Here is a 57,671-nt window from a genome sequence, read left to right as displayed (position 1 = left end):
CATGCGGGTCAAACGCGGGTCAAACGCGAGTCAAACGTCTTTGCCGATCTACAGGTCAAACCCAAGTTGCACCTTGCCGGTCGGTGTCAGGTCCCCGGCCGTCGCACGTCCGGTGAAATCTACTTCGAAATGGTCAGCCGGAAAATCAGGTGGACTTTCACCCTTCAGGAAGCTCGGCAACTGGCGCTTCAGATAAGCATCGTTTTTGGCGCACGCGGGCGCCGAAGCAATGTACATCACGTTGCTGTAGCCTGCTCCCCTATGCTCGTCCTCGACCGCATGGATGACATCGCTGTGCCAGAACACGGTGTCGCCCGCTTCCATTTTTGGAATCGACGACAGCGCCTCGAACAATGGTGCATGAAATTCCGGTTTGATCGACAGTGCCCGTCCGGGCATTGCACCGCATAGATCGTCTTCCGCGACATCGTCCTGAAGCGCGCGCAGCAGAATGTACGCCATTGCATTGGCGATGGGTACGAGTTGTAGCGTGCCGTCGCCCGGGCCTTGCGGCGTCAGGGCAGTCCAGCCCTGGAAAGTGCGGAACATCGAGCATACGGCGGGCGACGCGATTTCCTGCACGTCCGGCCGGAAAGCCGCGTCGAACGGATCGTAGTCTCGCCAGTTCCCTGCAAACACGTGGCGGTACACCTTCCGGAAATTGCTTTCGATCCAGCGCTCGACCGACCCGCCGTCGCAATGCGCCGACAGGCCGAGCGACGCGGAGCCTGGTGGCCTGCGACGCAGACGGTCGGCATAGACCGGCACGCGCTCCGGATCGAAGTGCACGCGGCCCTCGCTCTCATTGCGCCACAGCCGGTTCAGGAACACACGCGCCGCGGTCAGCGACGCCGACTGACGGGCCAGCACTTGTGGCTTCGACCAGTACACGCCATGGATCTGCGGCTTGCTGGATGCCAGTTGTCCAAAGTATTTGTCCTCGGCGCGGTTTTCCAGACGCCTGTCGAGATTATTGCGCTCGACATAGCTTGCAATATCCTCGTCCCAGCCCTGCACCAGCGCGCGGGGAAAGACATTGCGAATCACGCATGCGCCACGCGCCTTGACGAGCGCGATCTGGTCGGCGGTGACGCGTTGCCCGGTGATGTCGGAAAACTGGATCTCGGGAATGACGTCTTCTCCACGATCCCGCTGCCCGGCGATTCGCCGGGCCTCGGTGCTGATCGCTTCCTCGACTTCGGCGAAGACCTCCCGGTAGTTCGGCAACGCCGCGCGCAGTTCCTTTTTCGCTTGCCGGATCGCGACCGGCAAATCTTCGATTTTTAACGCCATGACTGTCTCCGTATAGATTCGATATCCACGAGGATAGGACGTGTACTCGCATCGTGGTGATACGATTCAGGCAATTCATTTGCGTTTTCGGCCATGAAACCAGCCTATGAGCATGTCGAGTTCGGTGAGGACTGTTCGGTCCGGGTTTACCATCGGCGGCTCCCGCGTATTCCGTTCGAGTGGCATCACCACCCGGAGTACGAGTTAACGCTGACGATGAACAGTCATGGCAAGCGCTACATCGGCGACTCCGTCAACGAATATGAGGCCGAGGATCTGGTCCTCGTGCCGCCGGATCTGCCGCACACCTGGGCGTCGAACCGTTCGATCGAGCCGTCCTCGCCACAGGTCGCCATCGTTATCTGGTTCGACGGCGACTGGGCGCGGCGCATGGCGGATTGTTGCCCCGAATATGAACCGCTGCGCAAGCTGTTGCGCAGGGCCGCGTGTGGGCTGGCCTTCGAGCCGCCTGCTGGCAAATCGATGCGTGACCGCCTGGAGCAATTACTGTCGAGCGGAGCGCGCGACCGCCTTGGCGCCGCCCTCGATATTCTGTGCACGCTCGCCGACGCGCCGGGTCAGCCGCTCGCCTCGCCGAGTGCTTTCAATCAGGCAACCGCGGGCCCATCTGGTCACGAGCCCGAACGGATCAACCGGGTTCTTTCGATGATCGACGCGCACTTTGCCGAACCACTGCGACTGTCAGAGCTCTGTGCAGCCGCCAGCCTGTCGGAGCGCACGCTCACGCGTTACTTTGTTCAACATATCGGCGAGAGCGTGGGTCGGTATATCGCCCGGGTTCGCATCGGCCATGCGTGTCGAATGCTGGCTGACACTTCCCTGCCCGTCGCCGTCATCGCTGCTCGTTCGGGCTTCGCGAACGTCGCCAATTTCAACCGGCAGTTCAGGGCCGCGAAGCAAACGACGCCGGCCGAATATCGACGGCTGTTCGCGGCCGTGGGTTCACCGGATAAGGATGCATCGACTCGTTTGACCGAACGGTCTCCGTCACTTCAAGGGAAGCGGAAATCAGCCGTCGCCCGCAGGTAGCAAATCCCACAGACCTTTAGACAACCGGCTCTGAACGATCCAGGGTCGATGTCCTGTTGCATCGTTCATACCGCATCGGCACCCAGCGCTTCCAGAAATGACCACGGAAAAATGCCCTGCGCGTGTCCGTCGCTGAAAACGAGCTGTACGCCATACGCCATCGACTGAATGTCGACGACGGCGACGCCTTCCGGGGCGCGCACCTCATCGCCGGCAACGCGCACGCGTCGACAGGCCGCGCATGGACAGGCGCTGCGCAACGCGACATGGCTCAAGCGCTGCGTCATCGCATCGGGCCAGTACAACGTCATGGTATGAGCGCGGGAATCAAGCTCGACGTGCACAGGCACCTTCATGCCGGATGGCCTCCAATCTGCCGCAACGCGATGCGTACCGCCTTGCGTACTTCCGGATCGGCGTCGCCCTGCGCTCCCAAAAGAGCGGTCAATACGCGACTGTCGCCCAGTTCGCCGAGCGCGAGCGCCGCCTCCTTGCGCAGATTGCTGATGGCATGCGACAGCAACACGGCAAGCGCCGGTCCCGCGGCCGCATCGCGCAAGCGGCCGAGCGCCCTCGCCGCCTTCAGCCGGACCTGCCAGTAGGGATCGTCGAGCGACGCAACCAGCGCCTCGCGGGCGCGCGGCGCGCGCAGTTTGCCCAGCGTCGTGGCGGCTTCTTCACGCACTTGCCATGCGTCATCGCGCAGCGCGCTGAGGAGCGCATCGACGATCGGCGGCGTGGGTTCCGGGCACAGTCCAAGCGCACCCACTGCCGCGCGGCGCACGTCGGGATCGGCATCGCCGGCAGCCACCGACGCCAGTTGCGCGAGCGCCCGCGGGTCCTTGAGCCATCCCAGCACGCCGACCGCCTCGAGACGCACCGCCGCCAGCGAATGCGAAAGCGCGCGCAGGGCGGGATCGAATGCATCGGCGAGACGCAGTTCGCGCAGCGCACGCAACACCGCCATCTGCACGAACGGCTCCGTGCGCGCGATCCAGCGCAGCAACACCGGACCGGACGTCGCGTCCTTCAACTCGGAAAGGCTTTGGGCCGCGGCGAGACGCACCGCTTCGTCGCGATCAAGCAACGCGCCACACAGCGCATCGACGACCTCCTCCCGCTCCCACGCGGCAAGCACGCGTGCCGCCTCGCGGCGCACGTCGGCCGAAGCGTCGTGCCGCAACGCGTCGACGATCGGCGGCAAGAGGTTTTCGTCTTCCAGATCCGCGAGTTCAAGCAACGCGATGCGGCGCACCACGGGGTCGCTGTCAGAGAGGCGCGGCAGCAGCACGGAAGCCTCGGGGTCCAGCGCGTCGGGGTCGAATGTCAGCGGGGGAAAATCAGTCATGAGTCGCTTTGAATGAAAACAGGAATCGGGTGAATCGCTCTTCAGGCCGCTTCGCGCAACAAGCCGCCTAACGGTCCGGTCACGTATGCGCAGGCCGGCCCGTTGTAGTCCTTGATGAGCGGATTGATCTGGAAGCACTCGAGGTTCGCGAGCGCCGCGCCGGCGTGATACGCCATCGCATAGCCGTCGCCGGCATTCGTCGGGTTGATGCCCGTCCCACCAGGCAACTCCAAAATCTGTCAGCTCTGCCGTGGTGGCTCGCGGCAAATCCCGCAGCAACATGGCTAGTTGGCCCTTGAACTGCTCGACGGTTATGCGGGGCAACCGGGCGGATTTGTGCCGCAGAACGATAGCGGTATCTATCCGGCCGGCCGCGTGTACGGCAACAAGGCCGGCTGGGGTTTCGTGACGACGGGCTACCAGAACCTCGCAGGTGGCCAGCCGGCCGCGCTGCTCGTGATGAACAACGGTCAGCAGCAAAACCTCTACCTGTACCGCGTCGCCGTGCCGGGCCAGCCGCAGCTGACCACGATGCAAACAACACTGAACATGGGTAATAACGCGATCACGGCGGCGAACGGGATTGCGACCTCGGGCGGTAGCAATGCGCAGTCAGTGCAGGTCGGCAGCTCGTACTACTACGGCGATGGCTCGAATAGCGCGATCCGGCAAAACGGTGGACTCTACATTCAGAATCAGGCTGGCACGGCGGCGGCTGATATTGCGTCTGTCGGTAACGTTAATTCGAGCGGGCAGGTGACTGCCACAACGGTAGTGACCAACGGGAATATTTGGGCTTCGAATGGCACGGTGACGGCCGCTGCGATGCACTCCACTGGCAATCTTCAGGTCGACGGCTCGGGCCAGGTCAACGGCAATCTGACTGCAAACGGGCAGGTTACGTCAGGCGGCTATGTCGTCGTGAACGGTGGGGGTTCCGCCAGCGCGGGCTGCCCTGGCCCGCAATACATCGGGACTGGATCGGGCGGCGTACTGCTGTGCGAAAACGGCGTATGGACGGCCCCCAACAGCTTTCAACCCAAGGTCAACGGGACAGTAAGTTCCGATACCACTGTCGGGCCGTATAACTGGTGCTTCCTGCAGAGCTTCGACAATCCGCAATCGGACGGCACGGGCCTGTGGGAAGTAGGACTTGTCTCTGACGGCGGCCCGACCAACCGTTACTTCCTACTGCACAACTCAAAAGGCGGCGGGGCGATTATTGGCTATATGTGTATCTAGGGACGGATGAATGAATCACGCTCGCGACTTGCTGCAAGGGACACCCATATCGGGGGAAGGGTATTATTCGGTTCTTTCTCCGGTAGCCTCTTTGGGCTCGATCGGCGGCACGCATTCAGCATGTCTGTCGTCGAGCTTGCCAGCTGCCGGTGCTGCTGGTCCGCGCGGTTTCAAATCATCGCCTGGCCGTTCCCTTCGCTCTCGTCTCCGATCCTTGCTGAGAGGATCCAAGCCCATGCTGCAAACTCGCAAACTGCCCGTTCATCTGTCTCCAAACTACCGTCCCGATGTCGACGGCCTGCGCGCTGTTGCTGTGCTCGCGGTGATGCTGTGTCATGCCGGCTACGCGGCGTTTGCGGGGGGCTTTACTGGCGTCGATGTGTTTTTCACGATTTCGGGATTTGTCGTAACGACTTCGCTGCTAGGCGATCTGGCTCGCGACTCGTTTTCATTCAAGGAGTTTTATGCGCGCAGGGCGAAGCGCTTGGCTCCTGCGCTCTATGCGATGCTCGCCGTTACCTTTGCGTTCAGCATCCTCTTTTCGTTTCCGGACGATACTTTCCATCTGGCGAAGAACATCCTTGCTGTCGCCACAATGACATCGAATATTTTCCTGTCGAAGCAGACCGGTTATTTCGATGCAGCGGCGGCCGATCAGCCTTTGTTGCACACCTGGTCGTTATCCGTCGAGGAACAGTTTTACGTCGTCCTCCCGTTGCTGTTGTACTGGCTGCATCGCAAGGCGCGAGGCTGGGCGCTGCCTGCGTTTGCAGCGCTTACTGTAGCGTCCTTCGCATATGCGATCTTCGAGGTGCACAGGGCGACAACAGGCGCGTACTACTTCGCGCAAAACCGTGCCTTTGAATTTCTCGTAGGGACGCTGCTCGCGCTGGTTGAATTCCGTCGTGGGCCTGTCCGGTCGAAGTGGTTCGATCTGATTTTTCTCGCCGGCATTGCGATAGTGCTGTTCGGTGTCTTCGGGTTTAGCGCGACGGCGCAGTTTCCAGGCATCGGTGCGATCGTGCCGTGTGGGGGCGCACTGCTCATCATCTACGGTGGCCGGCGAGCCGTCGTGTTGCACCGGATCTTGGCCAACGACGCAGCAGTGTTTATTGGCCGCGTCTCTTACCCGCTCTACCTGTGGCACTGGCCGGTCTTTTTCGCGCTGCGTCAGCTCGATCTGGCCTCGCCTAAAGGCTACGTTATCGCGATCGGCGTCGCCTTCGTGCTCTCCGTATTGACGTATCTATACGTCGAGGGTGCGGCACGGCATGCCGTCATGCCAGCACGCAAGGCATTGCTTTCCTTCCTTGTGCTGCCGCTGGTTGTGTCTGGAGCGCTTGCCGGCACCGGGAAGCTGTCTGACGGGTTCCTGTTCGCCTACCCGGCGAAGATTCGCAACGATGTCCGTTGGTCTGGAGACTCGTTGTTTGATATGCCACGCGGCAAGAAATGCTGGTCGCAAATTGCTGTGACGGATGAGGCTACGTGTACGCTTGGCGATCCCGCTGCGAACGACAAGGCGATTCTTTGGGGTGATTCGCACGCATACCATCTGATTTACTTCTTCGATCGCCTAGGCAAAGAAAAGCACATGGCAATTCATGATGTCGCTTTCACTCTCTGCCCGCCAATCGCGAACGAGCCGGCGAAGCCTGGGTACATGCCGTTTCTCGAAGATCACTTGCATTGCGTCGCTCACGATAAGGCTGTGATGTCCTACGTGCTTTCGCGGCCGGACATCAAAACGGTGTTCATGGCGTCTGCGTGGCAAAACTATCAGAACCTGTCGATGGATCCGAACGCAGGCCCGAACGGACACGGGTTCCGGCCGGGCCAGCTCGAGAACGAGCTGAGCAACACCATCGCCAAGTTGACGGCCGCCGGCAAGCATGTCGTCTTGATGAACGATGTGCCGACGATCCCGATGGATCTGATTAACTGCGACTTCAACAACGATCTGCTTTTCCCGATCCATCGGCACGTGTGCCAGTTCGATGCGTCGATCGCCCGGGAGCAACATGCGCCGATTCACGCGATGCTGCAGCGGCTGCAGGTCAAACACCCGCAAATCGACGTAATGCACACCTACGACGTGCCTTGTACTGATGCCGTGTGCGTGCTCAATTTTGATGGCCTGCCGATCTACCGTTACGATGATTATCACCATCTGAGCGCCGCCGGCAGCTCGCTCCTGTTTCCGAAGTATATGGCTCGTCATCCGGGCGAGCTGGACGCAATTTTGCAGAGAAGGGCGGTTCAATAAGCATGGTCCCAATCGCCGCATGCGTGGCCGAAGCGTCGGCCGCTTACCACGTCGAACAGGCGAAGATCGCTGCGATCATGCAGAACGGCCTTCCTGCAGGCGTCGAGCGTGGTGGGCGCATTGGGCCGATGGGTATTCCGGTGCAATGGCTTCCGGTGTTTGAAATGATGGGTATGCAGTCGGCCGATGTTGTTGACGATGCCTGCGAGAACATTTTTGCGGGTACGTGGATTCTGGCCTACGTCGCGAGCCTGCAGGATGCGGGGGTGTATGGCGGTGGATCCTACGCTGCGCGGCCGGTGCATATCTCGGCCCAGGTGGCTGAACGTCGACGCGCCTGGAGTCAGGTAGTGCAGCGCGCGGCTGCGCTTACGGGCGTGCCGGCCGGCCTGATAGATGCCGTTATCACGGTCGAAAGCGGATATCAGCCGCGTGCCGTGTCGTCCGCGAAAGCGATCGGCATGATGCAATTGATGCCACGCACAGCGGCGATGCTCGGCGGTGATCCGTGGGACGCGGAGCAAAATATTTTCATGGACTCGCGTTATCTCGCGCAACTCGCTCGCCAGTTCAACGGCGATCTGCAACTCACGCTTGCCGCGTATAACGCTGGCCCGGCTGCTGTCACGCGTAGCGGCTACCGGATACCTGCATTCACCGAAACGCGGGGTTATGTGCCAAAGGTTCTGTCGTTGTACTCGTCCTTGCAGCAATGATGAAGCTTGAGTAACCTGGCGGTGTTCGGGCTACGCTTCGTTTTGAAATCACGTTTTTGGGGTTACGGGGGTAATCAACCATGAAAAAGGCAATAGCTGGGATGGTCATTGCAGCGTCCGCTTCGCTGTCCTCAATGTCCGCGCACGCATCGGATCCGTGCGAAGTGGTTATGTGCATGTTTGGTCTGGTTCAAGGTCAGAATTCATCGCAATGCGATGACGCAATCGCCAGTTACTTCGCAATTATCGAGATGCACCACGGGCATCCGGATCTAGGCGCGACGGCAACAGCCAGATTGGCCTTCACGCAGCAATGCAAGGGTGCGGGCAGTCAGTTCACCAGCATGATCGATAACGCATTCGGGAGTGTCATCAAGTAGAGAGATTTATAAGCCTGGGGGGCTAATGAAATCTGAACACAACGTAGTTGATACCGCATACCAGCGGTTTCTTTCCGAGCTACCAACTCGGAAAGAGAAAGTTGAAATCGAACTTCATCCTGACGATAGCAAGCGCGCCCGTGATGCGGCGTTAAAGCAGGGCATGGACTTTAGCGAGTTCTGCTCGATCGCAATTCACATGGCGGTGCGTGACGGCCGGAAACGTCGATGACCGCGCCGGCACACGTCAAACGTTCCCGCCTGGCGGATTCTATGCCTAGCATTGCGGCATGGGTCGCGGATCTGCGCCAATGCGTCGCTGCAAAGGGATATATCCCGCGCTCCGATCAACCGGACCTGAACCGACAGGTCTCGTCGTCGAGAATGCAGGCGAAGAAGCGAACGTCGTCGCCGGGAAGGCGGCAAAGGGGCGGGCAACTTCGGCTACAACGCGCAGACGGGTGAATAAGGCGATCTGGTCGAAGCCGGCGTACGCGTATTTGAGCCAGTCTGGCCGGCCGTACGTCAAACTCGCGCGCGCTCAGAAGAAGAGCAATGAGCGCAATTCGATGCTTCGACGCGGCCGCGCGTCGATAGGCGACGTTTGAATATCGAATGCCGTATGGGCGCCCAGACGCGCGATCGAATCGCCTGACGAGTCGCAGGATCTTCAGCAACCCGATCAGGCGAACGCCAACCCCGGCTAGACACGCCGCACCGGTCGCGCGGCGGCCAGCGCCGTCGCGTCTTCGGTGCGCCCCGGCGTACCTGCGTCGCTAGTGCGACGACGTGTGCGTCCAGTGATCGCCCACGTTGCCAGCGCGTCGAGCGACGTACACAGAAGCAGATAGACGAAGCCGACGAACAGGAATATCTGCACGGGATACACCATCAGACGGCTGTTCACCTGATTGGCGAGGAATGCGAATTCCGGCACGCCGACGATATAGGCAAGCGACGTATCCTTCACGAGCGATACCCACTGGTTGATGAACGAGGGCGCCATGATACGGATCGCCTGCGGCAACAACACGTGGCGCAATGCCTGGGCACGCGTGAGCCCGAGCGAGAGCGCCGCCTGCAACTGTCCATCACCGCTCGCCACGATACCCGCGTGCACCGAATGCGACAGATAGGCGCCCCCGATCAGCGCAAGCGCGCAAACCACCGTGGCAAGGCCTGGCACGTCGACGTGCAGCAGGATCGGCATCAGGAAGAACGTCCAGAAGATGAGCATCAGGACTGGAATGGCCCGGAAGAATCCGGTCACCGTCAGCAGCACGACGTGGGCAGTCCTTTGCGTGAGCGCGAGCGCCACGCCGCCCGCGAGTCCCAGCAGCGCCGACAGCGATGCGGAAACGACGGCCATCACCACCGTCAGCGCGGCGCCGCCGAGCGGCCCGTGCGGAAAGTTGCCGATGAGCAGGTACGGAATGTTCGAGAGCAGCGGCGAAAGGTCCATGGCCTACCGCCTGCCGGTGCGCGCACTGGCGTGTTGCGACAGCACGAGCCCCACCTCCAGCACCGCAATGGTGAGGATGTAAAGCACGGTCGCGGCGCCAAAGGCCTGGAAGGTCTTGAATGTTTCGGTATCGACCTGACGCGATGCATACGACAGTTCGGCGAGGCCGATCGCCATCGTCAGCGACGAATTCTTCACGACGTTCATGTACTGCCCGAAGAGCGGCGGCGTCGCGATGCGCACCGCCTGCGGCAGGATCACATGAACGAAAGCGCCCACGGGTGTGAGGCCCAGCGCTGCCGCCGCCTGATGCTGACCGGCGGGAACGCCCGAGAGCCCCGCGCGAAACTCCTCCCCGATGAAAGCGGTGGTATAGCAGGTCAGCCCGAACCATCCCGCGACAAATTCGAACGACGGCCATCCCAACGACACAACGCCGAGGTCCACCGCGTGCGGCGTATTCAACCAGTTCATCGTGGCTTCAGGCAGTAACGTCGCCACGCCGAAATACCAGAACAGGAGCTGCACGATCAGCGGCGAATTGCGAAAGACCAGCACATACAGTGTGGCGCCACGACGCAGCGGCGCAGATCGCGAACTGCGGGCAAGCGCCAGCACGAAGCCGCAGACTGTCGCCGTGATCGCGACCAGCGCCGAAAGCCCTAGCGTCATCCCAAAGCCGTGCCAGAGCCAGTTCACGTACTTCGGCGCGAGCCATCCGTTCATCGGAATCATGCAGTTCGGTAGTCTTCAAACAAAAAAACAGATCCGGCTGGCCGTCACAAGACGACTCAACCGGACGACGCGCAACGTCAGTGAAACGACCGTATGCTCAACTCTTTTGAGGATCGCCGATCTTGAAGAGCCGTGGCAGCGGCGCACGGCTCTTTGGGCCAAACCACTGGTTGTAGATGTTCGCCGCCGTGCCGTCCGCCTCAAGGCCCTTGAGCGTATCGTTCACGAAACCGAGCAGACGCGGCTCGCCCTTCGGCACGCCCACACCTTCATAGTCGTTCGAAATGGTGAACGGCGGAATTTCGTATTTGTTGCGATCCGGCACGTTGGCGAGGAGCGCCACGAGCTTTGGGCCGTCCTGCGTGATCGCCTGCACGTTACCCGTGCGCAGCGCGGCGAACGCGAACGGCGTGTCGTCATACGCGACGATCGTGGCTTGCGGGAACTGGGCGCGGACCTGCTGTTCGTTGGTCGTTCCCTTGTCCGCGCCGATCCGCAAGCTGTTCAGCTGATCGGGCGTCTTCAGTACGCCCTTCCTTGCGATGAACTGCGTACCGGAAGCGAAGTAAGGCGTACTGAAATCGACTTCCTTCTTGCGCTCATCCGTGATCGTGAAGTTGGCGAACACGAGATCCACCTTCTTCGACGTCAGGAAGGCGATGCGGTTGGCCGGGTTGGTCGGCTGGATTTCGAGCTTCACACCCAGTTTGCTGGCAACCGCCTTCGCATAGTCCACGTCGAGACCGACAATCTGGTTGGTCTTCGGATTGACGAAACCGAACGGCGCATTGCTGTCGAACGTCGCGACGCGCAATACGCCGGCCTTTTTGATGTCGTCCAGACGGTCCGCGTGGGCCACGCCCGACACGATAAACAGCAACCCCATGGCGGCTGGCAATAGAGATTTCACTTTCATTGGGTGGTCTTCCAGGGTTCGGTAGAACGGGCACTCGTGCGGTGCCTCGCGACCCCGAATGTAGCAACGGACACGACGCCCGCGAACCACGAAATTCTCGCTTGCTTAGGGCGAACTGGAATAAGGGGATCTTCTGCTCTTCTCTTGCCTTGTGATTCCCTCTTGCCGGGCGCGCCAGCGGCAGCGTTCGCAGCCAGCGTCATTTGCAATGCAGGAATGGTTCGAACTATCTGGTCGATGGATTGCTTATAGTTGGACACCTAACCATTAACCCTATCGATCAAGGACCGGGGTCCACGATGAAACCACTGCTCTCCTCGCTGCGAATGACCGCTGCCGGCATCGCTCTCTTCGCCATGGCGGCCGGCATTACGCACGCCGAATCGCGCGAAGTCGTGATCGGCTATCAGGACATGGTCGTTCCATGGCGATATGCGCAGGTCAGCGGCGCAGTCGAAAAAGCGACCGGCTACAAGGTGACCTACCGTAAGCTCGCGGGCGGTGCCGACGTGATCCGCGCACTGGCGTCGGGCTCGATCCAGCTCGGCGAGGCGGGCTCCAGTCCGATCGCGGCGGGACTGTCGCAAGGCGTGGACGTGTCGCTCTTCTGGATTCTCGACAACATCAACGACGCGGAAGCATTGGTGGCAAGAAACGGCTCGGGCGTGACGAAACTGACCGACCTCAAGGGCAAGAAGATTGGCTTGCCGTTCGTCTCGACTTCTCACTTCCACGCCCTCGTCGCCCTGCAGGATGCCGGCGTGGATCCGTCGACCGTGAAGATCCTCAACCTGCGCCCACCCGAAGTGGCGGCGGCGTGGGAGCGCGGCGACATCGACGCAACCTACATCTGGGACCCGGTTCTCGCCAAGGTGAAGAAGAACGGCAAGGTGCTGATCACGTCGGGAGAAGTGGCGCGGGAATCGGGCAAGGCGACCTTCGACGGTTTCGTGGTGAACCGCAAGTTCGCGCAGGACAACAGCGCGTTTCTCGTCGGTCTCGTGAAGGTGCTGGCGGACACGGACGCCCAGTACCGCGATCACAAATCAGCGTGGGTGGCAGGGTCGAAGGAAGTCGAAGGCGTGGCGAAGGAATCGGGCTCGAATGCCGCCGACGTACCCGCGAGCCTCGCGCTCTACGCGTTCCCCACGCTCGCTGAACAGACTTCGCCGACGTGGCTTGGCGGTGGCGCGCAGAGCGGCGCCGCGAAGTCGCTGGCGGCGACGGCGGCATTCCTCAAGTCGCAGGGCACGATCCAGAACGTGCTGCCCGACTACTCGGCGGGTGTCGACCCCCGCTTCGTGCAGCAAGCGTCGAAATGAGCACACTTGAGATCCGCGGCCTTGGCGTGACCTACGAGGGCGCCTCGACGGCCGCACTCGAAGGCGTCGATCTGCGGATCGAGAGCGGCGAGTTCGTCGTCGCGCTGGGTGCTTCGGGATGCGGCAAGACAACACTGCTGAACTGTCTGGCAGGCTTCATCGATCCGACGACGGGTGTCGCCCGGCTGAACGGCGAACCGATCACGGGCCCCGGCGCGGAACGCGGTGTCGTGTTCCAGAAATACGCGCTGATGCCATGGCTCGACGTGCTCGACAACGTCGCGCTCGGGCTGCGCTTCCAGGGTGTCGGCCGCACCCGCCGGCGCGAGATCGCACGTGAAATGCTGGCGCTCGTCGGCCTCGACAATCACGCCGATGCGCGCGTGTACGCCCTTTCCGGCGGCATGCAGCAGCGTGTGGGCATCGCCCGCGCGCTTGCCAGCGATCCGCTCGTGCTGCTGATGGACGAGCCAATGGGCGCACTCGATGCACTCACCCGCGAATCGATGCAGGAACTCGTGCTCGATGTCTGGGGCCGCACCCGCAAGACCATTTTCTTCATCACGCATAGCGTTGAAGAAGCGTTGTTTCTCGCCACGCGACTGGTGCTGATGACGCCCGGCCCCGGCCGGATCGCGCAGAGTCATTCATTGCCCTTCGCGCGCCAGTTTCTCGCGTCGCGCGATGCCCGCGCGGTGAAATCGTCGCCTGAGTTCATCCAGTGGCGCGAGCGCCTCGTGCGGCATCTGCACGGCCAACCGCACGCAGTAAGCGAAACGGCACTGTCATGAGTTCGATCGATTCGTTGCCGTCGTCTCCCGCCGTCACGCGCACGGCCGGACGTCGCAAGCCCCGGCGCGGTCTGCCGGGAGAAGGTCCAACGGCCGCGCTGAGCGTCGCATCCGTCGTCGTCATCGCGCTGTCATGGTGGGCCGCGACGTCGTTTCGCTGGGTTCCGCCGCTCTTTCTGCCCTCGCCGCTGGCAGTGTGGTCCGCATTCGTCGACGCGTGGAACGGGCGCATCCAGGGCGGCCTGCCGCTTTCCCAGCACCTGATGTGGAGCGCCATCCGCGTGTTCGGTGCATTTGCGCTCGCGAGCCTGACGGCGGTTCCGATCGGCATCCTGATGGGCGTGAGCCGGATTGCGAGGGGCCTGCTCGATCCGCCGCTCGAGTTCTATCGGCCGTTGCCGCCGCTCGCCTATTTACCGCTGGTCGTCATCTGGTTCGGCATCGATGAAACCGCGAAGCTGATCGTGATCTATCTCGCCTGCTTCGCACCCATCGCGATGGCCGCGCGTGCCGGCGTTCGCAGCGCGACGGCCGAGCAGGTCAACGCCGCGTATTCACTCGGCGGCAGCTTCGCTCAGGTCGTCCGGCACGTGGTACTGCCAGCAGCGTTGCCGGAAATCCTGACAGGCTTGCGGATCGCCGTCGGCTTCGGCTGGACGACGCTGGTCGCCGCCGAAATGGTCGCAGCGACAGCCGGGCTCGGTCAGATGGTGCTCAACGCCTCGAGCTTCCTGCGCACCGATGTCGTCGTGATGGGCATCGTGCTGATCGGCCTGATCGCATGGACCTTCGACCTCGGCATGCGCGCGCTCGAGCGGCGTCTGGTACCGTGGCGCGGGAAAGCATGAAAGAGACGCCCGTAACCTAAGCCGACTCCGCAACCGCGAGCCGCCGCGCCTCGGCCACGGCGCCCGCCAGATCGAGTCGCAGCGACGCATATGCGGCCCGTTTCACGTCGTCAGGCAGCGTCCAGTCCCACTTTTCGTTATCGACGTTCTGGATCGTCTGCAACGCGGCGGTCGTTTCGGACACCGTCATCGCCGCGATCCGCTGCAATACGTCGCGCACCGCGCCGGTTCCCGAAGCGCGGACACTGACCGCCGGCCCCTGGTTCCACGCATCGAGACCCTGCGCGCGAAGCAGCACGACGAGCGCATCGTTCAGCCAGTCGCCGGACCACGTCGCCAGCATCACGCTGCTGCCCGCGACGAAAATCGATTGCGTCGCGAGATTCGACGCAACGAAATAACGCCGCGCCTCGTCGAGCAGCATCTGCGCTCTGGCGTCCAGAAATGCGACCGGCTCCGTTTCCGCGAGCACGCGGTACATTTCGCGCCGCACTTCGTCGTGAACCCGGGCGCCGGCGCCGTCGAAAACGGGCGGCGCACCGCCGCGGTCCGGATGCACGAAGACGGTCTTCTTTTCCGCGTCGACGTCCTGTACCCGCCAGCGCTGTCCGGCAAAGATGATGCTCTGCCCAGGCGTCAACGGATGCGAAACCGGCAGCGAACCCAGCTGCCGGTTGCCGGCCACCACGCTGAATTCGTCGTCGCTGGAAAACGATGCGTAGAACGCGTAGTGATTCACGAGCCGCTCGCCCGCGACGCCATGCAGCAGCAAGCCGCCCTGCTCCTGCACGATCAGATCCCTGCTGCCGAGACTGCGCAGGATCGCCGCGAACGTGGGCTTGTCGATCGTATCGAACGGCCCGTTCACGACGAGCGTCTGCCACAGGTCGAACGCCGTGGCGCCGCCGCGCTCCGCGATGATCGACAGGATCTGCTGCACCAGTGTTGACGGATGCAGGCCGCCCGCGCGCGGCGGTTCGAACCAGCGCTTCAAAAGCAGCCGCACCATCGCGATCGATTGCACAAGACCTTCGCGCAGCCGGTCCGACAGATCGGAGTTGTCGCGCAGCTCCGCCTCGATGCAGTAGCAGCGCAGAATCGCCGCTTCGCCCTTGCGGCGTCCCGAGCGTCCGAGACGCTGGCGCAAGCTCGCCACCGATGGCGGCGGTCCGATCTGCGCGACACTTTTCACGGCACCGATGTCGATGCCCAGTTCGAGCGTCGTCGTGCACACCGCGCTCGCGGGCCGGTCGCCGGCCTTGAGCGCCCGCTCGGTTTCCTCGCGCAGTTCCTTCGAAAGACTGCCGTGATGCGGCCAGAATTCATTCGGATAGCCGTCGCGCTCGCACGCGCGACGCAGCAGACTCGCGTAGTTTTCCACCAGCCGGCGGCTGTTCGGAAAGATCAGGTTGTTCGAGCCGCGCAGCGCGCGATAGATCTGGTTCGCGACTTCAAGCGTGCTGCCGGGCACATCGTCTTCGAGCGCGGGACGCTCGCCGGGCGCGAGATCGAAGTCGAGCCGCGCGCCGGTTTCGACGAAGCCCTTGATCAGCACTTTCAGTTCCTGCCCCGCGCTGCCGGACTCGATGATCTCGACGGGCTTTTCCGCCCGCGCGCGCAGAAAGCGCGCGGCGAGCCGCATGTCGCCGAGCGTCGCCGAGAGCCCCACGCGCGGCACGGCCCGGCCGCACACGTGATCGACGCGCGCCATCAGCGACTGCAACTGCATGCCGCGCTCGGCGCCGATGAACGCATGCAGTTCATCGACGACCACATACCGCAGCGTGCTGAAAATCGTCGCGAGCGAAGCGCCCCGATTGACGAACAACGCTTCGAGCGATTCCGGCGTGATCAGCAGCACGCCCGCGGAATGTTTCAGGAAGCGCTGCTTGCGCCCCGCGGACACGTCGCCATGCCAGCCCGTCACGGGAACGTCGAGCGACTCGCACAACCGCTCCAGACGCGACCACTGATCGTTGATCAACGCCTTCAGCGGACTTATGTACAGCACCGAGCCAACGCAACGCGCATCGCGCAGCAGGTTCGACAGGATCGGCAGGAACGCCGCCTCGGTCTTGCCGGCGGCCGTCGCGGCCGCGATGATGACGTCGCGGTCCGCATCGATCAGCGCGGGCACCGCCCGCTCCTGCGCGTCGCGCAGTTCCGCCCAGCCTTCGCGCCAGATCCAGCGGCGGATCCGTTCGTCGAGCAGGTCGAAACTGCGTGAATCAGTCGAGCCGGAAACTGGTGAGCTCATCGTCGCTGTCCGTTGCGATGTCCGCTGCGCCGCCGATGTCGCGCTCGACTTCGAGGCCGCCGATCAGCTGACGCCAGTCCGCAGCGGGATTCTGTTCCAGTACGGCAAGCAGATTGATGAACGCGGTGATCGTGGTGCGCGGCGTGCGGAAATACGCTTCGCCAAGGCGCGCGGCGGCATGCGCCATGAAAGCCTGGATCGCCTCGACAGGCAGCCGTGCCCTGCCCGCGTCGCCAGATGCATGGACGATGCGGATCTTGTCGAGCAGCACGTAAAAATCCTCGGGCGTGAGGCTCGCGAGACGGATCACCGGGCCGCTATAGTCGACGAGCCCGTTCGTCGCGAACGTATTTTCCGCAAGCCGCGACTGCAGCGCCGGATAGCTGTAGAGACCACGCCGTGTATCGAGCAGGAATTCAGGCGTGCCGCCCAATACGAAACCGAGCCCCGCCGCGGAACCCTGCAACGAGTCGTTGAGAATGCGCAGAATCTGTTCGTAGTTGGCGTTTCGCGCCTGCACGTTCGCGAGCTTGTAGAGGTTGACCAGTTCGTCGAGGCATACCATCAGCCCGCTATAACCGGCCATCCGCACGAAGCGGCCGAGCAGCTTGAGCTGGTCGTACATGCTGGCATCGTCGACGATGGTGCGCACGCCGAGCGCATTGCGTGCATCGGTGCGCGTCGAGAATTCGCCGCGCAGCCAGCGCACCGCATCGCTTTTCAACTGCTCGTTGCCCTCCTCGAAACCCCGGCAGTACGCCGCGATCACGTCTGCGAAATCGTAGCCGTTAACCATCTCCGTCAGTTGCGCGAGTTGCGCGCGAATCACGGCTTCGCTCGTGCGGCCGGTCGCTTTTGCTTCGGTCTTCGCCTGCCCGATAAATTTCTCGACGACGCCTGCCAGCGCCCCGCCTTCGGGCTTCGTGCGGGTCGCCATGTTCTTGACGAGTTCCGCGTAGAGCGAGCGCGCCTGTCCGCCGGACGCATGCAGGCGCCGGTCCGGATTCAGATCGGCATGGACGGTGACGAGCTTTTTCTCCAGCGCGATCGCGCGAACCAGGTTCAGAAAAAACGTCTTGCCCGCGCCGTATTCGCCGACAACGATGCGAAAGCTCGAGCCGCCGTCGGCGACCCGTTCCACGTCCTGCAACAGCGCTTCGAGTTCACGCGCGCGGCCCACCTGAATCAGATGCTGTCCGGCGCGCGGCACGACGCCGGCACGCAGCGACTGCAGGACCGCATCGCGGTCTCTCGGGCGAATCGTTGGAATCGTTGTCATGCTGCCAGCCTTTGTGCCAGATCCTGATTGATTTCCACGGGGTCGTCCCCGTCCGTGAGCGGCTCGTCCCAGTGATCGAGCGACGCCTCGTTGACCTGTTCGATCGCGCCGTCGAGCATCAGCTCGAGGTCCGCCGCGGCATCGGCGAGTTCGGCACGCGTCCACGACGGACGTGACACCAGAAGTCGCAGGAACGTCGAATGCGCATCGTCGAGGCCGAGCAACGCGTCTGGCGCTGGCACGACCTCTTCCGGCTCTTCCAGATCTTCCGGCGCGACGGATTCCCGCGCATTCGACGCCTCCTCGAGCGGCACCGCCGGCTGCTCCTCGACGAACACGTCCGCGAGAATCGCCGACACGCGCGCGGTTTCCTGCTGAAGTGCCGCGATCCGCGCCGTATCGAGCACCAATCCCGCGCCTGCTGAACGTGCTTCCGGCGCGGCATCTTTCGATGCTCGCTCCCCTGGCTTCACCGCGACTGACGCACGGCGCGCGCCGGGAGCGCGAGCGCCACCCGGACCCGACACGGCACTCGCGCCCTGATGCAGATCGATATAGAGGCGCTGCGGGTCGAGATCAAGCATGCGGTAGATCTTTTCCAGCAGTTTCACTTCCTCGCGCGAGACCGTGCCGTCCGCGTTCGCGGTTTGTACGAGGAAACACGCAATCGCCTTTTTGACCCCGGCGGGCAGCGGTTCGAGCTTCTTCTTCAAACCCGCGCTGGATGCCGCCTGTGCAAGCTGCACGAGATTTCTCGCCTTCAGGCGTGTCTGCTGCAGCGGTTCGAGATGCGACCATGCGTCGATTTCCCGCTCGATCAGCGCGATTTCCGCCGCCGATGCAGTGCCGTCCGCGGTCGCCACCGCAGCAGCGAGATCGACCATCAAGGTCGCGACGACATACGCATCGTCGGTATGCGCGAGCGCGGCGGTTGCGGGCGCGGCGAACAGCGCGACGGCATCGTCGGGTTTCGGTGTGCGTGCGCCAAGCCGCACGTCCGGTTCGACCGCGATACCCGCCTGCGACAGCGCGGCGTTGAACGACGCCATCCTGTCGCGCGTGAGCGTGCCCATCGCCTTGAAGCGCGCGAAGAGCGCGCCGAACGTGATCACCGTCGTCGTGTCCGCCACCTCGCTGGCGAGCGCGCTAATGGCATCGTGCGTCGCATCGGGCCACACCTCCGGCGGCAACATCAGCGTGGCTTCGAGCGAGCCATATGCATCGGGATTGCGGGCCAGATAACGACTGAACGCACCGAGCGCGTCGGCGGATTCGTTCATCAGCAGTTGCAGCCGGTTGCGCGGCCCGGTGACCGCGGCGACGTCCGGCAGCCCGAGCAGAAATCCCGGCAGCGGCACGTTCTGAAGCGCCTTGAACGCGGGCTGCGGCAACACGTTGAGCCGCGTACGGTTCACAGGCACCAGCATGCCCTCGTGAAAACGCTCGCGATACCTGCGCATGAATACCCGGTCGAATTCGTCCGGACAGCGCGCCACGGCCGCGCGACGGATCATCATCGGATCGAGCTTGACCCATGCGAGCGCCCAGCCGGCCGGCACCGGATGGCGGTCGAGCGCCGCCTGGCCGAACGCCACCCGCACGTTCAGCGGCACCTGATAACCGGTCGCCGAGCCGTTCGGCGGCTTCTGGTCGTAGACCTTGCCGGTTCGCGCGGCCATCAGGTCGATGAAATCGAGCAGATTGCGCACGTGCCGCTGCCATGAATAGTCGGCATCGAGGTTGAGCATCCGCTGCAATTCACGCGTCATCTCGCCGTATTCGGCTTCGCTGACCTTGCCCGCGGCGCCGTCGATGAGCACGCGCCGCTCGAAGCCGAACAGATGCAGGAACAGGTAGCGGGTATGGATATCCGGTTTCCGGCGGGGCGACGCGAGCCATTCGATGTACGTGCGCCGCTCTTCCCCCGACAGGGTCGCGTAGCCAGGCGGAACGATGCCGATGTCCGCGGCGGGATCGGCCGCCTCCTGCGCGACCTGGGCGCCGGTATCGATAACACACGCATCGACCGGACCCGGGCGGCCCCGGCGAAAATCGCCGACGTAGAAGAAGCCGCGCCCGATCGGCAGGTCTTCGATGTCGACCGTTTCGCCCGGCATGACCCAGCGCGTGGACGATGCCGGCACCGACGCACCCGCAGGGGGCTTGATCCGGTAGCTGCCGGCATTGTCGGGACCGTTGTCGCCTGAAACCGGAACGGTGACCAGCGGCTCATCGCCTTGGGAGCCGGAAGGATTTGTCATGGAATAACGGGCTAGCGAGCCTTGTGCGAAGTGAATGCAGACGCAGCATGGGCGCGGGCGGCCCTCGCCCCTTTTTCCTGCTTGCCATGCCTGATGCGCTTCGGCCGGTGTCCGCACATCGCGGACTGGCCTGGGGTTAGCCATTGATTATATTACGGGTTCCAGAGCGGCGAAGGACGCGCGCGAAGCCACATCCTTCGCCCGATACCACGGTCAATAGCAAGGCCCGCGCCCGGCCCGGCATCCCCGGTTCAGCGCGCCACCTGCACACCCGGCGCATCGTACGGGGCGAGCAGATGCCGGGCATAAGCGCACGCCTCGACGGGCCGGCTGAAGAGATAACCCTGCTGCTTGTCGCAACCGATGGCGCGCAGAAAGGCCGCCTGCTCCGCTGTTTCGACGCCTTCGGCGGTCACGTTCATTCCCAGCGAATGCGCCATCGCCACGACGGCCTGCGTGATCGCCACGGAATCGCGATGATCCGGCAAGCCGGCCACGAACGAGCGGTCCACCTTCAGGTTGTGCAGCGGAAACCGCTTCAGATACGACAGCGACGAATAGCCGGTGCCGAAGTCGTCGACGGAAATCCGCACGCCCATGCCGGTCAGCGCCACCAGCATCGGCAGCACGGCTTCGCTGTCGTGCATCAGAACGCCTTCGGTAATTTCAAGTTCCAGCGCGGCGGGATCGAGCCGCGTGCGCGAGAGGCAGGCGGCGATGCGCTCGACCAGCCCGTCATTGAACTGGCGCGGCGACAGGTTCACCGCGATCACGAGATCGGGGGCAATTGTGCGACGCCATTCGGCGGCCTGCTCGCAGGCGCGTTCGAGCACCCAGTGGCCGATCGCGACGATGAGGCGGGTATCTTCGGCAACCGGGATGAACTCCGCCGGCGACACCTGCCCCAGCGTTTCGTGGTGCCAGCGCAGCAGCGCCTCCGCGCCGATCGTGCGGCCGCAGCCGCTGTCGATCACCGGCTGGTAGACGAGGCTCAGCTCGCCCGCGGCCAGCGCGCGCCGCAACGACTGTTCAATCGTGAAGCGCCGTTGCAGACGCTGGTTCAACTCGGCGGTAAAGAACTGGAAGTTGTTCCGGCCGCGCTGTTTCGCGTGATACATCGCGGAATCGGCGTGACGCATCAGCATCGTCGCGTCCTGCCCGTCGTCGGGCGACACGCTGATGCCAATCGAGACGCCGAGGTAATACTCGTTGTCGGCGACCTCGAACGGCACGGCGATCGTATCGAGCACCTGACGCGCGAGCGAAGCGATATCCTCGACGTCGCGATAGCCGCTCACGACGATCACGAACTCGTCGCCGCCCACCCGCGCGAGCGTGTCCGCTTCGCCCACGCAGCGCGCGAGCCGTTCGGCGACGCTGCGCAGGAGCACATCGCCCGCGTCGTGTCCGGCGGTGTCGTTGACCTTCTTGAAACCGTCGAGATCGACGAACAGCACGGCGATCCGTTCGGGGGGCGTGCTGCCGTCGGTGGGCTCGAACAGTTCGCGCATCCGGTCGCCAAGGTACGCGCGGTTGTAGAGGCCCGTCAGCGAATCGCGTGTTGCAAGCTGCCGAAGCTGCTGCTGGGCCTCGCGCACGGGGCCGATATCGTTGAACGAGATGAGGACCGAACTCGCTTCGGTTTCACCCGGCTTGATGATCGGCACGACGTTTTCGGTGATCCACACCATCTCGCCGTCAGCCAGCACGAGGCCCATGGTGATTCCAGGCAGCGGCTTGCCGCTTGCGAGCACACGGCGGGTTGGCTGTTCGTGCGGGGCAATGAGCGAGCCGTCTTCCCGCACGGCGTGCCTGAGCACGCTATAGATACTGTCGCCCACGAGACTCGTCTTCGCGTGCAGCATGCGCCGGGCGCTCGGATTGCACGCCAGCACGATGCCTTCCGGCGACTGCACGACGATGCCTTCGTTCAGGTGATCGATCACCAGCCGGTGATGTTCCTCGCTTTGCGCGAGGCGTCGCGCGATGGTGTCCTGATGGACCGCGAGCCCGACGCTGCGGCCGATGTCGCGCATGATCGCTTCTTCTTCGCTGCCCGGCCGGCGCGGTGCGCGGTAATACACGGCGAACGCGCCGAGCACGGCGCCCGCTTCGTCCTGCAATGGAATCGACCAGCATGCGCGCAGCCCGACCGGCAGCGCGAGATGCTTGAAGTCCGCCCAGAGCGGATCGGTCTCGATGTCTTCGACGACCACCATGCGCCGCTCGAACATCGCCGTACCGCAAGAGCCGCGACTGGGTCCGATCTCAAGTCCATCGAGCGCCGCGCTGTAATGCGCGGGCAAGGATGGCGCGGCCCCCACCCGCACGCGGCAGCCGTCTTCCTCGAGCAGCAGGATCGTGCACGACGCGCCGACACCCAGCAGCGCCTCGGCGCGCCGGCATACCTCGACAAGCAGCTCGGGCAGGGGCGTATTACGCGTGATAAGCCGCAATACACTCTGTTCGGACGCGAGCACTTCCTCAGCCAGACTCGACCGGTAGCGTGCGCTCTCCGGCTCTGCGTCAATGGCGAACCCTGCGGTCTCTTGACGAATCATAGTTGCGCTCCCTAACCCGACATCGGCAGTTCCAGAGCCAGAGCGTACTGGGGTTTACGCTAAAAATTGCGAAAAGAAGCGTGGGATCGTCCACAGGATCGACAATACACGAAGCCGGCCCACTGCTGGCATGGCCAATATTCAGCAGGCACCCGGTAATGTCCAGGCCTGCGTTTCGAAGTCTGGCGGGGCCTGCCGCGGCGTCATGTGGCGCGGCAGGCCTGGTGCGTCAATCGTGAGGAGGGCGATCATGGAGCATCGTTTTGCCGATCGCGCGGAGGCCGGCCGCGTGCTCGCGCACCAGTTGAACGTCTATGCCGGCCGGGGCGACGTCCTGGTGCTGGGTTTGCCGCGCGGCGGCGTGCCCGTCGCGTTCGAAGTGGCAAAAGCACTGGGCGTGCCGCTCGACGTGCTGATGGTCCGCAAACTGGGCGTACCGGTGCAGCCGGAACTCGCCATGGGCGCGATTGCGTCCGGCGGCGCGCTGTACGTCGACCGTCAGTTACAGGACGAAACAGGCGTGACGGAGGCGGAATTCGCGCGCGTGCTGATGCAGGAGCGCGCCGAACTGGCGCGGCGCGAAGCGCTCTACCGCGGCGCGCGGCCCGCTCTGCCGGTTAGCGGGCGGACGGTGATCGTAGTGGATGACGGCATGGCCACGGGCGCGACGCTCAAGGTCGCCGCACAGGCGCTGCGCGCGAACGCGCCGGCGGCCATCGTCGCGGCGTTGCCGGTGGCGCCCGCGGATGCGGCACACCGGCTCGGGGATAGCGTCGATGCACTGGTCTGCGCGATGAAGCCACACGTCTTCTTCAGCGTGGGCCAGTTTTACGCGGACTTCAGCGAAACCGCCGACGACGAAGTCCGCGACCTGCTCGCCCGCTCACATCGCGACGCAGGCTGGAACGCCTGACGGCGCGATCGATTCAGGCGGCCTGCGCGGTAAGCGCGAGCGGCAGATAGTTCTGCAGATACTCTTCGAAATCCGCTTTCACTTCGGGATGGCGTAGCGCGAATTCGACGGTCGCCTTCAGATAGCCGAGCTTGCTGCCGCAATCGAAACGCGTGCCGAAATAGCGGTACGCGAGCACCTGCTCTTCCGTCAGCAGCGACTGCAACGCATCGGTCAGCTGCAACTCGCCGCCCGCGCCCGGTTGCAGCGCGCGGATGTGATCGAAGATCGTCGGCATCAGCACGTAACGGCCCACGACACCCAGGTTCGACGGCGCCTTTTCAGGCGATGGCTTCTCCACGATCCCCGACAGCTTGATGACATCCTCTTCCCACTCGCGGCCGTCGACCACGCCATACGAGCGGCTCTCCTCGCGCGCAATGGTTTCAACGCCCACCACCGAGCTGTGATAGTGGTTGAAGACGTTGACCAGCTGTTTCATGACGGGCTCGCTGCTGTGCAGCAGATCGTCCGCGAGCATCACGGCGAACGGGCTGTCGCCCACCAGCTTTTCCGCGCACAGCACGGCGTGACCGAGACCGAGTGCCGTCGCCTGGCGAACGTAGAAACAGTCGACGTTCGCGGGCTTGATGCCGCGCACGAGATCGAGCAGTTCTTCCTTGCCGCGTGCTTCGAGCTCGGCTTCGATTTCATATGACTTGTCGAAGTGATCTTCAATGGCGCGCTTGCTGCGGCCCGTGACGAAGATCATTTCCGTGATACCGGCCTCGATCGCTTCTTCTACCGCGTACTGGATCAAGGGCTTGTCGACTACCGGCAGCATTTCCTTCGGGCTCGCCTTGGTGGCGGGCAGAAAGCGCGTGCCGAGCCCCGCCACGGGAAACACGGCTTTAGTGACTTTCAGCATGATTGTGTTCTCACATCTGTAGATGACGATGCGTCCCGCCCGACTCCGGCGACTCCGCGTTCCCTGAAAAGACTAGCGGAAAATAAATCATCCGGATAATCGAAATAACTATTAAATCTCGATATGCATAATCAATCAGATGGAGTTGTCATATTATGAAATTCAGACGGAAACAGTTACACGTCAGTTAAACAGGAGGCGGAAGGATTTTCCGGATTTCGAGGCGACACACGGTGCCTGGCGGATAAATCGCGCGTGGCCCGTTTTCTGAATTACTCGTTCTCGTCCATTGGCGGCAACTTGTTGCCCTGGTTCATCCTGAACCGGCTGATTGGCTCGTTCCTCAATGCCTCGCGGTACGCGGAAATCGCGACGAGGACCAGCAATACGGCGATACCTGCCAGCAGATGCATGTTCATGGCGCTACTCCCTGATTCCAGCAATCCAGCCTTCAAACTAGCATGAAAAAACGGATAAATAATTCGCCATCCCGGATGCCGTTATTTTCCTTTCAGATTGTCATCGGCATGCCCTTTAATTACTTTTGAAAGAAGATTTTTTATTCATTTATTCATTACCGTCTCGCATTACGATACTCAGGCGGCCGCGTGCGTCCATGACGGTCCGCCATCGCCGCATCGGCGCCAGCGTTTGCGAACGCATGAACCAGGGATTCCGTATGAGCGACCCGGCATTGCATGCCTCCGGCACATCGCTGCCATTCACCTCCGCTTCACGCACTCACACACGCGCCGAAAACGTCGGCAAGGAGCACGTTATCGACGCGATGCGGGGCTTCGCCGCCCTGCTCGTGGCCTACTTCCACTGCCGTCAGGTCACGTGGGTCGGCATGGAAGCGTTTCACCGCACCGCCGGCAAGGTGCTCGATCTCAACACGATCGTCGCGTACCTGACGCTTCCGGTTGCATGGGGCTCGGCAGGGGTGCCGATTTTCTTTGTCATCAGCGGCTACTGCATTCATCGCGGCGGGGCGCTACGACTGGCTGCGAACCCGTCATACAAGCTCGATGCGGTGAACTTCTGGGCACGCCGTTTCGCGCGCATCTATCCAGTGCTGCTGGCGGCGCTCCTGCTCACGTTCGCACTCGATTCGATCAGCTACCAGTTGCCCCCTGTGAGTCACAAGCTCAAAGACATCGGCCTGCCGGTGTTCCTCGTGAATCTCTTCTCCCTGCAGGGTGTCGCGGGCCGAACCTATGGCTCGAACGGCGCGCTCTGGACGCTCTCGCTCGAAGTCCAGTTCTACGCCGTCTATCCGCTGCTGTTCGCGTTGCGCCGACGGCTCGGCATGTCGTGGGTCGTCGCGATCGTCGCGGCGCTCAACGTCGTGTCGGCGTTCGTGCTGGAGCGCCACGACATGCAGTTTTTCACCTCGTACTGGCTCTCGTGGACGCTCGGTGCCTGGATCGCCGAAGCGAAAGCACATGCGGGCACCCGTGCAGGCTCACGTTCGCGGTGGCTTTATGCCGGCGCGGCGGCGTTCACCCTCGCCGGCATCGTTGGGTTTCACTTCGGGCAATACGCAGCGTTCCAGCTGTGGGCCGCCGGTTTCGCGTGCTATCTGCTGAAGGCGCTCGATCGTCCCGAGTCGAACGCCCCGCGTTTTCCGCTGCTGTCGCGCCTCGGCGATTTCAGTTTTTCGCTCTATGTCGTCCACCTGCCGCTGTTCGTGTTGCTGTCGGCGCTGGTGCTTCATTCGTCGCTACAGGTCGCGATCTGGCCTTCGTTCGCGTTCCTGCTGCTCGCCATTCCGTTCGCGTGGGTGTTTTACCGTCTCGTCGAACTGCCCGCGATGAAGTGGTCGGCAAGTCTCAAGCCCAAGGTAAAAACGGCGCATGCCCGGACCTGAGCAGACGCCGCTTTCCTGTTGTTTCCCTGTTCCGTACCCGGCCGCTGATGCGGCCGGTTTCACAGCAACAGTAACGCCGCGCTCTACGCGACGGCTGCTTTCTTCAGCTTCCTGCCCTTGGCCGCCTGTCCTGCCACGTTCTTCAGAATGCGCTCGACGCCCGCGACATAGTTCGCCGTACCAAAGCGCTGCACTGCCGTGCGATGACCGTTCGCGACGATCCGTTCGCGCAGCGCAACGTCCGTCTGAAGGTTCGCGAGCGTTCTGGCAAGCGCGCCTGCATCGCCCGGTTCGCACAGCAATCCGTCCACGCCATCTTCGACGATTTCAAGCACGCCGCCCGCGCGCGCGGCAACCACCGGACGCAGCGCGAGCATGCCTTCGACGATCACGCGTCCAAACGGCTCCGGCGTGATCGACGTATGCGCGACGACATCCACCGCGCACATGCAGGCCGCGACATCGTGCTGGAATCCGAGAAAATGCACACGTTCGGCAAGACCGTTCGCTTCGACGAACGCATGCAGGCCGGCTTCGTATTCATCGTCTTCGCCGAAGAGCGCCGCGCCGACGAACACCGCATGCATGCGCGGATCGTGCACCATCGCTTCGAGCAGGACGTGCTGGCCCTTCCAGTGTGCGAGGCGGCTGAACGAGCCGACCAGAAACGCGTCCTGCGGCAATCCCAGCCGCGTGCGCAAGGTACGTTGCGGCACACCGCGCAACGCGTCGAACGGCGCCGCGGAAATGCCGTTGAACACAACGTCGATCCGTTTCCTGTCGAAGCCGGTCAGCCCGGAAAACGCCCGCGCTGAAGCCTCCGAATTCGCGATCACATGCGCAAGCCCGAACTTCGCGCACCACTTGATGATCGCCAGCTGCTTGCGGCCAAAGTGCTGCGCGCTGACGATATCGCGCAGATGCCAGACCACTGGCCTGCGCGCAAGTTTGCCGGCCATCGCGCCAATCACCATCGCGCGCTGCGTGTTCGCGTAGATCACGTCGGCGTCACGCGCGCATGCCGTCACGGCACGCACGAGCGAGGCAAGACCCATCAGCGCCGAAGCCTTCGGCAGCTTGCCGCCCTGCTTGCGCACGTGGCGCAGCGCACCGGCGTCGAGCACGTCTACCGCGACGCCGGCTTCGTCGAGTGCGGTGCGAAACGGACCATCGTCGAAAAGCGCGACCTGGATGCGCGCGCGCAGCGTCTTGACGACTTCGAGCAGCGACAGCTCGGCGCCGCCCAGCACGCCGCTCTGATCGATCGCGAGCACGCCGATGCTGCCGGCCTTGAGCGCACTGTCCGAAGGCGGCGCGCAATTGCACGGCGGCAGCGTCGCATGGCGCAGCGCCGGGACTTTCTCCCTGACGTGCTCGAAGAAACGCTCACGGAACAGGGTCGCCGAAAACTGCTCCGCGTTCGCGCGGCAATCCGCAGGCGAAAAACGTCCGATGTTGTCGTCGAACTGCTCGACGGCCGCGATGATCGACGCGGTGGTCTGTTCGTCGAAGAACATGCCCGTGGGCCTCGCGTCATACAGGTCGCGCACCGTTTCGAGCGCACCGCCCTTGCCGTAGGCGATGACCGGCGTGCCGCAGGCCTGCGCCTCGACCACCGAGATGCCGAAGTCCTCCTCGGCGGCAAACACGAACGCCTTCGCGCGACGCATCTGGTCGTGCAGCACGGCGAACGGCTGGTAACCCATGATCTCGATGTTCGGCGTTGCCTTCGCGCGGATCTTCTGCATGTCGGGACCGTCGCCGATCACGACGAGACGTCGCGCGGGCATCTTTGCGAATGCCTCGACGATCAGGTCGATCTTCTTGTACGGCACCATCCGCGAAGCGGTCAGATAAAAATCTTCCTTGTGCTCGCTGACGAGAAACGCGTCGACGTCGACAGGCGGAAAGATGACTTGCGCATCGCGCTGATAGACCTTCCTGATACGCCGCGCGATAAACGCCGAATTGGCGACGAATTCGTCCACCGAATTCGACGTGCGGACATCCCAGTTGCGTATGTAGTGAAGAATCAGCCGTGCGAGGGCGGAACGCGGACCGCTGATCAGGTTCGACTGCTTCAGGTATTGATGCTGCAGATCCCACGCATAGCGGATCGGCGAATGCACGTAGCTGATATGAACCTGATCCGGGCCCGTCAGCACACCCTTCGCGACAGCGTGGCTGCTGGAAATCACGACGTCGTAGGCGGACACGTCGAGCTGCTCGATCGCAAGCGGCATCAACGGCAGCATCGCGCGGTACTTCGTGCGCGCGAGCGGCAGATTCTGGATAAACGACGTGGTCACCGGCTTGTCGCGGATGAACGAGCGGTCGTCGAGAAAGTCGACGAGGCTGAACAGGTCCGCATCCGGAAAGCACGCGATGATCTGTTCGAGCACGCGCTCGGCGCCCGCGTAGGTGACGAGCCAGTCATGCACGATCGCGACGCGAACCGGCTTGCCCGGGCGCGGCGGGCGGCGCGCCGGCAGTTGCAGTTCCAGGCGCGGCGCAGGCAGCAGCGCGCCGGGCGCGGCAGGTACGTCAGGGTTCGCGCGCAGGACGGGTTCGTCGAGAACGTCTTGGTTCATGCGCTTTTCCTCGGGTTCAGTCGCAGCAGCAGCGAGCGGGCAAGCCCGCGCACTGCTGGCGTCATCGTGAGAGACCAGCCGGTATTCGCGAGCACGATGAGCGCGCCCGCGGCGAGCGCTGTCACGAAGCTCGACAGGAAACCAGCGATATACAGGCTGCCCAGCAGAAAGACGAGATGCGGCAACATGTCGAGCCAGATGGGGCGGGCGCGGATCGCCGAGAGCCACAACAGCACCGCGTAATCGAAGAGCGAGCGCGCGGCCACGATCACCGCCGCACCGGTCAGGCCGAAATGCGCGATGCCGAACCACAGGCCGCCTGCGAAGAGCGGCAGTTCGACGAGCGCGACCCTGGCTGCCGCGGCAGGGTTGACCTGCGACTGGATCAATACGCGCGTGACGTTCGCCTGCCCGATGAGCCATACACTCAACACGAGAATGCGGCCTACAGGTGCCGCTTCGCGTGCAAGTTCAGCGCCCACCCACAGGTGCAGAAACGGTTCAAGCCCGAAGATCGCGACGATCGCAACGGGGGTGAATACCGCGTTGAGAAATTCGAGTGCCTGTTGCGCGAGCACGTCCGCGTGATCGCGGCGTACGGCGGACAGGCGGGGAAACAGCGTACGCACCACCGCCGTCGAAACGATGTTGAGCCGGTAGACCAGGTTTTGCGGCACCGTGTAGTACGTGACGAAGCGCGCGCCCATTGCTGTCCCGAGCATCATGCGGTCGAGCGAATCGGAGACCATGTTCGTCATGCTCGTCACGAGCATCCAGCCACCGAAGTTGAAGAGGCCCCTGGCGACCTTGAGTTGCGGCGGCTGGATGCGGCGGATGCCGAGCACCTTGAGCGTCGAGTACCCTAGCAGCACCGCGGCCAGAAGCCGCGCGACCACCGCCGCGGCCAGCACGCTTTGCAGGTTCGGTGCGATGAACCACGCAGCGGCAAGCGGCAGCAGCTGGAACAGGAAGGTGCCGATTGTCTGGTTCGTGTTGTAGATGCCAAAGCGTTCCGCCCCGTTGATCGAGCCGGCAAATACCCACGAGACGTTCGCAATCGGAATCGCGACGGCGAGCCACGGCAGCGCCATATACACCTCGTGCTGCAACGCCGGCGACACGCGCGTGAAATACGCGGTGTAGATGAACGCGCCGAAGTAGATCACGAGGCCGCCGATGATGCCGGTGCCGAGATTGAGCCAGAACGCGCTCCAGAACACCCGCGCGCATTCTGCATCGTCGTTCGAGGCGCGCGCCTTCGAGATGTGATTCTGCGCGGCCATGCTCATGCCGAGATCGAGAACCCCGAAGTAGCCGATCAGCGTCCACACGAGACTGATCACGCCGTAGCGTTCCACGCCCAGCGCCCTGATGTAGGCAGGCACTGTCACGAGCGAAACGAAAGTCGGCAGCACCAGTCCGCAAAAATTGATCGCTACGTTCTTGAGGATGCCTTTTTCCATCAAATGCCTTTGAGTCAGTATTGCGTCCGCCGCTCGCGCGCCGGGAGATGTTTCGAGTAGAGCACGTAAAAAATGACCGCTGACCTTGTTGAACGCCCGGAAAATAATCCGCTCGAAGGCGACGAAAATGCCCTGATCAAGGCCTTAAAACACTTTTGTGTCAGGCGGGCTTCCAGCGATACATCAACACCTTGCCGCGCGCGTCTTCCTCGACGAAGATCAGGTATTCGCCATCGCCGCGCCTGAATGCGCTGATGCCGTTCGGCACGTCGACCCAGCCCGATGCGCGGCCCACTTCCGGACCAGGCCGGAAAATACCCACTTCGCGACCGGAGTCCCTGTCGTACACGTGAACGGTCCCGACGGGTTCGACAGCGAAGATGTACTGGCCTTCAACCGTGAAGCCCATGATCGTCGAAACCGGCTTCGCCTTCGTTTCCCATGGCAGCGTGATGGCGTAGCGTTGCACCGGCTTGCCCGACGACCACCTGTCGTAACGCACCAGCATGCGGCCCGCGTCCTTCCAGAACGCGCGGTCCACGCCGAGATCCGCCGTATAGCCCGACGCGTACATTGTGTCGGTGGCCGCGTCATACACGGCGCGGCGTAATTCCGTGAACGGCGCGGGCACCGGGTACGTCGTCATGTTCGACCACGCGTAGATCGGGTTGCCCTTCGCGTCCAGCCCGCCGAAATGCAGGCGGAAAATGCCCTTCGTGTCGCGCGCGCGCCAGATGTCGCCGGCTGAATCGACCCACCAGCCCCACCCGCCCGGCAGTTTCGCGCCGGTGTTGTCCGGCGAGAACTCGTTCGCATCGAAACGGCCATTACCGTTCGTATCGCGCCAGATCCAGTCGCCGCCCGGCGGCGCATTCGGCACGTGTTCAACGGCCTTCGGCCTGCCGGCGATGAATCCCGAAGGAATCGCCGTCTCGCCATCGTGCGCCGCGTCGAAGCGATAGATCTTGAGGTGATCCGCGTACATGTCCGTGAGAAACAGGAACGTATGCCCCTTCAGCCTGCGCGCGATCGGCAGACCCGGCCACTCGGCCACGGTAAACACCGGGTCTTCCGGATACCTGAAGCGGTTCGACAGAAAGCCCACGTATTTCCAGTCCTGACCGGCCGGCTTCGACAGATCGAGTTCGAACCGTTTGTTGCCGGTGTAGACGCTGTCGGGCCGCGACGGATCCATCCACGCGCCATCGACGAACAGCAGCCCCTGCAACTGCCATAGCTGGCGCCCATCCGGCGCGTAGCTCTCGAGCGTCGCACCCAGATTCGCCGCGATCACCTTGCGTATCGGGCCGACACCATTGCACGACACGTACACGTTGCCGCGCGCATCGACGCCTACGCCCGTCAGGCCATTGAAGCGCTGCGGCCCCGGTCTGCCGGAGACGCCGGAAAAAATGCCGCCACGTTCGCCAAGCGTGCCGCTCGCCGTATAGCGGCCATTCGTGCGGCTGAAAAACAGCACCTGCTGACGCGGACCGTTGTCGGCTATCAGTACGCGACCCTGGCCGTCGACCGCGACGTCCGCGACCACCGTATCGTCCGGCAGCGGCAACGTGTCGTTCAGACGCTGCCCATCGGCCGTGTAATGCAGCACGCGCCGCGTACGGTCGCCAGGCGGGCCGCTCAATACCCAGAGCGTCCCGTCCGGCGCGACGGCAATCCGGCCCGGTTCCGGCACGCTCCACGTCGTTTTCCGCAACATCGATTCGGCGTCGTAGACCTCGATGCGGTCACGCGCGGTGTTCGACACGTAGAGCGTGGTGTCGGTCGCGGCGAGCCCGTCGATCTCCGCCTTCTGGTCGGACGGCACTTCGTTCACCATCAGAAAGCTGGCCGCGAGCCGTGCGCGCGGATCGAGCGCGAGCGATACGTTGGCGCCGCTGTGAAACGGTGCGCTGCGTTTCGGGTCGGCGATCTCGCGGCGCGACACGCCGTACCACTGCTTGCCCTTCTCCGGCCACACGCCGGGCGAAACCAGATGGCCGCGCTCATTGCCGACCGAGACAGCCAGAAACTCGTACTTGTGATTGATCGCGACGGCCGTGCCGCCCAGGTTGCCCCAGCCGTGCGTGTCGCCCGCGACACCGAGCACCTTGCCGTTCTGATAGATGCTCGCCTCGGCGCCGCTCTCGTCCCAGATCGCGTTGGTGTACACCTTGCCATCGGGCGAAACCGCGATCGCGGCGATGTCGATCTGCATCCACGTGCCGTTGCCGAAACCGAACGTGTTGCCGATCCACGACGTCTTCACGTTCAGCACGTTTTCGGCATGCAGCGGGCACGATGCCAGCGACACCCAGAACAGCAGCGCGCACAGACGCTTTGTCACAAGACTGGCAGACAGCGAACGCGGCAATACAGATCCTCCGGTCAGGGGCCGTTCACGGCGCGGATCGCGCGCGATCGAAGCAGGTCGTTTTCACCGGTTCACCTTACCCGGGAAATCCGGGCCGATGAAAATCGAAAATAATTCAAAAATATTCAGGGAATATTCGCTGATATCCGTTCTGGTTGATTTTCGCGCGCGAATCAGGTCACGTAATCGGCATGCAAGGCGATCCGTCATAAAACGGCCGTTTTTTCCGCAAGACCGCGCGCCTTCATGTGCGCGCCAGCCCGCATCCAGTGAGTGGATCCGCATGAAAAGCGCATCTCCGGCCTGTTTGATTACATTCTGATTCCATTGTTTCGGTTTATCAGTTTTGTATTCGTTTTTTCATCAGTTTATTTTCCCTAGAATGAATGGCACTTCCCGTTGCACACAGGGTGTCTTCGTGCGTGCGGCTTACAACGCGCCCTTTCCGGATGGTTCATGACAGCAAGCGTACAGTCCGCCTCGCCCTCCCATTCCCGTCGCATCCCCCAGCTCGACGGACTGCGTGCCGTCGCGGTTCTTGCCGTGTTTGCCCAGCATGCGCTCAGGGCGCCGTTATGGATGGGCGTCGATCTGTTTTTCGTGCTGAGCGGCTTTCTGATCACCGGCATCCTGCTGGAACGCAAGGCGCGCCAGCAGTCGTATTTCAGCTATTTCTACTCGCGACGGATTCGCCGCATCCTGCCGCCTTATCTGCTGCTGATGCTCGTTTCTTCGCTCGTGTTCGGGCTCGGCTGGGCGCAGCACTGGCAGTGGTATGCATTTTTCGCGACGAACATCGGCGACGCGCTCGGACAAAGCGGCCACGACAGCCTGAACGTGCTGTGGTCGCTCGCCGTCGAGGAGCAGTTTTACATCGTGTGGCCGTTCGCGGTCCTGCTGCTGTCGCAGCGCGCGCTGGCGATCCTCGCCGCCGCCCTGATCGTGCTCGTGCCGCTGTTGCGCGCCGTCGCGACGCCGTGTTTCGACACGTTCTGGCCGATCTACTACCTCACGCCGTTCCGCATGGATCTGCTGTCGGCGGGCGCGCTGCTCGCGGTGGCGGTGCGGCGCGATCGCAATGCGCTCGAACGTTTCCGGCTGCCCGCCGTGTTCGCGCTCTTTGCGGCGCTGGCCGTGCTCGCCGCGCTGCATCTGCATTTCCCGCGCTTTCGCGCGGAGAACACGCCGCTTTCGAACGCCTGCCTTTACAGCATATCGCTCGTGCTGTGCACATCGGCGCTGGTGATCGCGTTGCAGTCGAGGGGTATCGTCAAGCAGGTCCTGTCGCATCCGGTGCTCGTCTATATCGGCACGGTCAGCTACACGATTTACCTGATTCATCTGACCGTGCTTTACATGCTGTGGCCGCTTGAACTGAATCGTTATGTCACCGCCGCGCTTGCGCTCGCCATCACGCTGGCCTATGCCACGCTCACGTGGTTCGCGTTCGAACGGCGTCTGATTGCCGGGTCGGCCGCGGGTCGTGCGAGCACGCGAACGGTATCCGCCCAGAGCGGTTCCGCCGGATCGCGGACCTGAGAACGCGCCGCGCTCAACTTCGACATCGAACCACCATGAGCCCAGCCGCCGCGTCACTGCCCGCCACTGTCCGTGCCCTGATCGTCGCCGCGCTCGCGATGTGGGCCTGTGTGCGGCCGGCCAGCGCCGCGCAGCAGGACGTGCTGATCGAGGCGTACGGCGATTCGACAACGCTCGGCATCTCGTGCAGCGACGGCCATTGCGGCCCCCAGGCGCAGAACGCCGTCACGTATCTGCAGGACGCGTTGCAGGCTGCGCACGGCCGGCGCGTCTCGGTCGTCAACCATGGCGTTGGCAGCACGACCGCATCGCAGTTGCGCGACGGCACGGAGCGCGGCCGCGGCACGCCGTGGAAAACGCGGCTCGCGGCCTCGCGCGCGCGGATCGTGACGATCAACTACGGGATCAACGAAGTCATGCAGGGCCAGACGCCCGAGCAGTTTCATGCAGCGGAAAGCGATCTCGTCGCGACCGCGCGAGCGCTCGGCAAGGAGGTCGTGCTGGAAACGTCGAATCCGATGCCCGACGGCCATCTGAACGCGAAACTCGCGGCGATGGCCTCGATGACGCGTCGTGTCGCCGCCGAGCAGCACGTGCCGCTCGTCGACCAGTTTGCGTACATCAGCGCGCTGCCCGACTGGAAATCGATGATGTCCGATGGCGCGCATCCGAAACCCGCGCTTTACCGGATCAAGGCGGGACAGGATTTCAACGTGCTCGACCCGCTGGTGCGACAGATGCTCGACAGCGGCAATGCCGTTCACGCCTCTTATCAATGAATCTCACTACCCTGAAGGATCATCCATGAGCACTCCACGCAAGGCGATCATCACGGGCGTGTCCGGACAGGACGGCGCCTATCTGACGAGACTGCTGCTCAACAAGGGCTATCGCGTTACCGGCACCTACCGCCGCACGAGTTCCGTCAACTTCTGGCGCATGGAAGAACTCGGTGTGCTCGACCATCCGAACCTGTCGCTTGTCGAACACGACCTGACGGACCTCGGTTCGACGATGCGTCTGCTCATCGCCGCGCAGGCCGACGAGGTGTACAACCTCGCCGCGCAGAGCTTCGTGGGCGTGTCGTTCGACCAGCCCATCACGACCGCTGAAGTGACGGGTGTCGGCGCGTTGAACCTGCTCGAAGGCATCCGCATCGTGAATCCGAAAACGCGGTTTTACCAGGCGTCGACGTCGGAAATGTTCGGCAAGGTGCAGGCCGTCCCGCAACGCGAGGACACACCGTTCTATCCACGCAGCCCGTACGGCGTCGCGAAACTGTTCGCGCACTGGTCGACGATCAACTATCGCGAGTCGTATGGACTCTTTGCGAGCAGCGGCATTCTGTTCAATCACGAATCGCCACTGCGTGGCCGCGAATTCGTCACGCGCAAGATCACGGATGCCGTCGCGAAGATCAGGCTCGGCAAGCAGGACGCGCTCGAACTCGGCAACATGGACGCGAAACGCGACTGGGGTTTCGCGCTCGAATACGTCGAAGGCATGTGGCGCATGCTGCAGGCCGACGAGCCGGATACGTTCGTGCTGGCCACGAACCGTACCGAAACCGTGCGCAACTTCGTGCGCATGGCGTTCGCGGCGGCGGGCTACCAGCTCGAGTGGTCCGGCAAGGCCGAGCAGGAAACCGGCATCGACGTCGCGACCGGCAAGACGCTCGTGCGAGTGAACCCGAAGTTCTACCGGCCGGCCGAAGTCGATCTGCTGATCGGTTGCGCGGACAAGGCTCGTGAAAAACTGGGCTGGAAACCCGAAACCACGCTCGAACAGCTGTGCCAGATGATGGTGGCCGCTGATCTCGCGCGCAATGAACATCACCAGACGTTCTAACGCGGCGTCGCGTTCCGGATGCCGCTGCGTTGCATTTGCGTCTCAACGGCGTACAATCTTCGCATCGCAATTGCAACGCACGGAGTGAGCCCATGAAAACCGCCACCATCCCTTCCCTGCGGGTGGATCCGAGGCTGCGTGAAGCGGCCGAAAGCGTGTTGCTCGAGGGGGAAAGCCTGTCGTCGTTTGCAGAAGAATCGCTGCGTGCCAATGTCGCTCGCCGTCAGATGCAAAAGGAATTCATTGCACGCGGGCTGGCTGCAAGGGACGAGGCGCGCCGAACGGGCGAGTACTTCGACGCAGACGAAGTGCATGCCGGGCTTGAGGACATGCTGGCTGCCGCGAAGGTGCGCGAGGGCAACCGTTGAGTTATCGCGTGCGCTATACCAGTGCCGCGCGCGCTGATTTGCGGCGACTGTACGGCCTCATGCTCGAACATGACATGGCTTCGGCCGGGCGGGCCATTGAAGTCATCCGCAAGAGCACTGAAGTCCTCAGCGCGTTTCCCTTCTCCTGTCGCAAGGCCGATCCTGCCAATCCGTTCCTGCGGGAGCTGATCGTAAGCTTTGGGAGCGCTGGATATGTCGCCTTGTTCGAGATCGAGGACGACACCACGGTGACGATTCTCGCTATACGGCATCAACGCGAAGAGGACTATCACTAGCTAAACGACAAAGCCTGACGCATGGCCAGGCTTTGGGGGCTTTGTTAGCGGTCTGAATGCCACGGTCTGCCGTGGCATTTTTTTCAGGCGTATCGAAGCGCCCTAATGGACCACGCCCGCGGCAATCGCTTCGTCATACACCGAAGCCACGCGCTTCGCGATCACCGCATTGTCGAAGTTCTCACGCGCGTACGCACGGCATGCGTCGGCGTCCGGCAGCTTGAGCGAGCCGTCGAGTGCGGCCGCGAGACCCTCCGCGATCGCCGCGGCGCCGGTGGCCGGCAACACCAGATCCTGCGACAGCCCCGCAACCGCTTCCGGCAATCCGCCTACTGGCGTGACGAGCACCGGCGTGCCCGACGCGAGCGACTCCACCGTGATCAGCCCGAACCCTTCGAGCGCCACCGTCGGCACGACGCTGATCGTCGCGGCGCGATACAGCGAGGCGAGGTGCTGGTCGGGAACGAAGCCCAGCAGCTTGACGTTGTCCGCGAGACCGGCTTCGTCGATACGCGCCTGCAGCTCCGCTTCGAGCCGGCCCTTGCCCGCGATCAGCAGCAGCACGTCCGGCTGCCGGCGTTTGAGAAGTTTCACCGCGTCGACAAGATCTTCCAGTCCCATGCGGCGCACGAGTCGCCGCACCGCCAGCACGATCGGACGTCCGAGCGGCAACTGAAGCTTGAGCCGCGCTTCCGTGGGCGACACCGGCAGGTTGAACTGTTCGACGTTCACGCAACCCGGCACGACGCGAATGCGCTCCGGCGAGATGCCATAGCGCGACGTCAGGATCTTGCCGAACGCCTCCGAGAGCACGATCAGGCGCGACGAACGCGCATACACGGCCTGCTCCAGATAGCGCTTTGCACGCTGGCCAAGCGAATCGGCGCCTTCGACGTGACTTTCATCGGCCCACGGTCCCTGAAAATGCGAGACCTGCGGAATGCCGCGCGTGACGTCGAGACCCGGAAACGTGTACAGCGCGAAGTGCGACGAAATCACATCGGGCCGCTCGATCCCGATCGCATCGCGCAGCGCACGGCGCGCGGCCATCAGACGTCGCGGCAGCGACTGCGCAGCCGGGCCGAAGCCGCGAATCGCGCCATCGGTATCCTCGGCGACACGCGGCGAGCCCGCGACGACGCCCCGTACCGCAACGCCCGCGCCCGGCAGCGCGCCGACGAGCGAGTAGTACATGCGGTCGAGCCCGCCGGCGCGCTCGGGGAACCAGTGCATGCCGATTTGCAGCGATTTGATTGAACGGGTTGTCATGGCTGTTCCCTGGTTATTGTTGAACATGACTGCAACGACGCGCTGCAGCCAGCGTGGCGATGAATGGGATGACCGGTACGTGATTCATTCGGCCGTCTCCCGGTGCGCGAGCACGGGCGTGCGCACGACTTCGCCTTCGGTGCTGCCCGCGTTGCGCGGTTCGTTGCGGCGGCCCACGATCTGCCGGTACAGGTCGATGTACTGGCGCGCCATGCGCGCCCAGCCGAAGCCGTTCGCGAGTTCGCTGGCGGCACGGCCCATCGCGCGGCATACCGGGTCGGACGCGGCGAGGCGCGCAATCGCACCGGCGAGCGCATGGGGATCGTCGGGATCTTCGAGCACGATGCCGCACTCGGGCGTGATGATCTCCGCGCCCCCTGCCGTACGCGCCGTGACGACCGGCAGACCCGCGGCCATCGCCTCGAGCAGCGACAGACTCATCGCCTCATAGCGCGACGGAAACACGAAGGCATCGACCGAATGCATCAGCACCGGCATCTCGTTCACGAGTCCGAGAAAATGCACGCGGTGCTCGACGCCGAGCGCGCGTGCCTCGTCCGGATACGGGCTGCCCGGCAGATAACCGGCGACCGCGATCTGCACGTGCTCGGGCAATTCCTTCAACGCCCTGAGCACCGTGCCGAGGTTCTTGCGCGGCGTGCGCAGATCGCCGACAAAGAGCAGCAGGAACGCGTCGGCCGGCAGGTTGAATTTCGCGCGATCGCCCGTGGCGGCCGCGAAGCCCTGCGTATCGACACCGTTATAGATCACATCGATGCGGTTGCGCGGCGTGAGCCCGATCGCGCGGATTTCGTCGGCGACCTTCTGCGAGACGGCCGTGATCACGCGCGAGCGCCGGTAGGCCCAGCGTTCGAGCCGCGCGTTGATGCCCGTGTAGAGAAACTGGTACGCGGACCATACGCCCTTCGCGAGCCCGAACGGGTAGTACCTGCTGCCGAACCAGCCGCTGTGCACGAAGTGCGCGGTGTTGACGTCGGCCGCGATCCACGAGATAAAACCGTTCACATGCAGGACGTCGTATTCACGACGATGCCGGCGCAGCCACCATGCGCTCTTTAACGCAAACACCTGCTGGCGGAGCAGGTTCGACGGCCACCATTTGCCGATCCGTACCGGGATCCAGCGCACGTCCGGATGCGCCAGCAGTTCCGGCGCGACGTGCGAAGCAATGAGGGTCACCGCGATATTTTCATCCAGGGCCGCGCGCGCGATTTCATGGTTGACGCGTCCCTGACCGTCGTTATGACGCACGACGTGCGTGACGATGGCGACTCTCACTCAGTGCCCTCCATGGAGAATGAGATTCCGCCTGCGGTTCAGCTTTTGCCAGTGCGCCGAGGACAGAATCGAGAAGAAGCTCATGAACAGGAGCAAGCCGCCCGTGCCCACGAGCGAATTGGTGAAGACCAGCATCGAGAAACACGCAAGCCCGAGACTCAGGCACGCACCCGCGAACTTGTCGTCGTGAAGCGCGAACGAGGCCAGCACGGCGCGCATCAGCAGCCACAGGATGCCCGACATGTAGAGCAGCGTGCCGGGCCAGCCGAGCACGAACGGAATGTTCATCACACCGCTGTCGAAGTTGCCGTACTTGCCGAGTTCGCCGCCGCTGTCGCTCGACAGTCTGGTCGACGTGCCGGTGGCGCCGAGCCCTTCACCCTGCACGTCGGTGAACGCGGTTTTCGCGAACGTCGCGTAGAACTCGTTACGCGCCGCGTAGCTGGTGTCGTCGTTGAGGTTGACGAGGGTTTCCAGGCGCGTCTGCATGCGTTCCGCGACCGGGCCGACGGCCAGCAGCGGCACGCACAGCCCCGCGAGCAGCACGGCGGTCGCGATAATCCGCACGCGTATGCGATTGTTGGATTTGACGAGCTGGATCAGCAGCGCGACGACCCAGCCGCCCCACGTCGAGCGCACGAGGCTCAAGGCGAACGCGATAAAGCCGAGCGCGCCCGCGATCCAGCGCACCCGGTGCTGCGCGGCCATCACGAACACCATCGCGCCCATCATCGCAAGCGCGAACGGACCGGACGAATTCATCGTGCTGAACACGCGCACGCCGAGCGGCACGGCGTCGCCCTGCGAGTTCATCTGCGAACCGAGCATCCACATGACGTCCCACGGCGGCATGATGAAAAACTGCACGAGACCGTATGCGCCCATCGCGAGCATGCCCCAGATGAACGTATTGACGATCACCTCGCGGTATTCGGGGTACTGGCGCGTGTGCGCCATGATGTGAAAACCGATCAGTACCGGATAGATCCAGTTCGCGAGGTCGTACAGCGCGGCGAGCGGCCCGCTCGACACGACGCCGATCAGAAACGCGTACGCGAGACCCGCGAGGATCAGCAGCACCGGCAAGCCACGCCGCTGCGCGAGCACTGGATAAAAACGCAGCAGCGAGAGTCCGCTGATCATCGTGACGGCGAGCGGCGCGACCTGGATGAGGCTCGTCGGTGTGAACGAGCCTTTCGACCAGTCCGCGAGACGGCGTACCTCGGGGCTCAGGAACCACAGCCACCACATGAAACCGACGTACCGCGCGGGGCTTTTGAAGTACAGCCAGAATCCCGTGAGAATCGCGAGCACGGGGAACGCAAGCGTCAGCACGGTGCCCTGATGCGCGCCGATCAGCACGGCCGTGACAAGCCACAGCAGCGCCTGCGGCAGCCATGCCTTGCGCTCGCCGCTGAAAAAGCGCGACGGGCGCTCGTCGATCTGGGCGCGTGCGACAGCCATCGTCATCGCCCCCTGCCGGCCTGATGCCGCGACTGCGGTTGCACGGGCTGCGCGGGTTGCACGCTGCTGCCGCCCGCGCGGCGCCGCGCGTCGTCGCCGGAGCGGCCACGCGGCGCCGCGCGCCGGCGCATCAGTTCACGCGTGATGCGCACGTGCTGCTGCGCGAACTGCTCGGTGGTGAGTTCGCGCGTGGTCAGCTGACGCGCGGCGGCCTGCGCCTGACGCAACGCGTCGCCGGGCGCGGCGACGAGCCGGGCGACCGCCTGACGCAGCGCCTCCGGATCGAACGGCGGCACATAAGCGGCCTGCGCATCGGTGAAGTAGTCCCTCAACGCGCCGACATCGGTAACGATCATCGGCTTGCCGAGCGCCGCGGCTTCGAGCATCACGGTGATGCCCGACGCGTGCGTATTCGGCCGTAGCGGCACGACGATCACATCGGCCCAGTCGTACAGTTCACGTTGCTTCTTCAGGCCGGCGGCAGGCGCGATCTCGACGTTCGAAGCGTGCAGCGAAGATGGAATGCGCCGGCGTGTCGCCAGCCTGACCGTGTAGCGCGCATCGTTGCCATAGGCACTGATGAGGCTTTCCCAGTCGCGGTCGCGATCGTTGCCGATCGCGGCGATACGCACCGGCGTGTGCGGCTGCCATGCAACCGGTTCCCGCACCGGGAAATCGCGGGTATTCAGGCCATAGTAGACATGCACGGCGTCGCGATCGAGGTAACGGCGGCACAACAACGCGTTTTCGGAAGCGAGTGTCGTCAGCACATCGGCGCGCGCGATCAGCTTGCGATACGCCCAGCGGCGCAGCACACCGTAGTCCGGCCATTTGTCGAGCAGCCACACGCTCTGCGCGAGCAATAGCGGCTGGCGTTTCTGCCGGCGCCTGAGCAGCAGCAATAGCGCCACCGAAAGATATTCGTGTTCCGTATGCGTCCACACCACGTCGGAACGCATGATTTCGTCGCGATTGCGCAGCGTGTGAATGAAGTCGAAGCCGAGCACGGCCTTCAGCCCACGACGCAGGAGCCGCATCGGCAAACGCTCGCGGGCGTCCTGCGAATAGCTCAGCGCGAACTCATCCGATTCGGCATGGTGATAACCGTACAGGCAGCCGATGTCGTCGCCCTTGCGGTAAAAACGCGGGTCGGCGCCGTAAAACAGATGGACGTGGACGTGGGTCGCACTCATGCAGTAACTCCGGGCTTGTTATGAAGGACTTCGGCGCGCGCGGCGATCAGGAGGCCGTACGTCGCGCCTCGTGCGCGCCGGTACGCACGGCGCGCCAGCGCGACAGCGTCGCGCGGCCGCGCTTCGAGGCCAGTGCGAGCACCGCATGCGCCATGCCCGGATACACGCGCGTGCCGACGAGCGTGTACCACCACCAGGCGGCTTCGCGCCGCAGCGGCGGCAGATGGTCGCGCAGGATCAGGTGCAGGTTGTACGCGGCGTTGCGCACGGCCTGCAGCGTCTGCGCGTCGCGGCGGTCGTCGTCGAAGCGTTCGGCGGGAAAGTGATCGACGGCGACCTGCGGGTCGTACACGAGCTTCCAGCCCGCGTGCTTCACGCTCATGCTGAACGCCATGTCGTTGTGAACCTGGGCGCCCGTGCCGCGCAGGCGCGGATCGAAACGGATCGTGCGGATCGCCTCGCGCCGGTAGCTCATGTTCGCGCCCTTCAGCAGGTCGACTTCGCGCGCTCCGCCCACGCCGAGATGGTGGTTGCCGATGATCCTGCCCGACGCGCGCAGCTTGCCCACGAGCGGCCGTGCATCGTCGAGAATGCCGCCCTTCTGGTGTACCCAGTCGCGCCCGCCGAGCGCGCCCAGCAGCAGGTCGTTCGAGAACGCATCGGCGATGCGTCGCGCCCAGTCGGGACGCGGCGCGGCGTCGTCGTCGGTGATCGCGATCACGTCGCCCGTCGCGGCGTCCAGCCCGCGATTGAGCGCCGCGACCTGCCCCGGCGTTTCGACGATCGCTACGCGCAGCGGCAAGGTGCCCTTCACCGCGGGGTCGTGCAGGCATGCGAGCGTTTCGGCGTCGTCGGGGCGCACGACGACGATCACTTCGTCCGGCGCGCGCTGCTGGCGCCGGAGCGCGGAGAGGCAGCGCGCGAGATCGGCGGGACGGCGAAACGTCGGAACCAGTACGGAGAGTTTCATGATGGATCCTTTCGTGCGCTCAGGCGCTCAGATATTCCTGCACCGCCGCATAACCGCGCGAATAGTTGCCGCGCGCGCGCGCCGGCATCGCATTGAAAATCGCGCCCTGCACCGTCACGCCCGCGTTGTTCAGGCGCTTGAGCGCATCGTTGATCTCGGGCTCGCTATGCATGCCCGAACGCAGCACAAGGAACGTGGCGCCCGCGTGCACCGCGACAATCGATGCGTCGGTCACGGCGAGCACCGGCGGCGTGTCGATCAGGATCACGTCGTAGCGCGTCGCAAGCGCGTCGAGATACGTCTGCAGACGCGGTGACATCAGCAGCTCCGACGGATTCGGCGGACGGTGGCCACACGAGATGAAGCTCATGTTCTCGGTTTCCGTATGACGGATCGCTTCCTCGAGCGAGATCTGGCCGCTCAGCAGTTCCGACAGACCGTTGTCCTGCGTGCCGCCGAGGTAACGTTCCAGCGAGCCACGCCGCATGTCGCCGTCGATCAGCAGCACGCGCTTGCCGGAATGCGCGAGCAGCGTCGCGAGATTGACCGTCAGGAAGCTCTTGCCGACGCCAGGCATCGGGCCCGTCAGCACGACGATGCGGTTGCGCGCATCCATCATCGTGAACTGCATCGAGGTGCGCAGGCTGCGCATGCTTTCGACCGTCGCGTCCTTCGGGCGGGCCGCCGCCAGCACCTTGCGCAGACGGTTGCCGCCCCGCTCGAAGCTGCTTTCCAGCACCGCCTGCTCCGGGCTCATCGGCACGAGGCCGAACACCGGCAGGTGGAACATGCGCTCGACGTGCTCCGGATCGTCGATGCCCTTGAAGAGGTTGCGGCGCAGGAACACGAAACCGGTGCCCACGATCAGACCGAGGATTACCGCCGCCGAGATGATCAGCGTCTTCTTCGGCTTGACCGGAGCACCCGGACGCAGCGCGGCATCGACGATATGCACGTTGCCGCCCGTGCCGGCCTTCTGCACCTCCAGTTCCTGCACGCGGTTCAGCAACAGCACGTAGATGTCTTCGGCGACCTTGGCGTCGCGTTGCAGCTGCACGGCCTTCACTTCGGTGGCCGGCAGATTGCGGAAGCGGTCAGCGTATTTCTCGCGCTGCGCCTGCAGTTCGGCGAGCTGCTGGCGCGCGGCGATCAGCATCGGATGATCGTTGCCGAAGCGCTGTTCGAGCGACGCGATCTGGATACGCATCGCGGAAATCTGCGATTCGTACTGCACGCTGCCTTCGAGGTAGACCTTTGCTTCATCGCTCGCATTGATCGAGCCGGACTTGCTCTGATAGGCGGTCAGCGCGGCTTCGGCGCGTTCGAGATCGCCCTTCAGCCGCGGCTCCTCGCTCTTCAGGAAGTCGAGCATCTTGCTCGCGTCGGCCTGCTTGCTTGCGATGTGCTGACGCAGATACGACATCGCGAGCGCGTTGGCGATTTCCGCGGCGCGCTGCGGGTCCTGGTTGTCCAGCGAAATCTGGATGACGCCCGTGCCCTTGCCCTGCTCCGACACCTTGATCGCCGACTGGAACGCCGCAATCGCGTCGAGATCGTTCGCGCGCATCACGTTGAACTGCGTGCCCGGACGCGCGACGAGCCGGTTGACGAGGATCGATACGCCGCCGCCCTGCGCCGGCTGGCCTGTCTGGCCGCGCAGCAGCAGCGAGCCGTTGGGCGCCTGGAGTTCGAACTGGCCGTTTTCCAGCGCGGTCATGATCATCTTCTGACCTTCGAGCGCGGGCGGCACTTCGACGTAATCGACGTTGGCGATTTCACCGCCCCACGCGTAGCCGCTGAAGCGGTCGAAGCCCGGCCACGGACGCGCCGGTTCGCCCGGCGTCGCAAGACGCGCGGCGATGCTGCCGATCACCGGCAACATCCTCGGCGCGACGCTGAAGTTCAGCTTCAGCTGCTGGACGACTGGTGCCACCACGCCGCGGCTCTTGATCATTTCGATCTCGGCGTCGGTCGGCAGCGCCGTCTGGCCGGTCGTGATGTTCGCGCCGGTCTGCGTCTGCGTGAGCGCCTGCGACGTGTTGTCGGACTGCTCGACACGCACGTGCGCATCGGCCGAATACACCGGCTTCGCGACGTAGCAATAGAACACGGCGACCGCGACGATCGACAGCGCAATGGCGATCAGCCACCAGATGTCGTCGATGATCACCTGCACCAGTTGACCGAGGACGACGTCCTCTTCTTCGGTCCTGGCCGGTCCGGCCAGATGAGTGTTTGCGTGAGTGCTCACAGTTCGATCCTGGTTGGTTCACCTTGGGCCCGCGCGGTCCGCGACGATGTTCCGTGCGGGCCTCGCGGGCTGTCGGCGGGTCATGTGCGACTAGCGCGTCAACTGCTTCAGATAGAACAACGTCTGGACGGTCGGCAGCACCTGCTGCAGCACGCGGTTGAACGTTGTCGACGCGGCGGTGCCCACGTAGACCACATCCATCGGTTGCAACTGGAACTGCGCGGACAGCATGATGGCGTCCGGCTGCGTCATGTCCAGGCGATACACGTCGGGCGTCGTCGGGTGGTCCTTCATGCCGCGCATCACGTAGATCTGGCGCGGATTCGCATCGGTGTCGAGAATGCCGCCTGCCTGCGTGAGCGCATCGGCGATCGTGAGACGCCCCTTGATCATCTGCAGCTGCACCGGCGCCTTCACTTCGCCCATCACGAACACCCGGCTGTCAATGCGGTCCGGCACGTTGATGATGTCGCCGTTCTGCAGCATCACGTTCTGCGAGACGTCGCCGTTATCGAGCATGCGGTTCGCGTCGAGTACGTACAGCTTCTTGTTGCGCGTGAGGCGCACGCGCTGCAGGTCGGCGTCGGTAGTGAAGCCGCCGGAGCGTGTGATCGCGTCGACCAGCGACAGCGGCACGTCGCTGATGGCAAGCGGCCCGGGCGTCTTCACCTGGCCTGTCACCTGCACCTTCTGGCTGCGATACGACAGGATGCGCACGTCCACCTGCGGGTTCTTGATGTAGGGCACCAGGCCCGCGGCCAGCTGGTCGCGCAGCTGGCCCACCGTCTTGCCGGCGGCATGGATGCGGCCGATGAACGGGAAGTAGATCGTGCCGTCGGAGGCGACGGTCTGGCCGTACGGATCGGCCTGGCCCGGCAATGCCGTCGTGTACGGCTGCTGCAGCACCGCGCCGACCGACTGCGTCGTGTTGCCGCCGGCGGACAGCGTGCTGCCGTTAGGCGTCGTGAGTTCAGGGTGATCCCATACCGTCACGCCCAGGATGTCCTGCGGCATGATCCGGTAGACCCATTGCGACGGATCGGCAAAGCGCGATTGCGGCAGCACCTGCGGCACGGCGGCGGCCTTCGCCTGATCCATCACGACCTGCGCGGTGATCAGATGCACCGGATAGTCTTCAGCGGGTGCGCTTTGCGGTTCTTCCTTCAGCCGCGACGTGTCGAGGTAATTCCCCGGCGCGGTCGCACAGGCCGACAGAAAGAGCGTCAGCAACAGAGAGAGTGTGAGATTTCGCATCAGCATATTTTTTTTAGCCATCCCATGACCAGGTGTTCGATGAGCACGAGACTTGCCCGATAGCCGGCTTCGTGTCCGCCATGCGGATCGGCGACATCGGAGTCCTCCCATTTGCCAAGCGGCCAGACCTTGCCGCGCGAAGTCGGATCGAGTGCCTCGACCTCCTTCACCTGCGCGCGCTCGGTGACGAGCACCAGATCCGCGTCGCGCACGAGACGGCGGTTCAGGCGTCGCGCCCGGTGTCCGCTGGTGGCGACGCCGTGCTCGGCGAGCAGGCGCCGCATGACGGGGTCCATGCCGTCGCCGTCGAACGCACGGATGCCCGCCGACTGGAAGACCATGCGCGCGCCCAGACGGGGCAGCGCGCGGGCCTTGAACAGCATCTCCGCGGCCGGCGAGCGGCACACGTTGGCGTGGCAGACGACGAGAACGTTGGCGAACATGGACCGGTTCCGTGATGTAGTGGTGTGCGTGTTCAGCGGGCCGCGGTCGCGGCCCCGCTGACCTGTGCCTCGCGCACGGGTGCTGCCATCGCGGGCGTGACGTCCGCGAGCGCGGCCCGTGCGGGCTGGCGACCGATCGCGTGATACTCGATGCCGAGTTCCTGCAGCGATTGCGGTTCATACAGATTGCGGCCGTCGAAAATCAGCGGCGACTTCAGCAACGCCTTGAGACTTTCGAAATCGGGGCTCTTGAAGACTTTCCATTCGGTCAGGATCACGAGCGCGTCGGCATCTTCCGCGACGTCCATTTCCTCGTTCATGAATTCGAGGCGGGCGCGTTGCTGCGGTGCGTGCTGCAGATCGAGCGCGAACACGCGCTTCGCTTCATCGATCGCGACCGGGTCCCATGCTTTCACGCGTGCGCCGCGCGCGAGCAGCGCCGCGATCAGACGGCGGCTCGGCGCTTCGCGCATGTCGTCGGTATTCGGCTTGAACGCCAGACCCCAGACGCCAAACGTGCGGCCCGTCAGATCGGCGCCAAGGCGCATCTCGATCTTGTGCGCGAGAATTTCCTTCTGGTCGTGATTGACGGCTTCCACCGCGTTCAGAATGCGCAGGTCGGCGCTGTGTTCACCGGCCGTGCGGATCAGAGCCTGCACGTCCTTCGGAAAACACGATCCGCCGTAGCCGCAGCCGGCGTACAGGAAGTCATAGCCGATGCGCGGATCGGAGCCGATGCCGCGACGCACGGCTTCGATGTCGGCACCCACGCGGTCGGCGAGATTCGCGAGTTCGTTCATGAACGAGATGCGCGTGGCGAGCATCGCGTTCGCCGCGTACTTCGTGAATTCGGCGGAACGCACGTCCATATACAGCGTGCGTTCGCGGTTGCGGTTAAACGGCGCATACACGCGTTTCATGACTTCGCGGGCCTTTTCGCCGGGCACGTCCTCGTCGCAGCCAAGGACGATGCGGTCGGGCCGCGTGAAATCCTCGACGGCCGCGCCTTCCTTCAGGAACTCCGGATTCGACACCACCGAGAACATGTGCTTTTCGCCGCGCGCGGCGAGTTCTCCGGCGATCGCTTCGCGCACCCGCAGCGCGGTGCCGACCGGCACCGTCGATTTGTCGACGATCACCTTGAAGCCGTTCATGTGGCGGCCGATGTTGCGGGCGGCGGCCAGCACGTATTGCAGGTCGGCGGAACCGTCTTCGTCCGAAGGCGTGCCGACCGCGATGAACTGCACATCGCCATGCGCGACGGCTGCTTCGATGTCGGTCGAGAACTTCAGGCGCCCGGCCTTGCGGTTGCGCGCGATGACTTCCTGCAGGCCCGGTTCATGGATCGGCACACCGCCGCCGTTGAGCACGTCGATCTTGCGCTGATCGAGATCGAGGCAAAGCACGTCGTTGCCGATGTCGGCAAGACACGCGCCCGTTACGAGCCCTACATAGCCGGTACCAATGATCGTCAGATTCATCTGTTACACCTCGAAAATTTGAAGATTCCAGAAGCAGAAAACGCATGTGCCGCGGTTCGCTGTCCTGTCTTGCGCAACTGCGGTCCGCTCAATAAGCGTTGCGACCGGCGAAACCCTTGTAGAGCGTCAGGACGACGATCTTGATGTCGAGCCAGAAGGTCCAGTGCTGCATGTAGTACAGGTCGAGCTTCACGCGTCCCATCATTTTCTCGATGCGGTCCGTCTCGCCCCGATAGCCGTTGATCTGCGCCCAGCCGGTGATGCCGGGCTTGATGCGATAACGGTGCATGTAGCCCTTCACCAGGTCCTTGTAGATGTCGTCGTGTTCGAGCGCATGCGGACGGGGACCCACCACCGACATCTCGCCCTTCAGCACGTTGATGAACTGCGGCAGTTCATCGAGGCTCGTCTTGCGCAGGAACGCGCCGACCGCCGTGATGCGCGGATCGCCGCGCGTCGCCTGGGTCACCTTGCCGGCGGTTTCCGCATGCACTTTCATCGAGCGGAACTTGTAGATCTCGAACTCGTGACCGTCGATGCCCTTGCGCTTTTGCCGGAAAAACACCGGCCCCGGCGACGACAGCTTCACCATCACCGCGATCGCCAGCATCAGCGGCGACAGCGCGGCGAGCGCCGCGAGCGCGAACAGGCGGTCGAACACGAACTTCGGCAGCACGCGCACATCGGTGATCGGTGAAGCCGCGAGGTTGATCGCCGGCACGCCCAGCAGGTCGACCACCGGCTGGTTGAAAAGACTCAGGCTGCGTACATCCGGAATGAAGCGGATGTTCACGAACTCGTTGCGAAACTCCATCACGAAGCGGTGAATCGTGCGTTCCTGCGACATCGGCAGCGCGAGCCACAGTTCGCAAATGCCGCGTGTGCGCATCGCGCGCACCATCCGGTTGAAATCGCGCTCGACGGGAATGCCTTCGAGTTCGGCCGGCAGGTTCGCGGTGCTCACGGATGCTTCGAGGCGATCGCTCTCGCGACGGCCGCCCGGTTCATCGAACACGATCACGGGGCTAAAGCCTGCTTCCGGGCGGCTCCTCATCTGCTCGATCAGAAAGCGCCCGTACAGCGCGCCGCCGACGATCGCCACCGCCTTCTGGTTGTAGCCCTCGCGACGCAGCCCCTTCAGCACGCCGTGTACCAGCGCCTTGGTGATCATCAGCAGCACGATCGTCGCGATGGCCCAGTACATGAGCCACAGGCGCGACAGCAGGTCCGAGCGGTGCAGGCTGAAGATCATCAGGATGCCGGTGCCCTCGACGGCCAGCCAGGCGCCCGATACGCGCCACAACAGGTCGTACACGGGCTTGCCGCGCCATGACTGATAGATCCCGAGCGCAGGAAAGAACAGGACCATCAGCAGGCAGTTGAACAGCAGCGAGACGCTCTGCATGTCGTTCAGCCACACAAACGTCCCGTGATACACGGCAGCCGCGATCAGTGCGCCGAGGCCCACCATCGCGATGTCGATAATCCTGGATAGAACGCTCAGCATGAGTCGCCCCTCGATTCGTCAGTCAAGTTCCGTCCGTGTCTGTTTGCATTCGCGCTGTCCCACCGGGCAGCATGGACAGGCGGTCGTGCCGTTCAGCCCGGGCGCCCGTTCATTGGCTCATTGCAATGACGGCGAATCCCGGCTATCGGCCTGTCGAGCGAAATATCTGGCCTGAATGAGTGAATACCCTCGTACAGGTATAGATAAAGCGATATTAAAATTCGGGTTGCAAGGCGGCAAAATATCTCAAATTGTATCGGCAATTGTTACGTTATTTTTTTGCTTTTTGATCAGCAATAGTTGCCGCAAATATTACCTTTTGCCCAGTAAACAGGCAAAATGGACACATCTTCCAGCGGCCCGTGGCAGATACCTCGAAGCACCATCGCGTGCTCCCTCGCCATATTTTTTCGATAAAAAAATACAGCGGCTCTTTTTTCACAGGTTTTTTTCATTTTTTATTTTTCCCCGTAAATAACCCGGACATATAAGCGTTATTGGCTATTAATTTCACTATTACATTTGAGCAACAGGAATTTAGTGCTTCTTTTATTGGCAAATTACGTCGTGATACAACTCGACGCATTGATCCAGCCTTCAGGAGCACACGCATGACAGCGCACATCGCAGCGCCCGACGTCGACATTCGGTCCTCAAATGCCGCCACAGTGAAACTCAAAGTTCATCCCGTGATTCTGGCCGGTGGGTCCGGCACCCGGTTGTGGCCGATGTCGCGCGAGCAGCATCCGAAGCAGCTGATCGATCTGCTCGGCGATGAATCGCTGCTGCAGTCCACCACACATCGTCTCGACGCGCTCGATGCGGGCTACCCCGTCGCGGACCAGATGGTCGTGGTCGGCAACGAGGAGCATCGCTTCACGACCGCGGAGCAACTGCGCGTGAGCGGCAAGGCCGCGCAGCTGATTCTCGAACCGGTCGGGCGTGATACCGCTCCGGCGCTGACAGTCGCCGCGCTGTCGATCGTTGCCGATGCCCAGGACGGCTTGATGGTCATCATGCCCGCGGACCATGCGGTGGCGGACGTCGCGCGTTTTCATGCAAGCGTGAGCGCGGGCGTGCAGCAGGCCGCGCTCGGCCACATCGTGACGATGGGCATCGTGCCCACGCGCGCGGAGACGGGTTACGGCTATATCCGCGTAGGCGAAGCCGCGCCGGACGCGGGTACCTCGAATGCGCGGCGGCTCGACCGTTTCGTCGAAAAACCGCATCTCGAACTGGCGCAGCGCTATGTGAGTTCGGGCGAATACTGGTGGAACAGCGGCATCTTCATCATGCGTGCGTCGACGTGGATCCGCGCGATCAAGCACTTCCAGCCGGCCATTTACGCCGCGTGCGCGCAGGCGTTCGCGGGCGGCAAGACCGATGGTGATTTCTTCCGGCTGCAGCGCGAGGCGTTCAGCGCGTCGCCGTCGAATTCGATCGACTACGCCGTGATGGAACGGCTGAACACGGATACGTCCGTGTGCGCGGGCGTCGTCGTGCCGCTCGATGCGGGCTGGTCGGATGTCGGTTCATGGGATGCGATCTGGCAGATCCTGCCGAAAGACGCGGACCAGAACGTCGGGCGCGGCCATGTGATGTTCGAAGGCGCGGCCTCGACGTTCGCGCATTCGGAAGGTCGACTGATCGCATGCGTCGGCACGCAGGATCTGGTCGTCGTGGAAACCGCGGACGCGATTCTCGTCGCCGACCGTTCGCGCGTGCAGGACGTGAAGAAGGTGGTCGGCCGCATCCGCACCGAAAACGGCCCCGAGGCGGCGAACCATCGCAAGGTTCACCGTCCATGGGGCTACTACGATTCGGTCGATACGGGCGAGCGCTTCCAGGTGAAACGTATCGTGGTGAAACCGGGCGCACGTCTTTCGTTGCAGATGCATCATCACCGCGCGGAACACTGGATCGTCGTTCGCGGTACGGCACTCGTCACGCGTGGCGAAGAGCGCTTCATCGTCTCCGAAAACGAGTCGGCCTATATTCCGCTGGGCGTCACCCATCGCCTCGAAAATCCCGGCAAGATGCCGCTCGAGATCATCGAGGTGCAGTCCGGCTCCTATCTCGGCGAAGACGATATCGTGCGCTTCGACGATACCTACGGACGCCAGTGAAGGAACAGCGTGATGTGTTGTTGTGATCCCGTGGGTCGGTATAACGCTACCGGCCGCGGGTGTCCCCTGCGCTCATCCCGCGTGGGAAATGAATTCGGCAGCCGACGCGAAACGGTCACGGCCGGTGGTGCTGTCATCGGTACTGCTGCCCGTGGTGCTTTCCGGATAACGGCGAAGCGGAATCCGGCGCGCATTCACGTTCGCTTGCGCGGCAGCGTGCCCATTCGCCGGAACGACAGTGACGGATTGCGTGACGGCTTTTGCGGCGGACGGTGCAGGCACGGATGCAGACGCAGTCCGCGCAGGCACGGCGGCGGCGCCCGCGACCGGACCCGACACTGACGTTGCCGCAGGCCGTGGCGCCGGCATCGGACGCGACACCGGGCGCAATGCTCCCGCATGCAACGTGTCGTCATGCGCGGCGGCGGCGAGCGTGCGTTCGTCACGATCGATCCACTGCTGTGCCCAGTCGAGCGCGTACTGTTCGGCGGCTTCGGGTGTTTCGAAACGCGGGCCGACGAGGCCGGAACGTTCGACGCGTTTGCCGTCCTTCATGATCTCGGCCCACGCGCGATACTTCTCGCCGGGCACGGAATGCGCCATCACGTAGATGCCATAACCGCGCCGGTCCGCGAACTGCGTCCCTGGCGCGGAAAGCCCCAGCCACATCGCGGCGCGACTGTCGTCGTCCGGATGCGCGGTAGCGTGCGCTACTGCGTCAGGATGACTGGCCGCGTCTGTTGCGCTGGCACGCGTTTGCGTGTCGTCAGGCGGGCCTGACAGTTGCCGGGTGATCTCGGCGAACGGATCGACGGGACGCGAGTCATGCGCGGTATCGTGCGGTGCCTGCCACGACTCGGGGCTCTTCCAGAACACACCGCGCACGCCTTCATCGTCGCAAGCCGAAGGCGTGGCGACAGGTTGCGCGGCACGTTGCGGCGCCACGGGCAGGGACGGTTCCGGAATGTACGCAAACCGGCGGCCGGTCCGCGACAGAAGCTGCACCATCCCGGCCAGCGTGCCGTTCAGTTGCCACTCTTCAAAGCGGCGACGGCATGTCGGACCCGAGGGATAACGGCCAGGAAGTTTGGACCACGGTTCGCCGGTGGTCAGGATCCACAGCACCGCGTTTGCCACGATGCGCGGTTCTGCGCGAGGACGGCCGCGCCGGTTAAGACGGACAGCCGGTTCATCTGAAACGAGCGCGGTTAGTAGCGCCCATTCGTCATCATTTAGCTCATCGAAAAACATACGTTTCTCCACGCAGCACGGCCACGCTGCGGCTTTGGACAGCACAGATTTCTTGTTTCTCGACCTGTGTCATGCCCCCGGTTGCACAATATGCTTATACGTTCTGGTTCGTTTATGGGAAACCGCACAGCCTTAGTGCGGATAATCCCGTTAGCGGCGCACAAAACGTGGTCTCACTCGTGCATCGGAGAATTTGTGCACGAAGCATACCATCGCCAGGGTTTGCATGAATATGCATGAGACAAGTGTTACGGATGGAAACAAACTTGTCCTTTTTGCGGCGTTGTTTCATCCTCTGTCGTCACGGAATTGTCGTGATTGCAACCTTCAGAATCGACGATGATGCGCACACATTCCATGCACTCGCATGCAAATCCGCCTAACGTACCGGCGTACTCGCATGTTCTCCGACGACGGTCGTCCACGGTCGCACGCGCCAGTGTGTAACGAGCCCCTCGCGTACGTAAGGGTCCGACATCGCGAATGCTTCGGGAATCGCGGGCGAGTCCGCCTCGAAGAGCAGGATCGCGCCGTCGACGGGATCGGCAAGCGCGCCCGCGAGCAGCAGTTCGCCGCGCTCGACCGCGGCCCACGCGTACCCCAGATGTGCGTCGCGATGCTCGCCGCGCCGCGCCAGATAGTCCGCCGATACGTCGTACATCAACAGATAGTGCATGGTCCTGCCTCCGTGTCTGTGTGCGTGTTGCCCGTATGCCAGTGAATATGATGCCGCGCCAGGGAGCGTGCGCGCTTCGCCAGTATCAGGGAAGAACCTTACGGCACACCTGTCAACCGTATTATGGTTTTATTCGTTTTGACGAACAGCTTTGCCATAATGGTGACGGCGATGGGCCATGGATCTTTCGATGCCCGCTCGCACGACCACCAACAACGTTCAACAACGATGGAGTGTCCCATGAAGATCCAGTCCGCTATCGCCGCGCTCGCCCTCGGCTGCATGCTCGTCTCGCCGCTCTCGTTCGCCGACAACAGCCAGCAGTCGAAGATGACCACCTGCAACAAGCAGGCGGCCGACAAGAAAGGCGATGAGCGCAAGGCGTTCATGAAGAGCTGCCTGTCGGCCAGCGCCCCGGTCGCAGCTTCCGCGCCGATGACGCAGCAGCAGAAAATGACCGCCTGCAATGCGCAGGCAACCGGCAAGAAAGGCGACGACCGCAAGGCTTTCATGAAGGACTGCCTCAGCAACAAGGGCTAGGCATGAAGCGCGACGCATCGCATCGCGCGTTAAAGCGCCCGTCTTGACCTTCGCACGCTTGACCTTCGCGCTTTAGCAACCGGTATGGCCATGTCTTTCATGGTTTTTAGCTTTAGCCGTAGCGTGACACCTGCATGCCGCGTCCGACGATGCACGCGGCATGCATCACCCACACCGCTCTCCGCGTGCCTCTACCCCCGGCGCTCTCCCCGTTTCAGCATCGCGTTCGCCGCGCCACGCCGTTTTCTTCTATGATGGCTGCGGAGACGGCCCCGGTACCCACAAACAATAAGCAGCAGGGCCGCCATCTTGTCGTTGATGCCGAAGAGCATTGAACGGAGGCAAGAATGGTTGGGAGACACAAGAACCGCTGGCTCAGGCGCTGGCTCGTCGTCATCGTCTTCTGGGCGGTGCCGGTGGCGATCGTCGCGGTCAACGAGATTCGCGAGGAGATGGCCTACAACGCCGTCGACCTCAACACGGCACTCACCACCTGGCAGTTCACCGATGCGCAACGTGCCGCCGGTGCCCCGGCGCGCTGTCACGGCGTGCCTGACGATGCGCGTGCGGCCGGCTGTCCCGCCGACGTGCTCAGCGCCAACGCTCCTCGCCAGCAACAGGCCGTCGACGAATACGCGGTGCGCAAAAGCACGCTTGCGAGTTACCTGTGGCATGCGTTCGTCGGTTACTGGGTGGTGCCGGCCGCCACGCTCTTTGCGATCGGCGTGGTCATCGGCGGTGTCCGCCGCGCGCTTCGCCGGCCGCCACCGCCCGTCAAGCGCACCGCCAATCACTGACCGCCCGTGTCGGTTGCAGCTTTCCAGCAACACTTTCGACTGCCGTGGCGCACTCGCGACGACGCGGAAAAGTGGAAAAAATGACTGATAAGAGAGCAACTTCATGCTGCTGGAACAGGATGCCGGATGGAACCGGTCGCGGTATCCCGATCGCATCGCATGTTGTTTGCATGAGGAATTTTCCGCGCCGCAGCATCGGTCATAATTACAACGCCGCCTTCACGACGACGCCCGAAGGCCCGCACCACAAGGGTTTTCGCGATCCGGCGAGCGCGATCTTTCGGCTTCCGTGTGATATAACTGAAGGCGTAATCCGACTCACCAATGAGGTTGTACCCAGGAACCACAATGGAGAAAAACGATGCAAAGACGAAACTTCATTTTGAAGACTACCGCTGCGCTCGCTTTCGGAAGCCTTGCAATCACCGGCTGTACAACTACGGGAAACAAACCGGACTCGGCTGCGACCGATGCGTCGAAGCGCCAGTCGATTGACGCCAGTGTCGACGGCACCATCTCACGCCTCTATTCCACTGTGCCTGGTTCGCGCGAACTGGTCTCGAAGGCCCGTGGCATTCTGGTGTTCCCGTCCGTTATTCAGGCCGGCTTTATCGTGGGCGGCCAGTATGGCGAGGGCTCGCTGCGTGTGGGCGGCGGCACGGTCGGGTACTACAGCACGGTATCGGGTTCGTTTGGCCTGCAGGCCGGCGCGCAGTCGAAGGCCATCATCTTCCTGTTCATGACGCAGGATTCGCTCGACAAATTCCGCAATTCGGACGGCTGGTCCGCGGGTGGAGACGCATCGGTCGCGCTCGTGAAACTGGGCGCCAATGGCGCCATCGATACCACCACGGCTACGGCGCCGGTCGAAGTGTTCATCCTGACCAATGCCGGGTTGATGGGCGACGTCTCGATCGCCGGTACGAAGGTATCGCGTCTGAAGATCTAGGTTTTATCCGTTATGCCATGCCCCGACATTTACGTCGGGGCATGCGCTTCCTCACTCACGCGATCCCACTGGCTCCCGCAACTTCAGCTCGACGACGTGTCGATCACCTTGAAGCGCGAACGCTTCTGCGCGCGAATCACCGACTGATACGCCTCGACATACTGCTGCGCCATCCGGTGCGACGTGAAGCGTTCTTCAAAGCGCTTGCGCACGCCCGCACGCGGCAGCTTGTGCAGCCGGTTCACGGCGGCCACGGCGCCGATTTCGTCCTCGACGATAAAGCCGGACACGCCGTCGTCCAGCACTTCCGGCACGGAGCCGCGATTGAACGCGATCACCGGCGTGCCGCAGGCCATCGCTTCGATCATCACGAGGCCAAACGGCTCCGGCCAGTCGATCGGGAACAGCAACGCGTGCGCGCCCGACAGAAAACCCGCCTTCTCGCCATCGGCGATTTCGCCGATGAATTCGACATGTGGCTGCGCGAGCAACGGCTTGATGTCGCGCTCGAAATACTCGCGGTCGGCGGCATCGACCTTCGCTGCGATGCGGATTTTCATGCCGCAGTGGCCCGCGATCCGGATTGCGGTATCGACGCGTTTCTCCGGCGAAATCCGCCCCAGAAACGCGAGGTATTGCTGCTCGACCGGCTGCGGCGTGTAGAGATTTTCGGGCAGCCCGTGATAGACGGTGGTCAGCCATTTCGCCTGCGGCAGCGGCGCGCGCTGCGCGTCCGAGATCGAGATCACGGGCGCGGTGTTGAACGTGTCGAACACCGGCTGCTGCTCGGGCAGATCGAGACGGCCATGCATCGTGGTCACGAACGGCGTTTCCTGGCGCTTGAACACCGAGAACGAGTAGTAGTCCATGTGGAAGTGCAGCACATCGAACTCGTCGGCCTGACGGCGGACCAGTTCCATCAGCAGCATGTGCGGCGCGATGCGGTCGCGGATGCCCGGGTCGAGCCGCAACGCGCGCGGCCAGACGGCTTCGAGCTTCGCGCTCGTGACCGAGTCGCCGCTCGCGAACAGCGTGACGTCGTGACCAAGTTCGACGAGCGCCTCGGTGATGTACGACACGACGCGCTCCGTGCCGCCATAGAGCTTGGGCGGCACCGATTCGGTGAGAGGGGCGATCTGGGCAATTCTCATTCTGTGTGTCTCCTGTCGACCAGAGTTGGCGCTTTAGCGCTTACTCTGGTCCCATGCAAGGCACTTGCGGTCGACCAGAGTTGGCGCTTTAGCGCTTACTCTGGTCCCATGCAAGGCACTTGCGGTCGACCAGAGTTGGCGCTTTAGCGCTTAC

Annotated in this window: 50 protein-coding genes; 20 read left to right on the top strand and 30 right to left on the bottom strand. The window is 63.2% G+C overall.

The features are described from left to right. Positions 1 to 48: 48 nt before the first annotated feature. Complete coding sequence (locus LPA37_RS12805; RefSeq protein WP_229012741.1) at positions 49 to 1,293, bottom strand: DUF1479 domain-containing protein; 1,245 nt, start codon at positions 1,291 to 1,293, stop codon at positions 49 to 51. A gap of 93 nt (positions 1,294 to 1,386) precedes the next feature. On the opposite strand from LPA37_RS12805, the gene LPA37_RS12800 reads away from it, so the two are divergent. Then, on the top strand, positions 1,387 to 2,343 hold the full coding sequence (locus LPA37_RS12800) for a helix-turn-helix domain-containing protein (RefSeq protein WP_229012740.1): 957 nt from the start codon (positions 1,387 to 1,389) through the stop codon (positions 2,341 to 2,343). Positions 2,344 to 2,408: 65 nt separating this feature from the next. Here LPA37_RS12800 and LPA37_RS12795 read toward each other — a convergent pair whose 3' ends face one another. The 3 genes from LPA37_RS12795 to LPA37_RS12785 are packed head-to-tail and all read right to left on the bottom strand — an operon-like array spanning position 2,409 to position 3,918. After that, positions 2,409 to 2,699 (bottom strand): DUF971 domain-containing protein, encoded by a 291-nt coding sequence (locus LPA37_RS12795; RefSeq protein WP_267478168.1) that lies wholly within the window; start codon positions 2,697 to 2,699, stop codon positions 2,409 to 2,411. Further along, positions 2,696 to 3,691 carry a HEAT repeat domain-containing protein gene (locus LPA37_RS12790; protein ID WP_228974192.1) on the bottom strand — a complete coding sequence of 332 codons (996 nt, stop codon included), beginning with the start codon at positions 3,689 to 3,691 and terminating at the stop codon, positions 2,696 to 2,698. Before LPA37_RS12790 ends, LPA37_RS12795 begins: the two co-directional genes overlap by 4 nt. A gap of 41 nt (positions 3,692 to 3,732) precedes the next feature. Next, on the bottom strand, positions 3,733 to 3,918 hold the full coding sequence (locus tag LPA37_RS12785) for a hypothetical protein (protein ID WP_229012767.1): 186 nt from the start codon (positions 3,916 to 3,918) through the stop codon (positions 3,733 to 3,735). A 61-nt stretch (positions 3,919 to 3,979) separates the two neighbouring features. On the opposite strand from LPA37_RS12785, the gene LPA37_RS12780 reads away from it, so the two are divergent. The 5 genes from LPA37_RS12780 to LPA37_RS12765 all read left to right on the top strand — a co-directional run bounded on the left by LPA37_RS12780 (position 3,980) and on the right by LPA37_RS12765 (position 8,527). Then, positions 3,980 to 4,933 carry a hypothetical protein gene (locus LPA37_RS12780; protein WP_229012738.1) on the top strand — a complete coding sequence of 318 codons (954 nt, stop codon included), beginning with the start codon at positions 3,980 to 3,982 and terminating at the stop codon, positions 4,931 to 4,933. A gap of 235 nt (positions 4,934 to 5,168) precedes the next feature. Beyond that, positions 5,169 to 7,199: an acyltransferase family protein gene (locus LPA37_RS12775; protein ID WP_229012737.1), complete on the top strand. Its 2,031-nt coding sequence runs from the start codon at positions 5,169 to 5,171 to the stop codon at positions 7,197 to 7,199. A gap of 2 nt (positions 7,200 to 7,201) precedes the next feature. Further along, positions 7,202 to 7,915, top strand: coding sequence for a lytic transglycosylase domain-containing protein (locus LPA37_RS12770; RefSeq protein WP_229012736.1), 714 nt, complete (start codon positions 7,202 to 7,204; stop codon positions 7,913 to 7,915). Positions 7,916 to 7,995: 80 nt separating this feature from the next. Continuing rightward, positions 7,996 to 8,295, top strand: coding sequence for a TrbM/KikA/MpfK family conjugal transfer protein (locus LPA37_RS27900; protein ID WP_407672516.1), 300 nt, complete (start codon positions 7,996 to 7,998; stop codon positions 8,293 to 8,295). 25 nt (positions 8,296 to 8,320) lie between these two features. Then, entirely contained in the window at positions 8,321 to 8,527 is a 207-nt protein-coding gene (locus LPA37_RS12765) for a hypothetical protein (RefSeq protein WP_229012735.1), read from the top strand. Positions 8,528 to 8,998: 471 nt separating this feature from the next. Here the strand turns inward: LPA37_RS12765 and LPA37_RS12755 are convergent, their stop codons facing one another. The 3 genes from LPA37_RS12755 to LPA37_RS12745 all read right to left on the bottom strand — a co-directional run bounded on the left by LPA37_RS12755 (position 8,999) and on the right by LPA37_RS12745 (position 11,408). Beyond that, on the bottom strand, positions 8,999 to 9,757 hold the full coding sequence (locus tag LPA37_RS12755) for an amino acid ABC transporter permease (protein WP_229012734.1): 759 nt from the start codon (positions 9,755 to 9,757) through the stop codon (positions 8,999 to 9,001). A 3-nt stretch (positions 9,758 to 9,760) separates the two neighbouring features. Further along, a complete protein-coding gene (locus LPA37_RS12750) occupies positions 9,761 to 10,483 on the bottom strand; it encodes an amino acid ABC transporter permease (RefSeq protein WP_229012765.1) in 723 nt (240 codons plus the stop codon). A 106-nt stretch (positions 10,484 to 10,589) separates the two neighbouring features. Next, complete coding sequence (locus tag LPA37_RS12745) at positions 10,590 to 11,408, bottom strand: ABC transporter substrate-binding protein (protein ID WP_229012733.1); 819 nt, start codon at positions 11,406 to 11,408, stop codon at positions 10,590 to 10,592. 299 nt (positions 11,409 to 11,707) lie between these two features. Here LPA37_RS12745 and tauA point away from each other — a divergent pair, with 299 nt between their 5' ends. Genes tauA through LPA37_RS12730 form a run of 3 tightly spaced genes read left to right on the top strand, consistent with a single transcriptional unit; the run spans position 11,708 to position 14,369 of the window. Then, on the top strand, positions 11,708 to 12,730 hold the full coding sequence (gene tauA, locus LPA37_RS12740; RefSeq protein ID WP_407672515.1) for a taurine ABC transporter substrate-binding protein: 1,023 nt from the start codon (positions 11,708 to 11,710) through the stop codon (positions 12,728 to 12,730). Next, a complete protein-coding gene (locus tag LPA37_RS12735) occupies positions 12,727 to 13,521 on the top strand; it encodes a taurine ABC transporter ATP-binding protein (RefSeq protein WP_229012732.1) in 795 nt (264 codons plus the stop codon). The genes tauA and LPA37_RS12735 overlap by 4 nt, the downstream gene beginning before the upstream one ends. Then, a complete protein-coding gene (locus tag LPA37_RS12730; protein WP_228974208.1) occupies positions 13,518 to 14,369 on the top strand; it encodes an ABC transporter permease subunit in 852 nt (283 codons plus the stop codon). Before LPA37_RS12735 ends, LPA37_RS12730 begins: the two co-directional genes overlap by 4 nt. Positions 14,370 to 14,385: 16 nt before the next feature. Here LPA37_RS12730 and LPA37_RS12725 read toward each other — a convergent pair whose 3' ends face one another. From LPA37_RS12725 to LPA37_RS12710, 4 genes are all read right to left on the bottom strand, one after another. Further along, positions 14,386 to 16,626, bottom strand: coding sequence for a DEAD/DEAH box helicase (locus LPA37_RS12725; protein WP_229012731.1), 2,241 nt, complete (start codon positions 16,624 to 16,626; stop codon positions 14,386 to 14,388). Continuing rightward, complete coding sequence (locus LPA37_RS12720) at positions 16,598 to 17,896, bottom strand: ATP-binding protein (protein WP_229012763.1); 1,299 nt, start codon at positions 17,894 to 17,896, stop codon at positions 16,598 to 16,600. Before LPA37_RS12720 ends, LPA37_RS12725 begins: the two co-directional genes overlap by 29 nt. A 5-nt stretch (positions 17,897 to 17,901) precedes the next feature. Next, complete coding sequence (locus LPA37_RS12715; RefSeq protein WP_229012730.1) at positions 17,902 to 20,166, bottom strand: tellurite resistance TerB family protein; 2,265 nt, start codon at positions 20,164 to 20,166, stop codon at positions 17,902 to 17,904. Between the two features lie 251 nt (positions 20,167 to 20,417). After that, on the bottom strand, positions 20,418 to 22,727 hold the full coding sequence (locus LPA37_RS12710; RefSeq protein WP_229012729.1) for a putative bifunctional diguanylate cyclase/phosphodiesterase: 2,310 nt from the start codon (positions 22,725 to 22,727) through the stop codon (positions 20,418 to 20,420). 250 nt (positions 22,728 to 22,977) lie between these two features. Here LPA37_RS12710 and LPA37_RS12705 point away from each other — a divergent pair, with 250 nt between their 5' ends. Continuing rightward, positions 22,978 to 23,640 (top strand): phosphoribosyltransferase, encoded by a 663-nt coding sequence (locus tag LPA37_RS12705; protein ID WP_229012728.1) that lies wholly within the window; start codon positions 22,978 to 22,980, stop codon positions 23,638 to 23,640. Between the two features lie 13 nt (positions 23,641 to 23,653). Here the strand turns inward: LPA37_RS12705 and galU are convergent, their stop codons facing one another. After that, complete coding sequence (galU, locus tag LPA37_RS12700) at positions 23,654 to 24,547, bottom strand: UTP--glucose-1-phosphate uridylyltransferase GalU (protein WP_228974221.1); 894 nt, start codon at positions 24,545 to 24,547, stop codon at positions 23,654 to 23,656. Positions 24,548 to 24,819: 272 nt separating this feature from the next. Further along, a complete protein-coding gene (locus tag LPA37_RS12695; RefSeq protein ID WP_228974224.1) occupies positions 24,820 to 24,966 on the bottom strand; it encodes a hypothetical protein in 147 nt (48 codons plus the stop codon). A 260-nt stretch (positions 24,967 to 25,226) separates the two neighbouring features. On the opposite strand from LPA37_RS12695, the gene LPA37_RS12690 reads away from it, so the two are divergent. After that, positions 25,227 to 26,417, top strand: a complete 1,191-nt coding sequence (locus LPA37_RS12690; RefSeq protein WP_228974704.1) for an acyltransferase family protein — start codon at positions 25,227 to 25,229, stop codon at positions 26,415 to 26,417. A gap of 83 nt (positions 26,418 to 26,500) precedes the next feature. Here the strand turns inward: LPA37_RS12690 and LPA37_RS12685 are convergent, their stop codons facing one another. The 4 genes from LPA37_RS12685 to LPA37_RS12670 all read right to left on the bottom strand — a co-directional run bounded on the left by LPA37_RS12685 (position 26,501) and on the right by LPA37_RS12670 (position 33,130). Then, complete coding sequence (locus LPA37_RS12685; RefSeq protein ID WP_229012727.1) at positions 26,501 to 29,008, bottom strand: glycosyltransferase family 4 protein; 2,508 nt, start codon at positions 29,006 to 29,008, stop codon at positions 26,501 to 26,503. Beyond that, positions 29,005 to 30,471: a flippase gene (locus LPA37_RS12680; RefSeq protein WP_229012726.1), complete on the bottom strand. Its 1,467-nt coding sequence runs from the start codon at positions 30,469 to 30,471 to the stop codon at positions 29,005 to 29,007. Before LPA37_RS12680 ends, LPA37_RS12685 begins: the two co-directional genes overlap by 4 nt. Before the next feature lie 160 nt (positions 30,472 to 30,631). Further along, positions 30,632 to 32,818: a hypothetical protein gene (locus LPA37_RS12675; RefSeq protein ID WP_456093794.1), complete on the bottom strand. Its 2,187-nt coding sequence runs from the start codon at positions 32,816 to 32,818 to the stop codon at positions 30,632 to 30,634. A gap of 90 nt (positions 32,819 to 32,908) precedes the next feature. Then, positions 32,909 to 33,130, bottom strand: coding sequence for a hypothetical protein (locus LPA37_RS12670; protein ID WP_228974230.1), 222 nt, complete (start codon positions 33,128 to 33,130; stop codon positions 32,909 to 32,911). A gap of 171 nt (positions 33,131 to 33,301) precedes the next feature. On the opposite strand from LPA37_RS12670, the gene LPA37_RS12665 reads away from it, so the two are divergent. From LPA37_RS12665 to LPA37_RS12645, 5 genes are all read left to right on the top strand, one after another. Then, positions 33,302 to 34,384: an acyltransferase family protein gene (locus tag LPA37_RS12665; protein ID WP_229012725.1), complete on the top strand. Its 1,083-nt coding sequence runs from the start codon at positions 33,302 to 33,304 to the stop codon at positions 34,382 to 34,384. A 98-nt stretch (positions 34,385 to 34,482) separates the two neighbouring features. Further along, a complete protein-coding gene (locus LPA37_RS12660) occupies positions 34,483 to 35,163 on the top strand; it encodes an SGNH/GDSL hydrolase family protein (protein WP_228974708.1) in 681 nt (226 codons plus the stop codon). Positions 35,164 to 35,188: 25 nt separating this feature from the next. After that, positions 35,189 to 36,232, top strand: a complete 1,044-nt coding sequence (gene gmd / locus LPA37_RS12655; protein WP_228974234.1) for a GDP-mannose 4,6-dehydratase — start codon at positions 35,189 to 35,191, stop codon at positions 36,230 to 36,232. 92 nt (positions 36,233 to 36,324) lie between these two features. After that, the gene (locus LPA37_RS12650; protein ID WP_228974236.1) at positions 36,325 to 36,600 is read left to right on the top strand and encodes a YlcI/YnfO family protein; all 276 of its coding nucleotides are present in this window, start codon (positions 36,325 to 36,327) and stop codon (positions 36,598 to 36,600) included. Beyond that, positions 36,597 to 36,896, top strand: coding sequence for a type II toxin-antitoxin system RelE/ParE family toxin (locus LPA37_RS12645; RefSeq protein WP_228974237.1), 300 nt, complete (start codon positions 36,597 to 36,599; stop codon positions 36,894 to 36,896). The genes LPA37_RS12650 and LPA37_RS12645 overlap by 4 nt, the downstream gene beginning before the upstream one ends. A gap of 102 nt (positions 36,897 to 36,998) precedes the next feature. Here the strand turns inward: LPA37_RS12645 and LPA37_RS12640 are convergent, their stop codons facing one another. The 10 genes from LPA37_RS12640 to LPA37_RS12595 all read right to left on the bottom strand — a co-directional run bounded on the left by LPA37_RS12640 (position 36,999) and on the right by LPA37_RS12595 (position 50,027). Continuing rightward, positions 36,999 to 38,165 carry a glycosyltransferase family 4 protein gene (locus LPA37_RS12640; RefSeq protein WP_229012724.1) on the bottom strand — a complete coding sequence of 389 codons (1,167 nt, stop codon included), beginning with the start codon at positions 38,163 to 38,165 and terminating at the stop codon, positions 36,999 to 37,001. A gap of 84 nt (positions 38,166 to 38,249) precedes the next feature. Continuing rightward, on the bottom strand, positions 38,250 to 39,464 hold the full coding sequence (locus tag LPA37_RS12635; protein WP_228974242.1) for a glycosyltransferase family 4 protein: 1,215 nt from the start codon (positions 39,462 to 39,464) through the stop codon (positions 38,250 to 38,252). Beyond that, complete coding sequence (locus LPA37_RS12630) at positions 39,465 to 40,928, bottom strand: glucose-6-phosphate isomerase (RefSeq protein ID WP_228974245.1); 1,464 nt, start codon at positions 40,926 to 40,928, stop codon at positions 39,465 to 39,467. 2 nt (positions 40,929 to 40,930) lie between these two features. Continuing rightward, complete coding sequence (locus LPA37_RS12625; protein ID WP_229012723.1) at positions 40,931 to 42,121, bottom strand: glycosyltransferase; 1,191 nt, start codon at positions 42,119 to 42,121, stop codon at positions 40,931 to 40,933. A 46-nt stretch (positions 42,122 to 42,167) separates the two neighbouring features. After that, positions 42,168 to 43,091 carry a glycosyltransferase family 2 protein gene (locus LPA37_RS12620; protein WP_228974250.1) on the bottom strand — a complete coding sequence of 308 codons (924 nt, stop codon included), beginning with the start codon at positions 43,089 to 43,091 and terminating at the stop codon, positions 42,168 to 42,170. Positions 43,092 to 43,110: 19 nt separating this feature from the next. Further along, on the bottom strand, positions 43,111 to 45,318 hold the full coding sequence (locus LPA37_RS12615) for a polysaccharide biosynthesis tyrosine autokinase (protein WP_228974710.1): 2,208 nt from the start codon (positions 45,316 to 45,318) through the stop codon (positions 43,111 to 43,113). Between the two features lie 114 nt (positions 45,319 to 45,432). Continuing rightward, a complete protein-coding gene (locus LPA37_RS12610; RefSeq protein WP_229012761.1) occupies positions 45,433 to 46,602 on the bottom strand; it encodes a polysaccharide biosynthesis/export family protein in 1,170 nt (389 codons plus the stop codon). Then, positions 46,596 to 47,039, bottom strand: a complete 444-nt coding sequence (locus LPA37_RS12605; RefSeq protein WP_228974253.1) for a low molecular weight protein-tyrosine-phosphatase — start codon at positions 47,037 to 47,039, stop codon at positions 46,596 to 46,598. Before LPA37_RS12605 ends, LPA37_RS12610 begins: the two co-directional genes overlap by 7 nt. A gap of 32 nt (positions 47,040 to 47,071) precedes the next feature. Continuing rightward, the gene (locus LPA37_RS12600; protein ID WP_228974256.1) at positions 47,072 to 48,520 is read right to left on the bottom strand and encodes a UDP-glucose dehydrogenase family protein; all 1,449 of its coding nucleotides are present in this window, start codon (positions 48,518 to 48,520) and stop codon (positions 47,072 to 47,074) included. An 88-nt stretch (positions 48,521 to 48,608) separates the two neighbouring features. After that, positions 48,609 to 50,027: an undecaprenyl-phosphate glucose phosphotransferase gene (locus LPA37_RS12595; protein WP_229012722.1), complete on the bottom strand. Its 1,419-nt coding sequence runs from the start codon at positions 50,025 to 50,027 to the stop codon at positions 48,609 to 48,611. 611 nt (positions 50,028 to 50,638) lie between these two features. Here LPA37_RS12595 and LPA37_RS12590 point away from each other — a divergent pair. Further along, positions 50,639 to 52,153 (top strand): mannose-1-phosphate guanylyltransferase/mannose-6-phosphate isomerase, encoded by a 1,515-nt coding sequence (locus LPA37_RS12590; protein ID WP_229012721.1) that lies wholly within the window; start codon positions 50,639 to 50,641, stop codon positions 52,151 to 52,153. 72 nt (positions 52,154 to 52,225) lie between these two features. On the opposite strand, the gene LPA37_RS27700 is transcribed toward LPA37_RS12590, so the two are convergent. Together LPA37_RS27700 and LPA37_RS12580 are read right to left on the bottom strand one after the other, a co-directional pair. Further along, positions 52,226 to 53,404: a transposase gene (locus LPA37_RS27700; RefSeq protein ID WP_267478167.1), complete on the bottom strand. Its 1,179-nt coding sequence runs from the start codon at positions 53,402 to 53,404 to the stop codon at positions 52,226 to 52,228. Positions 53,405 to 53,783: 379 nt separating this feature from the next. Continuing rightward, on the bottom strand, positions 53,784 to 54,080 hold the full coding sequence (locus LPA37_RS12580) for a YciI-like protein (protein ID WP_228974261.1): 297 nt from the start codon (positions 54,078 to 54,080) through the stop codon (positions 53,784 to 53,786). Between the two features lie 240 nt (positions 54,081 to 54,320). Here LPA37_RS12580 and LPA37_RS12575 point away from each other — a divergent pair, with 240 nt between their 5' ends. The 3 genes from LPA37_RS12575 to LPA37_RS12565 all read left to right on the top strand — a co-directional run bounded on the left by LPA37_RS12575 (position 54,321) and on the right by LPA37_RS12565 (position 56,366). Continuing rightward, positions 54,321 to 54,620 (top strand): PsiF family protein, encoded by a 300-nt coding sequence (locus tag LPA37_RS12575; protein ID WP_228974263.1) that lies wholly within the window; start codon positions 54,321 to 54,323, stop codon positions 54,618 to 54,620. Positions 54,621 to 54,967: 347 nt separating this feature from the next. Further along, on the top strand, positions 54,968 to 55,417 hold the full coding sequence (locus tag LPA37_RS12570; RefSeq protein ID WP_229012720.1) for a hypothetical protein: 450 nt from the start codon (positions 54,968 to 54,970) through the stop codon (positions 55,415 to 55,417). A gap of 361 nt (positions 55,418 to 55,778) precedes the next feature. After that, complete coding sequence (locus LPA37_RS12565; RefSeq protein WP_229012719.1) at positions 55,779 to 56,366, top strand: BPSL1445 family SYLF domain-containing lipoprotein; 588 nt, start codon at positions 55,779 to 55,781, stop codon at positions 56,364 to 56,366. A gap of 83 nt (positions 56,367 to 56,449) precedes the next feature. Here LPA37_RS12565 and LPA37_RS12560 read toward each other — a convergent pair whose 3' ends face one another. Continuing rightward, positions 56,450 to 57,517 carry a glycosyltransferase family 4 protein gene (locus LPA37_RS12560; RefSeq protein ID WP_228974269.1) on the bottom strand — a complete coding sequence of 356 codons (1,068 nt, stop codon included), beginning with the start codon at positions 57,515 to 57,517 and terminating at the stop codon, positions 56,450 to 56,452. Between the last annotated feature and the right edge of the window lie 154 nt (positions 57,518 to 57,671).

It is taken from the genome of Paraburkholderia gardini (genome assembly GCF_907164545.1).
GTDB lineage: Bacteria > Pseudomonadota > Gammaproteobacteria > Burkholderiales > Burkholderiaceae > Paraburkholderia > Paraburkholderia gardini.
This window is presented reverse-complemented; position numbering and strand designations above follow the sequence as displayed.

Coding starts and splice junctions, on each gene's coding strand:
- LPA37_RS12790 (WP_228974192.1), bottom strand. CDS start 3,691: ATGACTGATTTTCCCCCGCTGACATTCGACCCCGACGCGCTGGACCCC.
- LPA37_RS12595 (WP_229012722.1), bottom strand. CDS start 50,027: ATGCTGAGCGTTCTATCCAGGATTATCGACATCGCGATGGTGGGCCTC.
- LPA37_RS27700 (WP_267478167.1), bottom strand. CDS start 53,404: ATGTTTTTCGATGAGCTAAATGATGACGAATGGGCGCTACTAACCGCG.
- LPA37_RS12800 (WP_229012740.1), top strand. CDS start 1,387: ATGAAACCAGCCTATGAGCATGTCGAGTTCGGTGAGGACTGTTCGGTC.
- LPA37_RS12590 (WP_229012721.1), top strand. CDS start 50,639: ATGACAGCGCACATCGCAGCGCCCGACGTCGACATTCGGTCCTCAAAT.
- LPA37_RS12600 (WP_228974256.1), bottom strand. CDS start 48,520: ATGAATCTGACGATCATTGGTACCGGCTATGTAGGGCTCGTAACGGGC.
- LPA37_RS12705 (WP_229012728.1), top strand. CDS start 22,978: ATGGAGCATCGTTTTGCCGATCGCGCGGAGGCCGGCCGCGTGCTCGCG.
- LPA37_RS12805 (WP_229012741.1), bottom strand. CDS start 1,293: ATGGCGTTAAAAATCGAAGATTTGCCGGTCGCGATCCGGCAAGCGAAA.
- LPA37_RS12680 (WP_229012726.1), bottom strand. CDS start 30,471: ATGGAAAAAGGCATCCTCAAGAACGTAGCGATCAATTTTTGCGGACTG.
- LPA37_RS12640 (WP_229012724.1), bottom strand. CDS start 38,165: ATGACAACCCGTTCAATCAAATCGCTGCAAATCGGCATGCACTGGTTC.
- LPA37_RS12690 (WP_228974704.1), top strand. CDS start 25,227: ATGAGCGACCCGGCATTGCATGCCTCCGGCACATCGCTGCCATTCACC.
- LPA37_RS12725 (WP_229012731.1), bottom strand. CDS start 16,626: ATGAGCTCACCAGTTTCCGGCTCGACTGATTCACGCAGTTTCGACCTG.
- LPA37_RS12795 (WP_267478168.1), bottom strand. CDS start 2,699: ATGAAGGTGCCTGTGCACGTCGAGCTTGATTCCCGCGCTCATACCATG.
- LPA37_RS12660 (WP_228974708.1), top strand. CDS start 34,483: ATGTGGGCCTGTGTGCGGCCGGCCAGCGCCGCGCAGCAGGACGTGCTG.
- LPA37_RS12625 (WP_229012723.1), bottom strand. CDS start 42,121: ATGAGTGCGACCCACGTCCACGTCCATCTGTTTTACGGCGCCGACCCG.
- LPA37_RS12710 (WP_229012729.1), bottom strand. CDS start 22,727: ATGATTCGTCAAGAGACCGCAGGGTTCGCCATTGACGCAGAGCCGGAG.
- LPA37_RS12750 (WP_229012765.1), bottom strand. CDS start 10,483: ATGAACGGATGGCTCGCGCCGAAGTACGTGAACTGGCTCTGGCACGGC.
- LPA37_RS12735 (WP_229012732.1), top strand. CDS start 12,727: ATGAGCACACTTGAGATCCGCGGCCTTGGCGTGACCTACGAGGGCGCC.
- LPA37_RS12570 (WP_229012720.1), top strand. CDS start 54,968: ATGGTTGGGAGACACAAGAACCGCTGGCTCAGGCGCTGGCTCGTCGTC.
- LPA37_RS12745 (WP_229012733.1), bottom strand. CDS start 11,408: ATGAAAGTGAAATCTCTATTGCCAGCCGCCATGGGGTTGCTGTTTATC.
- LPA37_RS12650 (WP_228974236.1), top strand. CDS start 36,325: ATGAAAACCGCCACCATCCCTTCCCTGCGGGTGGATCCGAGGCTGCGT.
- LPA37_RS12630 (WP_228974245.1), bottom strand. CDS start 40,928: ATGGCTGTCGCACGCGCCCAGATCGACGAGCGCCCGTCGCGCTTTTTC.
- LPA37_RS12730 (WP_228974208.1), top strand. CDS start 13,518: ATGAGTTCGATCGATTCGTTGCCGTCGTCTCCCGCCGTCACGCGCACG.
- LPA37_RS12575 (WP_228974263.1), top strand. CDS start 54,321: ATGAAGATCCAGTCCGCTATCGCCGCGCTCGCCCTCGGCTGCATGCTC.
- tauA (WP_407672515.1), top strand. CDS start 11,708: ATGAAACCACTGCTCTCCTCGCTGCGAATGACCGCTGCCGGCATCGCT.
- LPA37_RS12670 (WP_228974230.1), bottom strand. CDS start 33,130: ATGCGGATCCACTCACTGGATGCGGGCTGGCGCGCACATGAAGGCGCG.
- LPA37_RS12695 (WP_228974224.1), bottom strand. CDS start 24,966: ATGAACATGCATCTGCTGGCAGGTATCGCCGTATTGCTGGTCCTCGTC.
- LPA37_RS12605 (WP_228974253.1), bottom strand. CDS start 47,039: ATGTTCGCCAACGTTCTCGTCGTCTGCCACGCCAACGTGTGCCGCTCG.
- LPA37_RS12610 (WP_229012761.1), bottom strand. CDS start 46,602: ATGCTGATGCGAAATCTCACACTCTCTCTGTTGCTGACGCTCTTTCTG.
- LPA37_RS27900 (WP_407672516.1), top strand. CDS start 7,996: ATGAAAAAGGCAATAGCTGGGATGGTCATTGCAGCGTCCGCTTCGCTG.
- LPA37_RS12765 (WP_229012735.1), top strand. CDS start 8,321: ATGAAATCTGAACACAACGTAGTTGATACCGCATACCAGCGGTTTCTT.
- gmd (WP_228974234.1), top strand. CDS start 35,189: ATGAGCACTCCACGCAAGGCGATCATCACGGGCGTGTCCGGACAGGAC.
- LPA37_RS12770 (WP_229012736.1), top strand. CDS start 7,202: ATGGTCCCAATCGCCGCATGCGTGGCCGAAGCGTCGGCCGCTTACCAC.
- LPA37_RS12580 (WP_228974261.1), bottom strand. CDS start 54,080: ATGCACTATCTGTTGATGTACGACGTATCGGCGGACTATCTGGCGCGG.
- LPA37_RS12665 (WP_229012725.1), top strand. CDS start 33,302: ATGACAGCAAGCGTACAGTCCGCCTCGCCCTCCCATTCCCGTCGCATC.
- LPA37_RS12715 (WP_229012730.1), bottom strand. CDS start 20,166: ATGACAAATCCTTCCGGCTCCCAAGGCGATGAGCCGCTGGTCACCGTT.
- LPA37_RS12560 (WP_228974269.1), bottom strand. CDS start 57,517: ATGAGAATTGCCCAGATCGCCCCTCTCACCGAATCGGTGCCGCCCAAG.
- LPA37_RS12565 (WP_229012719.1), top strand. CDS start 55,779: ATGCAAAGACGAAACTTCATTTTGAAGACTACCGCTGCGCTCGCTTTC.
- galU (WP_228974221.1), bottom strand. CDS start 24,547: ATGCTGAAAGTCACTAAAGCCGTGTTTCCCGTGGCGGGGCTCGGCACG.
- LPA37_RS12620 (WP_228974250.1), bottom strand. CDS start 43,091: ATGAAACTCTCCGTACTGGTTCCGACGTTTCGCCGTCCCGCCGATCTC.
- LPA37_RS12685 (WP_229012727.1), bottom strand. CDS start 29,008: ATGAACCAAGACGTTCTCGACGAACCCGTCCTGCGCGCGAACCCTGAC.
- LPA37_RS12775 (WP_229012737.1), top strand. CDS start 5,169: ATGCTGCAAACTCGCAAACTGCCCGTTCATCTGTCTCCAAACTACCGT.
- LPA37_RS12755 (WP_229012734.1), bottom strand. CDS start 9,757: ATGGACCTTTCGCCGCTGCTCTCGAACATTCCGTACCTGCTCATCGGC.